Raw genomic sequence first — 54,542 nt, forward strand, 5'->3', positions numbered from 1 at the left:
CGAGGACGACGCGATGCTCGTGATCGACAAGCCGGCCGGCGTCGCGGTCCACGGCGGCAGCGGCGTCGCGTTCGGCGTGATCGAGCAGATGCGCCAGGCGCGCCCGCGCGCGAAATTCCTCGAACTCGTGCACCGGCTCGACCGCGAGACGTCCGGGATCCTGATGCTCGCGAAGAAGCGTACGGCGCTCGTCGGGCTGCACGAGCAGATCCGCGAGAACCGGATGGACAAGCGCTACTTCGCGTGCGCGCACGGCGAATGGCAGCCCGACTGGGGGCGCCGCCGCGCGGTGAAGGCGCCGTTGTTCAAATATTCGACCCCGGAAGGGGAGCGCCGCGTGCGCGTGCAGGACGACGGGCTGCCGTCGCATACGGTGTTCAACCTCGTCGACCGCTGGCCCGACTATGTGCTCGTCGAAGCGGAACTCAAAACGGGGCGGACCCATCAGATCCGGGTGCACCTCGCGCATCTCGGCCTGCCGATCGCCGGCGACGCCAAGTACGGCGATTTCGCACTGAACAAGGCGCTGGCGCGCGCGAACGCGCAGCCGTCGCTGAAACGGATGTTCCTGCATGCGCACCGCCTCAAGCTCGCCCATCCGCTGACCGGCGAGGCGCTGCAGTTCGATGCGCCGCTGCCGGCCGAGTGCCGGCGCTTCCTCGATCAACTCAGCGCATTGCGCGATACCGCCTGAACCGCATGGCCCGACAGCAATTTGACCTGATCGTCTTCGACTGGGACGGCACGCTGATGGATTCGACCGCGCACATCGCGCACAGCATCCAGGCCGCGTGCCGCGATCTCGGCTTGCCCGCGCCGTCCGACGAGGCGTCCCGCTACGTGATCGGCCTCGGCCTGCGCGACGCGCTGCAGATCGCCGCTCCGACCCTCGATCCGTCCGACTACGCGCGGCTGGCCGAGCGCTACCGCTATCACTATCTGCTCGACGACGAGCGCATCGAGCTGTTCGCCGGCGTCCGCGAGCTGCTCGCCGAGCTGCGCGACATGGGTTATCTGCTCGCCGTCGCGACGGGCAAGGGTCGGGTCGGGCTGAACCGCGTGCTCGACCAGTCGAAGCTGACGAGCTGGTTCGACGCGACGCGCTGCGCGGACGAGACGTTCTCGAAGCCGCATCCGGCGATGCTGCACGAGTTGTCGCGGGAATTGGGGCAGGACCTGTCGCGCACCGTGATGATCGGCGACACCACGCACGACCTGCAGATGGCCGCCAGCGCCGGCGCGGCCGGCGTCGGCGTGGCGTACGGCGCGCATACGGCCGATGCGCTGGCGGCGCTCACCCCGCGCTTCGTCGCGCCGGACGTCGGCGCGCTGGCCGCATGGCTGCGGGAGCACGCATGAGCGCGGCGCCGGACGCCGTGCGCGTGTGCGCATCGAGCGCGTTGACCGACGGCGGCGCCGGCGTGCGCGTCGACGCGACGCTGCGCGGCGAGCAGGCCGTCGTGTTCTTCGTGCGCTACGACGGCCGCGCGTACGGCTACCTGAACCGCTGCGCGCACGTGCCGATGGAGCTCGACTGGGCCGAAGGGCAGTTCTTCGAGTCGTCGGGCCTCTATCTGATGTGCGCGACGCACGGTGCGATCTACGCGCCGGATACCGGCAAGTGCGTCGGCGGCCCGTGCCGCGGCGGCCGCCTGCGGCCGGTCGAGGTCGACGAGCGCGACACGCCCGACGGCCGTGCGGTATTCTGGGTGCCCGATGCCGATCTGCATCCCGCCACTCCCGCCACTCCGGCCACGACCGACTGACGACACCACTGCATGACCGACCAACCGAATTCCCCGGATTCCTCCTCCCGTCCCGACAGCCGTGAACCGAGCTGGGAGCGCGCGGCGCTCGAGCGGATCGCGCTCGCGGCCGTCAAGGAACAGCGCGCGGCACGGCGCTGGAAGATCTTCTTCCGCTTCGCGTTTCTCGGCGTGTTCGTGCTGTTCGCGTTCGCGCTGATCGATTTCTCGGGCGATTCGAAGCTCTCGTCGAGCGGGCGGCATACGGCGCTCGTGACGATCGACGGCGAGATCGCGGCCGGCGTCAACGCGAACGCCGACGACATCAACACGGCGCTCGACGCCGCGTTCGACGACGACGGCACGGTCGGCGTCGTGCTGCGGATCAACAGCCCGGGCGGCAGCCCGGTGCAGGCGGGCATGGTCTACGACGAGATCCGGCGGTTGCGCGGCAAGTATCCGGACAAGCCGCTGTACGTCGTCGTGACCGACATGTGCGCGTCGGGCGGTTATTACATCGCGTCCGCGGCCGACAAGATCTTCGTCGACAAGGCGAGCATCGTCGGGTCGATCGGCGTACTGATGGACGGGTTCGGCTTCACCGGGCTGATGGGCAAGCTCGGCGTCGAGCGGCGCCTGCATACGTCGGGCGAAAACAAGGGCTTCTACGATCCGTTCTCGCCGGAAACGCCGAAGATGGACGCACACGCGCAGGCACTGCTCGACCAGGTGCACGCGCAGTTCATCAAGGCCGTGAAGGATGGCCGCGGCAAGCGCCTGCACGAGACGCCCGACATGTTCTCCGGCCTGTTCTGGACCGGCGAGAAGAGCGTCGAGCTCGGGCTCGCCGACGGCTACGGCACGACCGATACGGTCGCGCGCGACGTGCTGAAGGCGCCGGATCTGGTCGACTATACGGTGAAGGAAAGCCTGACGAATCGGGTCGCGCGCAAGTTCGGCGCGGCCGTCGGGGGCGCCGCGATGAAGGCGCTGACGGCCGGCGGCGCGGCGGTCAGCCTGCGCTGACGATCGACGGTACCCGGCGGGCCGCGATGGCCCGCCTTTCATTCAGTCAGCCGATCGCCGGTCGCGGCATCAGTTCGCGAGCAGCAGGAAGATCGCGGGGCGCTTGTGCAGATTCGGCGCGGGCGCCTTTTTCCAGTCCATGACGGTGCGGCTCGCGATCGTCTCGGTCGCGAGGGTCAAGTCGGCCGCGACGCAGATCTGCGTCGACGGCGCGCAGGTCGCGACCAGCGTGTCCAGCATCGCGTGATTCCGGTACGGCGTTTCGATGAAGATCTGCGTCTGGCGCGCCTTGCGCGACAGTTGCTCGAGTTCGCGCAGGCGTTTCGCGCGCGCGGCCGCATCGACCGGCAGGTAGCCGTTGAACGCGAAGCTCTGGCCGTTCAGGCCCGACGCCATCAGCGCCAGCAGGATCGAACTCGGCCCGACGAGCGGCACGACCTTCACGCCGCGCTCGTGCGCGCGGCGCACCAGCAGCGCGCCGGGATCGGCGACGGCCGGGCAGCCGGCTTCCGACACGAGGCCGGCGTCCGCGCCGGCCAGCACGGGCGCGAGCAGCCGGTCGATGGCGCCGGCCGGCGTATTGACGTTCAGCTCGCTGATCTCGATTTCCTGGATCGGCCGCGTCGTACCGATCTTCTTCAGAAACGCGCGGGTCGTTTTCGCGTTCTCGCCGATGTAATAGCCGAGCGTGCCGGCGCGCGCCTGCACGGCGGCGGGCAGCACGGCGGCGAGCATCGATTCGTCGCCTTCGCCGAGCGTGTTCGGGACGAGATAAAGCGTGCCGGCGGTCATGCGCGGTCTCCTCGGGTGGTAGCGAACAACGGGTAGCCGACGGCGCGCAGCATTCGCGTGAGGGCGATCAGCGGCAGGCCGACGAGCGCGGTCGGATCGTCCGAGTCGATCGCGTCGAGCAGCGCGATGCCGAGCCCTTCGGACTTCGCGCTGCCGGCCACGTCGTACGGCGTTTCCGCGCGCAGGTAGGCGTCGAGTTCGGCCTCGGGCAGCGAACGGAAGCGCACGTGCGTCACGATGTCCTCGACCTGCGCGTCGTCGGTGCGGCTGTCGTACAGGCAGAGCGCGCTGTGGAATTCGACTTCGCGGCCCTGCATCGACATGAGCTGCGCGAGCGCGCGCTCGTGCGTGCCGGGCTTGCCGATCTGATGCCCGTCGAAGGTCGCGACCTGATCCGACCCGATCACCAGCACGCCGTCCGGCGCATCGATCGTGGCGGCCACGGCGCGTGCCTTCGCGCCGGCGAGGCGCAGCGCGGTCGCGGCCGGCGTTTCGCCGGCGAGCGGAGTTTCGTCGAGGTCGGGCGACACGACGTCGAACGGCACGCCGAGGCGCTCGAGGAGCGCGCGGCGGTAACGGGAACTGGAAGCAAGAATCAGCCGCGGCGGGCGGCAAACGGTATCCGGCATGGTCGGTTGGATCGGTGAGTCGTCAGGTGTGGCGCGGCGTTGCGCGGACGCAAGCTTAAGTGATTGACCGCAAAAGGTAAAACAGGTATGCTTTCCCGCTTTTCGTCGGCAGGCTTTCGTTGTGGTGGCGCCTGCCGGTCTTCGGAAGTAAAGTGGGTCATCCTTCGATGAGCCCGGTGCCAGGCCGGATCCCGCAAGTCAGCCTGTAGGCAGGAGCGCGCATGAACACTTCTTCTGGCAAACCTGCGGCGGCGCTCGATCCGCACGCGGTCGACCTGTTCGAGTTCGCCCGCAGCGGGCGGCAGGCGGCTGGCGCGGTGCACCTGTCGCAACTGCCGCGCATGTTAAACGAAGTGCCGGCAGACGCGCCAGATCGCGACACGGTGTTTACGTGGCAGGCGGAAGGGTTCACGCAGAAGGAATTGCAGGACGACGGCACCGACGGCCAGCAGCCGTATCTGCGCCTCGCGGTGCACGGCCATGCGTGGCTCACGTGCCAGCGCTGCATGACGCCGTACGACCAGACGTTCGACGTCGACATGACGTACCGGATCGTCGCGACCGAAGAAGAAGCCGAGGAATTTCCGCTCGACGACGATGAAGCCGATGTGATCGTGGGCTCACGCCAGTTCGATCTCGTCGACTTGATCGAAGAGGAATTGCTGCTTTCGTTGCCGCTCGTGCCCAAGCACGAGGTTTGCCCGGCAGTTCACGAAAGCCTCGTGTCGGGTGCGAGCGGTCCCGCGGAAGAGACGGACGAGGCGTCCGACGAAGCCGGGGACGAAGGCAAACGGCCGAATCCGTTCGCAGCGCTGCAAGCGTTGAAGAAGGACGGTGACGGCACCAAGAAACACTAAGCAGTCGTGGCGCGGGAAGGCGTAAGGGCTTTGGGCCAGGGTAGTTAAGCGCCGGATCGGGCTGTGTTAGAATCCGGAAAATTATTTAGGAGTTAGTCATGGCAGTCCAGCAAAACAAGAAGTCGCCGTCGAAGCGCGGCATGCATCGTTCGCACGATTTCCTGACGGCAGCGCCGCTGGCAGTCGAGCCGAGCACGGGTGAAGTGCACCTGCGTCACCACGTCAGCCCGAACGGCTACTATCGCGGCAAGAAAGTCGTCAAGACGAAGAACGACTAAGCGTCAAGTCACGCGTTGCGCGCTACGTTCGCCGTTCGCGTGACAACTGGTTCGCTTGACACTTTCCTGGCTCAACAAGAAGGCGGCATTCAACTGCCGCTTTTTTGTGCCTGAAATTCGTCGCATTCCATGACCGTAAAGCTCACAATCGATTGCATGGGAGGCGACCACGGCCCGTCCGTGACCGTTCCCGCGGCAGTCAAGTTCGTCCGCGCGCATCCCGATGCGCACCTGATGCTCGTCGGCATCGAAAGCGCGATTCGCGCTCAGCTCAAGAAGCTGAAAGCCCTCGACGATCCCGCGTTGACCATCGTGCCCGCCACCGAAGTCGTGGCGATGGACGACCCTGTCGAAGTGGCGCTGCGCAAGAAGAAGGATTCTTCGATGCGCGTCGCGCTCAACCAGGTCAAGGAAGGCGCGGCGCAGGCCTGCATCTCCGCCGGCAATACCGGCGCGCTGATGGCCGTTTCCCGTTACGTACTCAAGACGCTGCCCGGCATCGAGCGGCCCGCGATCGCGTTCGCGCTGCCGAACCCGACCGGCTACACGATGATGCTGGACCTCGGCGCGAACGTCGACTGCGAACCGCAGCATCTGCTGCAGTTCGCGGAGATGGGGCATGCGCTCGTGGCCGCGCTCGAAGGCAAGGAGCGCCCGACGATCGGCCTCTTGAACATCGGCGAAGAGGTCATCAAGGGCAACGAGACGATCAAGCGCGCAGGCGAGCTGCTGCGCGCCAGCACGCTCAACTTCCGCGGCAACGTGGAAGGCAACGACATCTACAAGGGCACCGTCGACGTGATCGTGTGCGACGGCTTCGTCGGCAACGTCGCGCTGAAGACGTCCGAAGGGCTCGCGCAGATGCTGTCGGACATCATCCGCGAGGAGTTCGGCCGTTCGCTGATGTCGAAGCTGATGGCGCTGCTCGCGCTGCCCGTGCTGATGCGTTTCAAGAAGCGCGTCGACCACCGCCAGTACAACGGCGCGGCGCTGCTCGGGCTGAAGAGCCTCGTGATCAAGAGCCACGGTTCGGCCGACGCCTACGCGTTTGAGTGGGCGATTAAACGCGGGTATGATGCCGTCAAAAACGGGGTGCTGGAGCGCCTCGCGCGCGCGATGGCGGATAATTCAGTGTCGCTCGGCGATGGCGAACACGACGCGGGCGGCTCGGGCCATGCAAGCCCGGCCCCAGGCCATCACGCCGAACCTTCCGCTGCGCAATCCTCTAAAGCATAAATGGCCCAATCGACTCTCTATTCCCGCGTGCTCGGCACGGGCAGCTACCTGCCGCCCGACCGCGTCACGAACCAGCAGTTGACCGATCGTCTCGCGAAGGAAGGCATCGAGACCAGCGATGAATGGATCGTGGCGCGCACGGGCATCCATGCGCGCCATTTCGCCGCACCGCACGTCACGACGAGCGATCTCGCGCTCGAGGCGTCGCGTCGTGCGATCGAAGCGGCCGGTGTCGATCCGCAGTCGATCGACCTGATCATCGTCGCGACTTCGACCCCCGATTTCGTGTTCCCGAGCACCGCGTGCCTGCTGCAGAACAAGCTCGGCATCAAGAACGGCGGCGCGGCGTTCGACGTGCAGGCCGTGTGTTCGGGCTTCGCGTACGCGATGGCGACGGCCGACAGCTTCATCCGCAGCGGCCAGCACCGTACGGCGCTGATCGTCGGCGCGGAGACGTTCTCGCGCATTCTCGACTTCAAGGACCGCACGACCTGCGTGCTGTTCGGCGACGGCGCGGGCGCGGTGATCCTGTCCGCATCGGAAGAGCCGGGCGTGCTCGGCAGCGCGCTGCACGCTGACGGCAGTTACTCGAATATCCTGTGCACGCCGGGCAACGTCAATCGCGGCGTGATCGACGGCAGCGCGTTCCTGCACATGGACGGACAGGCCGTGTTCAAGCTCGCGGTCAACGTGCTCGAAAAGGTCGCGATCGAAGCGCTCGCGAAGGCGAATCTCGCGCCCGAGCAAATCGACTGGCTGATTCCGCACCAGGCCAACATCCGCATCATGACCAGCACCTGCCGCAAGCTCGGCCTGCCACAGGAGCGCATGGTCGTGACGGTCGACCAGCACGGCAACACGTCGGCCGCGTCGATTCCGCTGGCGCTCGACGCCGCGGTGCGCGACGGCCGCATCCAGCGCGGCCAGCACGTGCTGATCGAAGGCGTCGGCGGCGGCTTCACCTGGGGCGCGTCGGTCTTCCGTTTCTGATCCGCGGCGCGCGTTTTGCCGCGCGCGGATCCCGTCGGCGCGCCGCTCGTGCGCGCCGTCCGCATCGATTCAATTGGGGACGATATGAAATTTGCATTCGTTTTTCCGGGGCAGGGCTCGCAGGCGATCGGCATGCTCAACGCATTCGCCGATCTGGCCGTCGTGCGCGAGACGCTTCAGGAAGCGTCCGATGTGCTCAACCAGGATCTCGGCAAGCTGATCGCCGAAGGTCCGGCCGAAGAGCTGAACCTGACCACCAACACGCAGCCCGTGATGCTGACCGCCGCGTACGCGTGCTATCGCGCGTGGCAGCAGGCGGGCGGCCCGGCGCCGTCGATCGTCGCCGGCCACAGTCTCGGTGAATACACGGCGCTCGTCGCGGCCGGCGCGATTGCATTCAAGGACGCGGTGCCGCTCGTGCGCTTCCGTGCGCAGGCGATGCAGACGGCCGTGCCGGTCGGCCAGGGCGGCATGGCCGCGATCCTGGGCCTCGACGACGACACGGTGCGTGCGGTGTGCGCCGAGGCCGCGGAAGCGGGCGTCGTCGAAGCGGTGAACTTCAATGCGCCCGCGCAAGTCGTGATCGCAGGCAGCAAGGCCGCGGTCGAGAAGGCGTGCGAGATCGCGAAGGCGAAGGGCGCGAAGCGCGCGCTGCCGCTGCCGGTGTCGGCGCCGTTCCATTCGTCGCTGCTCAAGCCGGCGTCGGACCAGCTGCGCGACTACCTTGCGAACGTCGACGTGAAGGCGCCGCAGATTCCGGTCGTCAACAACATCGACGTCGCCGTGATCAGCGATCCGGCCGCGATCAAGGATGCGCTGGTGCGCCAGGCCGCGGGGCCGGTGCGCTGGGTCGAGTGCGTGCAACACATCGCCGGCACGGGCGTCACGCACGTGATCGAATGCGGTCCGGGCAAGGTGCTCGCCGGCCTGACGAAGCGCATCGACGGCAACCTGACGGGCGCGTCGGTGTTCGATCCGGCTTCGCTCGACGAAGCGCTCAAGCTCGCGACCGCCTGACGCGGCGCCTTTTCCCAAGCAACGGATATTCGATTCATGGACAAGACTCTCGATAAACAGGTTGCGATCGTGACCGGCGCGTCGCGCGGCATCGGTCGTGCGATCGCCCTCGAACTCGCGCGCCTGGGCGCGACGGTGATCGGCACGGCGACGAGCGAATCGGGCGCCGCCGCGATCACCGCGGCGTTCGCCGAAGCGGGCGTCACGGGCCGCGGCGCGGTGCTGAACGTCAACGACGCGGCCGCCGCCGAGGCGCTGATCGATGCGACCGTGAAGGAATTCGGCGCGCTGAACGTGCTCGTCAACAACGCGGGCATCACGCAGGACCAGCTCGCGATGCGGATGAAGGACGAGGACTGGGACGCGGTGATCGACACCAATCTGAAGTCGGTGTTCCGCCTGTCGCGCGCGGTGCTGCGCCCGATGATGAAGGCGCGCGGCGGCCGTATCATCAACATCACGTCGGTGGTCGGCTCGGCCGGCAATCCGGGTCAGGTCAACTACGCGGCCGCGAAGGCCGGCGTCGCGGGCATGACGCGCGCGCTCGCGCGCGAAATCGGCAGCCGCGGCATCACGGTGAACTGCGTGGCGCCGGGCTTCATCGACACCGACATGACGAAGACGCTGCCGGAAGAACAGCAGGCCGCGCTCAAGACCCAGATTCCGCTCGGCCGACTCGGCAGCCCGGAGGACATCGCCCATGCCGTCGCGTTCCTCGCATCGCCGCAGGCCGGTTACATCACCGGCACGACGCTGCACGTGAACGGCGGCATGTACATGTCGTAACGGTTTTCGTTTACCATCCGCGCCGTATCCCGTTTTTCAGGCGGACCGGCGCTTGATCGACCATCAAGCCAACGCGCGTTTTGGCGTCAGCAAACCTGATAAAATGCGCGCACTTGTAAATCTGAACTTTCCCTCGGAGGGGTAATGGACAACATCGAACAACGTGTCAAGAAGATCGTCGCTGAACAACTGGGCGTCGCGGAAGCCGAGATCAAGAACGAGGCTTCGTTCGTGAACGACCTGGGCGCGGACTCGCTCGACACGGTCGAACTGGTGATGGCGCTCGAAGACGAGTTCGGCATGGAAATCCCGGACGAAGAAGCAGAGAAGATCACGACCGTTCAGCAAGCGATCGACTACGCTCGCGCAAACGTCAAGGCGTAAGCGCCTTTCGCGCTTGTCCGCCACGTCGCCGCGATCTTCGCGATTGACGCGCCATCCTGCCGGCTTCGCGCCGGACGGACTAACAGCCACAGGGCTCGCAGGGCTGGTTCCTGTGGCCACTGTGGCTTTTGTTTTTGTCATCCAATAATGGAAAAGAGGTTACCGTGAGCCGCCGTCGTGTTGTCGTTACAGGCCTGGGGCTGATTTCGCCTGTTGGCAATAATGTTGCCGACGGCTGGGCCAATCTCGTCGCCGGCAAGTCCGGTATCGCCACCGTCACGAAGTTCGATGCGTCGAACCTCGCCTGCCATTTCGCGGGCGAAGTGAAGGGTTTCAGCGCCGAGGAGTACATCCCGGCGAAGGAAGCCCGGAACATGGATACGTTCATCCATTACGGCATCGCCGCCGGCGTCCAGGCCATGCGGGACAGCGGGCTGGAAGTGACCGAAGCCAACGCGGAACGCATCGGCGTGCTGGTGGGTTCCGGCATCGGCGGCCTGCCGATGATCGAAGATACGCACCAGACCTACGTCGATCGCGGCGCACGCCGGATTTCGCCGTTCTTCGTGCCGGGTTCGATCATCAACATGATCTCGGGTCACCTGAGCATCATGTTCGGCCTGAAGGGCCCGAACCTCGCGGCCGTGACGGCCTGCACGACCGGCCTGCACAGCATCGGCCTCGCCGCGCGCCTGATCCAGGCCGGCGACGCCGACGTGATGGTCGCGGGCGGCGCCGAATCGACGGTGTCGCCGCTCGGCATCGGTGGCTTCGCGGCGGCGCGCGCGCTGTCGACCCGCAACGACGATCCGGCCACCGCGTCGCGTCCGTGGGACAAGGACCGCGACGGCTTCGTGCTGGGCGAGGGCTCCGGCGTGATGGTGCTCGAAGAGTACGAGGCGGCGAAGGCGCGCGGCGCGAAGATCTACGCGGAAGTCTCGGGCTTCGGCATGACGGGCGATGCGTACCACATGACCGCGCCGAACATGGACGGTCCGCGCCGCTGCATGGTCGCGGCGCTGCGCGACGCCGGCGTGAACCCGGATGAAGTTCAGTACCTGAACGCGCACGGCACGTCGACGCCGCTGGGCGACAAGAACGAGTCCGACGCGGTGAAGGCGGCCTTCGGCGAGCATGCGTACAAGATGGTGGTCAACTCGACGAAGTCGATGACGGGTCACCTGCTGGGTGGCGCGGGCGGCCTCGAATCGGTGTTCACGGTGCTGGCGCTGCACAACAACGTGTCGCCGCCGACCATCAACATCTTCAACCAGGACCCCGAGTGCGATCTCGATTACTGCGCGAACACCGCGCGTGACATGAAGATCGACGTGGCCGTGAAGAACAACTTCGGCTTCGGCGGTACCAACGGCACGCTGGTGTTCAAGCGCGTCTGACGCTGAATCGCTTGACGAGTCCATTCGATGCTCCGGCCGGGCGTCCGCAGCGCTTTGCGTTGCGGGCCTCGGCCGTGTCGTATTTCGTGCTGGCCGCGTTCGTCGCGTCGGCTGCCGCCTCGGCGTACCTGTTCTGGGCGCCGCGCGCGGGCGCTGCCGCCGGCGCGGGCGTGTCGGCCGCGACGGCTGCACTGCTGGCCGTATGCGCGGTGCGGGCTTGCGCCCGCCGGCTGCCGGCCGAGTTGCGGATCGATGCGTTCGGGGAGATCGCGGCGTTTGGCCGCACCGGGCGCTTGCTGGCCCGCGGCCGCGTGACGGGCCATGCGCACTGGAGCAGCCTGCTGCTGGTGCTGTCGGTCGGGCAGGGCGCCCGGCGCGCCCGGCCGCTGCTGATTCCGGCCGACGCGCTCGATGCCGCATCGTTCAGCGCGCTGTCGGTGCTGGCGAGAACGGCCGGGGCGGCGGGGCGTGCATGACGACGGCATGGTTACCGACCGTAACCAGCGGCCGGCGCCGGAACGCTACAATAACGCTCCGCGTTGCATCCCTAGTTAACGGATTTGTCAGGTGAGTGAAAAAGAAATCGATCAGGCTCTGGTCGAGCGCGTACAGAAGGGCGACAAGGCGGCGTTCGAACTCCTGGTCTCCAAATACCACCGCAAGATCATTCGGCTGATCTCGCGCCTCGTGCGGGATCCCGCCGAGGTCGAGGATGTGGCCCAGGACGCGTTCATCAAGGCGTATCGTGCGCTGCCGCAATTTCGCGGCGAATCGGCGTTCTATACGTGGTTGTACCGAATTGCCGTCAACACGGCGAAGAACTACCTTGCGACGCAAGGCCGCCGGGCGCCGACCTCCACCGAGGCCGATGCGGAGGAAGCGGAAACTTTCTCCGACGCAGACCAACTAAGGGATATCAACACGCCTGAGTCGATGTTGATGAGCAAGCAGATTGCCGAGACGGTCAACGCTGCGATGGCTCTGCTGCCCGAGGAACTGCGTCAGGCAATCACGCTGCGCGAGATCGAGGGCCTGAGCTACGAAGAGATCGCGGAAATGATGGGCTGTCCGATCGGGACGGTCCGCTCGCGGATCTTCCGCGCGCGCGAAGCAATCGCTGCCAAATTGCGTCCGCTGCTCGATACGCCCGAAGGCAAGCGCTGGTAAGCGCGACGGGCGGAACGACGCGGGTCGGGGTCTAGTTACGGATAGAGTCGTGAAGTCACGACGGGGTGTGCAAGATGGGGAGCATCATGGGGTCGGTCAATACGCAATCGCAGGCGTGCTCGCGCGGCGAGCGCCTTTCCGCGCTGGTCGACGGCGAAATGTTCGATGGCCCGGATCACGGGCAGTTTCTGGCTGAGCTCGACCGCGCGGATCGCGCTGCGTGGGCCCATTACCACCTGATCGGCGATGCGCTGCGCTCGGACGAGCTCGCGCTGCCGCCCGCGCTGAGCGTCGCGTTCACCGCGCGCATGTCGGCCGCGCTCGAAAGCGAGCCGCACCTGCTGGCGCCGGCGGCCGCGCCGGTCGCGCGCAAGCTGCTGTCGCTGCGCCGCCGTGTCGTGCCCGCGTTCGCGGTGGCCGCCGCGGCCGCCACGCTGACGTGGATCGTCGTCCCGCAGATGCAGACGGCCGGTGCGCCGGGCGCCGTCCAGGTCGCGTCGGCAGGCGCGCCGCAAAACGGCAACCTGCAGCGCGTGACGGTTGCGCAGGCATCGGCCCAGCCGGGCCTGCAGGACGTCAACATCATTCGCGACGCCAGCCTTGACCAATACCTTGAAGCGCACCAGCAATTCGCGCAGCAGCCCGTCGTCACGGGTTCGATGCCGCTGATCCGCGCTGCCGTGACCACCACGCCAGGCCAATAAACCCGATGCGGACATTGCAGTTGAATCACGCCATCTCCGGATGGAAGCGGCTGCCGGCCCTCCTGCTTTGCGCAGCCGCCCTGTTGTCCGTTCAATCCCTTCCCGCCAGCGCCCAGCAACCGGACGATCCCCTCGCCACCCGCAAGGGCGCCGCGGACTGGCTCGACCGCGTCCAGCAGGCGGCGCAGCAGCAGAGCTACGAAGGGACGTTCGTCTACCAGCGCGGCGGGTATGTACAGTCGTCGCGCATTGCGCACGTCGCGTCCCGCGACGGCGAGTTCGAGCGGATCGAGACGCTCGACGGCAAGCCGCGCAAGCTGCTGCGGCATAACGACGAGCTGTACACGTTCGTACCCGAGCGCAAGCTGTGCGTGGTCGAGCGTCGCCAGACGCGCGATTCCTTTCCGGCGCTGCTCGGCGCGAGCGGCGAGCACGTGATGTCCGTCTACGATGCGAAGCCGCTCGGCAAGGACCGCGTGGCCGGGATCGACGCGCAGGTCGTCGAGCTCGTGCCGAAGGATGCGTACCGTTTCACGTACAAGCTATGGGCCGACGCCCGCACCGGGCTGCTGCTGCGTTCGCAGACGCTCGACGCGAACGATCACGTGCTCGAGCAGATCGCGTTCTCGCAATTGCAGACGGGCGGCGCAAGCGGCGACAAGGCCGCGATTGCCGCCGGCATGCGCAACCTGAACGGCTGGACGGTCGTGCGCCCGCCGGTCGCGACGGTCGACATGGAAGCGCAGGGCTGGCAGCTCGCGCCGAGCGTGGCCGGCTTCCAGAAGATTCGTGAAGTGCGCCGGCCGATGGCCGCGCGCGATGCGGGCGATCCGCCGATCCCGGTCGATCAGGCCGTTTTCACCGACGGCCTCGCGACGGTCTCGGTCTTCATCGAGCCGGCCGAGAAAAATACGCGCAAGGAAGGCGCGGGCAGCACCGGTGCGACGCACGTTCTCGTGAAGCGTCGCGGCGACTACTGGGTCACCGTGCTCGGCGAAGTGCCGCCGGCAACGTTGCAGCAGTTCGCGTCTGCCATAGAATACAAGGCTTCCAAGTAACGCTACGGCTTCCGACATGACGAAACTCACGCTGCGCAAAGTGCTCGCGGCGGCGGCGCTGTGTGCCTGCCTGCCGCTCGTCCCGCAAACCGCGGTCGCTGTCACGCCTCCGGCTGCCAGCCTGCCCGATTTCGCCGACCTCGTCGAAAAGGTGGGCCCTGCGGTCGTGAACATCCGGACTACCGCGAACGTGCCGGTACCCGGCCCGCGCGGCGTGCTCCCGCCTGGCTTCGACAACGGCGACATGTCGGAATTCTTCCGGCGCTTCTTCGGCATTCCGCTGCCGCAGGCGCCCGGCAACGGCGGCAATCCGAAGAACGCGCCGACGCCGGACAATCCGCCCGACACCGAGCAGAACCGCGGCGTCGGCTCGGGCTTCATCGTGTCGGCCGACGGGTACGTGATGACCAATGCGCACGTCGTCGACGACGCGGACACCATCTACGTGACGCTGACCGACAAGCGCGAATTCAAGGCGAAGCTGATCGGCGTCGACGATCGCACGGACGTCGCGGTCGTCAAGATCCAGGCGTCGAACCTGCCGGTCGTCGCGATCGGCGATTCGAACAAGGTGCGCGTCGGCGAGTGGGTCGTCGCGATCGGTTCGCCGTTCGGCCTCGACAACACGGTCACGGCCGGCATCGTCAGCTCGAAGAGCCGCAACACGGGCGACTACCTGCCGTTCATCCAGACCGACGTCGCGGTGAACCCCGGCAACTCGGGCGGGCCGTTGATCAACATGCAGGGCGAGGTGATCGGCATCAACTCGCAGATCTACAGCCGGACTGGCGGCTTCATGGGCATTTCGTTCGCGATTCCGATCGACGAGGCGATGCGCGTGGCCGACCAGCTGAAGGCGACGGGCAAGGTCACGCGCGGCCGGATCGCGGTAGCGATCGGCGAGGTGACGAAGGACGTGGCCGATTCGATCGGGCTGCCGAAGGCCGAAGGCGCGCTCGTCAGCAGCGTCGAGCCGGGCGGCCCGGCCGACAAGGCGGGCATCCAGCCGGGCGACATCATCCTGAAGTTCAATGGCCGTCCGGTCGATGCGGCGTCCGATCTGCCGCGCATGGTCGGCGACACGAAGCCCGGCACGAAGGCGACGGTCAGCGTGTGGCGCAAGGGTCAGGCACGCGATCTGCCGATCACGATCGCCGAGACGCCGGCCGAGTCGACGGCGAAGGCCGAGCAGCGCAAGAACGCGCCGCAGAAGCCGCGCCAGAGCAATTCGCTCGGCCTGACGGTCAGCGACCTGACGGCGGAGCAGATGAAGACGCTGAAGCTGAAGAACGGCGTGCAGATCGACGGCGTCGACGGCCCGGCGGCCCGGGCGGGCCTGCAGCGCGGCGACATCGTGCTGCGCGTCGGCGACACCGACATCACGAGCGCGAAGCAGTTCGCCGACGTGACCGCGCAGCTCGATCCGCAGAAGGCGGTCGCGGTGCTCGTGCGGCGCGGCGACAACACGCAGTTCGTGCCCGTGCGGCCGCGCCAGAAGTAACGCGCCGATGTTCACGCTCTACGGCCGCGGCTGGTGCCACCTGTGCGACGACATGCGCGACGCACTGGCGCCGGTGGCGGCCGAATTCGGCGTCGCGGTCGACTACGTCGACATCGATACCGATGCGGCGCTCGTCGCGCGTTATGACGAGGACGTGCCCGTGCTGCTGCTGGACGGCGCGGAAGTGTGCCGCCACCGGTTCGACGACGCGCGGGTGCGCGACGCGCTGGCAGCCCGGCGCGACCCTGGCACGCCGCCGGCCGGCGCCGCATTGCATGGGGCTTGATCCGGCGGGCGGCCCAGCCGGCGCCCCGCGTGGCGGGCCGTCCGAAATCCCGCCCGGCGTAAGCCTTTTCGGCTAAAATAAGCCGTTTTTTCACCGACTTACACAAGGCGTGCTCCGCAGTCGTCGAGCGCGCCTTTTTCGCTTGATCGGCACTGAATGGATCATATTCGCAATTTCTCGATCATCGCGCACATCGACCACGGCAAGTCGACGCTCGCGGATCGCATCATCCAGGTATGCGGCGGCCTCGCCGACCGTGAAATGGAAGCGCAGGTGCTCGACTCGATGGACATCGAGCGCGAGCGCGGCATCACGATCAAGGCGCAGACGGCTGCACTGTCGTATCGCGCCCGCGACGGCAAGGTCTACAACCTGAACCTGATCGACACGCCGGGGCACGTCGACTTCTCGTACGAGGTCAGCCGTTCGCTGTCCGCGTGCGAAGGCGCGCTGCTCGTGGTCGACGCGAGCCAGGGCGTCGAGGCGCAGACGGTCGCGAACTGCTACACGGCGATCGAGCTCGGCGTCGAGGTCGTGCCCGTGCTGAACAAGATCGACCTGCCGGCCGCGAACCCCGAGAACGCGATCGAGGAGATCGAGGACGTGATCGGCATCGACGCGACCGACGCGACGCGCTGCAGCGCGAAGACGGGGCTCGGCGTCGAGGACGTGCTCGAGGCGCTGATCGCGAAGGTGCCGCCGCCGAAGGGCGATCCGGCCGCGCCGCTGCAGGCGCTGATCATCGATTCGTGGTTCGACAACTACGTCGGCGTCGTGATGCTCGTGCGCATCGTCAACGGCACGCTGCGCCCGAAGGACAAGATCAAGATGATGGCGACCGGCGCGCAGTATCCGGTCGAGCACGTCGGCGTGTTCACGCCGAAGTCGCGCAATCTCGAATCGCTGTCGGCCGGGCAGGTGGGCTTCATCATCGCCGGCATCAAGGAACTGACGGCCGCGAAGGTCGGCGATACCGTCACGCACGCGACCAAGGCCGCCGCCGAGCCGCTGCCGGGCTTCAAGGAAGTGAAGCCGCAGGTGTTCGCGGGGCTGTATCCGGTCGAGGCGAACCAGTACGACGCGCTGCGCGAATCGCTCGAGAAGCTGAAGCTGAACGACGCATCGCTGCAGTACGAGCCGGAAGTGTCGCAGGCGCTCGGCTTCGGTTTCCGCTGCGGCTTCCTCGGGCTGCTGCACATGGAAATCGTGCAGGAGCGGCTCGAGCGCGAATTCGACATGGATCTCATCACGACCGCGCCGACGGTCGTCTACGAGGTCGTGCAGAGCGACGGCTCGACGATCATGGTCGAGAACCCGGCGAAGATGCCGGAGCCCGGCCGCATCGCCGAAGTCCGCGAGCCGATCGTCACCGTGAATCTCTACATGCCGCAGGATTACGTCGGCTCGGTGATCACGCTGTGCGAGCAGAAGCGCGGCTCGCAGATCAACATGCAGTATCACGGCCGCCAGGTGCAGCTCACGTACGAGATCCCGATGGCTGAGATCGTGCTCGACTTCTTCGATCGCCTGAAGTCGGTGTCGCGCGGCTATGCGTCGATGGACTACGAGTTCAAGGAATATCGTTCGTCGGACGTCGTGAAGGTCGACATGCTGATCAACGGCGACAAGGTCGATGCGCTGTCGATCATCGTGCACCGGTCGCAGTCGCAATACCGCGGCCGCGAAGTCGCCGCGAAGATGCGCGAGATCATTCCGCGCCAGATGTACGACGTGGCGATCCAGGCCGCGATCGGCGCGCACATCGTCGCGCGCGAGAACATCAAGGCGCTGCGCAAGAACGTGCTCGCGAAGTGCTACGGCGGCGACATCACGCGGAAGAAGAAACTGCTCGAGAAGCAGAAAGAAGGTAAGAAACGCATGAAGCAGGTGGGTTCGGTCGAGATCCCGCAGGAGGCGTTCCTCGCGATCTTGCGCGTCGAAGACAAATAACAGGACTGATCCTTTTATGAATTTTGCGCTGATTCTTTTTGTGCTCGTCGTCGTGACGGGCGTAGCGTGGGTGCTGGACAAACTGGTGTTCCTGCCGCGGCGTCGCAAGGCGGCCGATTCGGCGATCGAGGAGTTCGATCGCCAGCAGTCGCGCATCGACAAGCGTTTCGCGGACGAAAACGCGGCGCAGACGCGCTCGAAGCTGCGTGACGAAAAGCTGCGTCAGCCGTGGTGGCTCGAGTACACGGCGAGTTTCTTTCCGGTGATCCTGGCCGTGTTCGTCGTGCGCTCGTTCGTCGTCGAGCCGTTCAAGATTCCGTCGGGGTCGATGGTGCCGACGCTGCTCGTCGGCGACTTCATCCTCGTCAACAAATTCGAGTACGGGCTGCGCCTGCCGGTCACCAACACGAAGATCACGCAGGGCAGCCCGCTGTCGCGCGGCGACGTCGTCGTGTTCCGCTATCCGAAGGACGAATCGGTCGACTACATCAAGCGCGTGATCGGCCTGCCGGGCGATACGGTCGCGTATCAGGACAAGCAGTTGACGATCAACGGCCAGCCGGTGCCCGAAGCGCCGCTGCCCGATTACTTCGACGACGAGCGCCAGAATTACGCGAAGCAGTTCGAGGAAACGATCGGCAACAAGAAGAACGCGATCCTCAACAACCCGGCCGTGCCGCCGTTCGTGATGGGCGCATACGACTATCCGTATCGCGACAACTGCACGTACAACAGCCGCGGCGTGATCTGCAAGGTGCCGCCCGGTCACTACTTCATGATGGGCGACAACCGCGACAACAGCGCGGATAGCCGCTACTGGGGTTTCGTGCCGGACCGGAACATCGTCGGCCGCGCGTTCTTCATCTGGATGAACTTCAGCGACCTGAAGCGCATCGGTTCCTTCAACTGATGCATTGATTCACACGCACTACGCGACGCACGGGCCGCGTCGCCTATTGCCGAACTACTTTAAGAACCGGCGGTAACACCGCCTCGTCACGCCTTTTCGTGTCCGGCCGTGCCGTTTCGGCCCGACCGGGCGCCCGCGTTATACTCCTGCACATGCCCCTATCCCAGTTGGAAAGCCGGCTGCGCTACGAATTTCGCAATGCGGAATTATTGCGCCAGGCTTTGACCCATCGCAGTCACAGTGCCACGCACAACGAACGGCTCGAGTTTCTCGGCGATTCCGTTCTGAATTGCGCGGTGGCCGCCCTTTTGTTCCAGCGCTTCGGCAAGCTGGACGAAGGCGACCTGTCGCGCGTACGCGCCAACCTCGTCAAACAGCAGTCGCTGTATGAAATTGCTCAGGCCCTCAATATCTCGGACGGCCTGCGGCTGGGCGAGGGCGAGCTGCGCAGCGGCGGTTTCCGCCGCCCGTCGATCCTCGCGGACGCATTCGAAGCCATCATCGGGGCCGTGTTCCTCGATGGCGGCTTCGAAGCCGCCCAAGGGGTCATCAAGCGCCTCTATATCCCGATTCTCGACCACATCGATCCGCGCACCCTCGGCAAGGACGCGAAGACGCTGCTGCAGGAATATCTGCAGGGGCACAAGATCGCGCTGCCGACCTATACGGTCGTCGCGACGCATGGTGCGGCGCACAATCAGCAGTTCGAGGTCGAATGCACGGTGCCGAAGCTGGACGTGAAGGTATCGGGCTCCGGCGCGAGCCGGCGCGCGGCCGAGCAGGCCGCCGCGAAGAAGGCGCTCGACGAGGTGATGGCGGCCGCGCCGATGCTGGCCGCGAAGCCGAAGCGCTCGAAAAACGCGCGCGGGTCGAAGCATGTCGAACCCGAGATCGTGCCGGGCGTGAAGGGCGTGCAGGAAGCGCTCGACCTGCGCTCGCCCGAGCGGAAGGAGCGTGCGGCGGCGCGCGAGGCGAGGGCGGGCGGCGCGGTACCGGCCGTAACGGCTGCGACGGCTGGCGCCGAACCGGCCGTCGCGCCGATGGCCGCGATTCGCGCGGCGCATGTCGAACCGGCGGCGGACAAGGGCGAACGGGCGGCGAAGCCGGCGGCTGACAAAGTTGCCGACAAACCGGCCGAGCGGCTCGACAAGGCCGCGGAAAAGCCCGCCGAGGCCGCGCCTCGCGCAGCCGACAAGCCGGCCGGCCACGCAGCCGATCCGGCATCGTCGCCGGCCGACAAGCCTGCCGCGGGGGGCGACTCCGCCGCGCGCACGCCGGCGCGCGCGCGCGATGCCGCGGCGCCCGACGCCGAGACGCCACCCGGCGGCGCGAGCCTTGCTGCCGCGCAGGCGCGCGTGGCCGATGCCGACCACTGAATTGCCCATCGATCGTGCCGCGCGCCGCGCGGCCGTTTCCGAACCTGTCTCCCAAACGATATGAACACTCCCGCTCCTACCGGTTTCCGTTGCGGCATGATCGCGATCGTGGGCCGCCCGAACGTCGGCAAGTCGACGTTGATGAACGCACTCGTCGGCCAGAAGATCAGCATTACCTCGCGCAAGGCGCAGACGACCCGCCACCGCATCACCGGCATCAACACGTTCGACGACGCGCAATTCGTGTTCGTCGACACGCCCGGCTTCCAGACCCGTCACAGCACCGCGCTGAACCGTTCGCTGAACCGCGCGGTCACGTCGACGCTGACGTCGGTCGACGTGATCCTGTTCGTGATCGAGGCCGGCCGCTTCGGGCCCGACGACCAGAAGGTGCTCGACCTGATCCCGCCCGGCATGCCGACGCTGCTGATCGCGAACAAGATCGACCGCGTGAACGACAAGGCCACGCTGTTCCCGTTCATGCAGAAGGTGAGCGAGCTGCGCGAATTCACCGAGCTCGTGCCGTTGTCGGCGCAGAAGCCGGAAGACATCAAGCGCCTGCTGGACACGATCAAGCCGTACCTGCCGGAAGGCGAGCCGATCTACGGCGAGGACGAACTGACCGACCGCAGCTCGCGCTTCCTCGCGGCCGAAATCCTGCGCGAGAAGGTGTTCCGCTGGACCGGCGACGAACTGCCGTACACGAGCACCGTGCTGATCGACAAGTTCGAGGAGGAGGGTCGCCTGAAGCGCATCTTCGCGACGATCCTCGTCGAGCGCGATTCGCACAAGGCGATGGTGATCGGCAAGAAGGGCGAGAAGCTCAAGCAGATCAGCACCGAGGCGCGGATGGACATGGAAAAGCTGTTCGACGGCCCCGTGTACCTCGAGACCTTCGTGAAGGTGAAGAGCGGCTGGGCCGACAACGAGGCGGGGCTGCGTGCCTATGGGTACGAATGACGCGCTGACGTCGACCGAAGACGCGGTGACGGCCGGCGCGAACGACGCGCCGCTGCCGGCACCACCCGAACCGCCGCGCAAGGCGCGGCGCGCGACGTCTCGCACGTCCGATTTCCGCGTCGCCGAGCAGCCGGCGTTCGTGCTGCACAGCTATCCGTATCGGGAAACGAGCCTGATCGTCGACGTGCTGACGCGCGATCACGGCCGGCTCGCGCTCGTCGCGAAGGGCGCGAAGCGCCCGCACTCCGCGTTGCGCGGCGTATTGCAGACCTTCCAGCCGCTGCTGCTGTCGTGGTCGGGCAAATCCGAGGTGCGCACGCTGACGGGCGCCGAATGGGTCGGCGGGATGCTGCCGCTCGGCGGCGACGGGCTGTTGTGCGGTTTCTACGCGAACGAGCTGCTCGTCAAATTCTGCGCGCGCGAGGATCCCCAGCCGCCGCTGTTCAATCATTACGTGCTGACGCTCACGCGCCTCGCGCACGGCGAGCCCGCCGTGCAGGTGCTGCGCTCGTTCGAGCGCGTGCTGTTGCGCGAGACCGGCTATGCGATGGCGCTGAACCGCACGGTCGCCCGCCGTGCGGTCGAACCCGACCGGCGCTACGTGTTCGATCCCGAGCGCGGCGTGCGCAACGCGGACGACGACGTGCCGTCGCACTGGCCGGTCATCACCGGGCAGACGTTGCTCGACATGGAGCAGGACGATTACCATCGAGCCCAGACGGTCGCGCAGAGCAAGACGCTGATGCGCTTCCTGCTGAACACCTATCTCGGCGGTACGCCGCTCGCCACGCGTCAGATCCTGATCGACCTGCAAAACCTATGAGCTTCTTCCTGACAACGCCCACCGCCATCGACCTCGGCGTGAACATCGACCACGTCGCGACGCTGCGCAATGCACGCGGCACGCGCTATCCCGATCCGATCCGCGCGGCGCTCGCCGCCGAAGAGGCGGGCGCGGACGCGATCACGCTGCACTTGCGCGAGGATCGCCGCCACATCGTCGACGCCGACGTGCGCGAGCTGCGCCCGCTGCTGAAGACGCGCATGAACCTCGAATGCGCGGTGACGGCCGAGATGCTCGACATCGCCTGCGAAGTGCGTCCGCACGATGCGTGCCTCGTGCCGGAGAAGCGTGCGGAACTGACGACCGAAGGCGGTCTCGACGTGGCCGGCCACTTCGACGCCGTGCGGGCGGCGTGCAAGCAGCTTGCCGACGCGGGTGTGCGCGTGTCGCTGTTCATCGACCCGGACGACACGCAGATTCGCGCCGCCCACGAAGCAGGTGCGCCGGTGATCGAGCTGCATACGGGCCGCTACGCCGAAGCGCACGACGAAGCGCAGCAGCAGCGCGAATACGAGCGTATCGTCGCGGGCGTGCAGACCGGCGCGCAGCTGGGCCTGAAGGTCAATGCGGGCCATGGGCTGCACTACACGAACGTGCAGCAGATCGCCGCGATCGACGGCATCGTCGAGCTGAACATCGGCCACGCGATCGTCGCGCACGCGATCTTCGCGGGCTGGGACAACGCGGTGCGCGAGATGAAGGCGATCATGGTCGCCGCACGCGTCGCCGCGCTGCACGGCGGCGCGCGCTGACGATGCGAGGCTGCCGCGCCCCGCACGCCGTTCGCGACGCTCTTGACCCGGCCTCGCCGGGCCACCCCCGCGGAGACTGACATGGCGATCTACGGTATCGGTACCGACATCGCGCAAGTGAGCCGCGTCGCGGCCGTGCTCGAGCGCACGGGCGGCCGGTTTGCCGAGAAGGTGCTCGGCCCCGACGAGCTACGCGTGTTCCACGCCCGGCGCGCGCGCTCCGAGGCGCGCGGCATCGCGTTTCTCGCGACGCGCTTCTCCGCGAAGGAAGCGTTCTCGAAGGCGATCGGGCTCGGCATGCACTGGCCGATGACGTGGCGTGCACTGCAGACGCTCAATCATCCGAGCGGCGAGCCGTACGTGGTCGCATCGGGCGAGCTGGCCGACTGGCTGGCCGCGCGCGGCATCACGGCGCGCGTGACGGTCAGCGACGAACGCGACTACGCGGTGTCGTTCGTGATCGCCGAGACGGACGCTGAAACGGCCGCCGCGCGTGCCCCTGCACCTGTTTCCCGAACCTCCTCCTGACGGAATTCCCGATTCGTTGACGTCATCCACCGCCTAAAGGCGGTGGATTCCCACACCTGGCGATGCATGTCCGCATCGGAGAATGTTCAGCGCAGCGTTGATATCACGATCATGCTCGACACCACAGCCACTGCAGGCCCACTCTCTTATTCTCAGTCCCGCGATACCTTTCGGCCGCGTCGTGCTGTCTTTCGACCCGCACGCCGAACAGGACTGGGTCGAACCGCTTTCGTCGACTTCCTCGAACGTAGCAGTCCGTTGAGCGACTTCACGCGGTAGCGGTAGACAAGGATCATGCAGGTGATCCTAATCCGTGGAAGAAGCTGCCTGTCAACAGCACCCCTTTCCTTCCCGCCATCAATGGCGGAGTTTCTCGGAGCAAATTCTGATGAAAACGACTCCCGGCCCGGTCATGCTCGACGTCGTCGGCACGGCCTTGTCGCGCGACGATGCGCGGCGCCTCGCGCATCCGAATACCGGCGGCGTGATCCTGTTCGCGCGGCACTTCCAGAATCGTGCGCAGCTGACCGCGCTGACCGACTCGATCCGCGCGGTGCGCGAAGACATCCTGATCGCCGTCGACCACGAAGGCGGGCGCGTGCAGCGGTTCCGCACCGACGGCTTTACCGTGCTGCCCGCCATGCGCCGCCTCGGCGAACTGTGGGATCGCGACGTGCTGCTCGCGACGAAGGTCGCGACTGCCGTCGGCTACATCCTGGCCGCCGAACTGCGCGCATGCGGGATCGACATGAGCTTCACGCCGGTGCTCGACCTCGACTACGGGCACTCGAAGGTGATCGGCGATCGTGCGTTCCATCGCGACCCGCGCGTCGTCACGCTGCTCGCGAAGAGCCTGAATCACGGGCTGTCGCTCGCGGGCATGGCGAACTGCGGCAAGCATTTCCCGGGGCACGGCTTCGCGGAAGCCGATTCGCACGTCGCGCTGCCGACCGACGACCGCACGCTCGACGCGATCCTCGAACAGGACGTCGCGCCGTACGACTGGCTCGGGCTGTCGCTGGCTGCGGTGATTCCGGCGCACGTGATCTACACCCAGGTCGACAAGCGGCCGGCCGGGTTCTCGCGCGTGTGGCTGCAGGACATCTTGCGCGGCAGGCTCGGCTTCACGGGCGCGATCTTCAGCGACGACCTGTCGATGGAGGCCGCCCGCGAAGGCGGCACGCTCACGCAAGCAGCCGACGCCGCGCTGGCCGCCGGTTGCGACATGGTGCTCGTCTGCAACCAGCCGGACGCGGCCGAGGTCGTGCTGAACGGACTGAAGGCGCGGGCCTCGGCCGAATCGGTGCGGCGCCTCAAGCGGATGCGCGCGCGCGGCAAGGCGCTCAAGTGGGACAAGCTGATCGCGCAACCCGAGTATCGGCAGGCGCGGGCGCTGTTGAACAGCGCGCTCGCGTAAGCGGGCAGGGATGGCGCGAGTCGGGCCGTTCCGGTCTCCCCGAACGAAAGGCCGCGCAGTCGCGCGGCTTTTTTACGCGTTGCGACAGCCCTGAGTCGGGCAGTCGCCGGAGCGGACTTTGATGCAACTAACGGTCAAACTCGACCAGCGCCCGCATGCAGGAGCGCGTCCGCTCAGTTCACCTTCATCCGTTGCAGCTTGTTGTACAGCGTCTTCGGGCTGATGCCGAGCAGCGTCGCCGCGCGGTGGCGCGTACCGCCGACCGCGTCGAGCGTTGCCCGGATCAGCAGATCCTCGACGTCGGACAGCGGTGTGCCGACCTTGATCTGCACGCTGCTGCCGTTCAGTGCGGCGCCAGCGGAGAAGCTGGCCTCGCCGGCGCGCAGCGTCTCGATGAAGTCGCCCGATGCGTCGTACGCGAAGCGCACGCGTTCCCGCAACTCGCGCACGTTGCCCGGCCATTCGTAGGACAGGCATTCGCGCACGAAGCCCGGCGCCGCGCGCTTGTCGGTCGTGCTGCGGCCGGTCGCGCGCGCTTCGCGGTTCAGTTCGTCGATCTGCGCATCCGCGATCGCGAGTGCGTCGCCGTCGCGTTCGCGCAGCGGCGGCATCGTGATCGACGCCGCGTCGAGGCGCAGCCACAGATCCTCGCGCAGCGTGCCGTTCGCCACCGCTTCGCGCGCCGGGCGGCGCGTGGCCGCGATCAGCCGGAAATCGCTGGTGATCGAGCTCGTGCCGCCGATCCGCATGAAGTTCTGCGAATCGAGCGCGTGCAGCAGCGCTTCCTGCAGCACGAGCGGCAGTGCGGTGATTTCGTCGAGGAACAGCGTGCCGCCGCCGGCCTGTTCGAACAGGCCGGATTCGCGGCGCTCGGCGCCGTCGAACGCGCCGCGTTCGTGGCCGAACAGCACGCTGTCGAGCGAGGCGCCGTGTCGGCCGGCCTGCGCGAGCATGCGGCAGTCGAACGACACGAACGGCCCTTTGCGGCGCCGGCTCAGCTCGTGCAGCGTGCGCGCGGCCAGCTTCTTGCCGGTGCCGGCCTCGCCGGAGAACAGCACGGCCGTTTCGGTGTGGGCATTGTGCTCGATCATGTCGTACACGTGCTGCATCGCGTCGCTGCGGCCGACCAGCGCGCCGAAGCGGCCGAGATGGCGCAGCGACGCACGCAGCGACTGCACTTCGTCGATCAGCTCGTACGGGCGGGGAATCCGCGCGAGCAGGCTGCGCAGGCGCGGAATGTTGATCGGCTTGAGCAGGTAGTCCCAGATGCCGTGGCGCAAGCCCTCGATGGCGCTCTCGACCGTCGCGTTGCCCGTCAGCACGATCACCGGCAGCGAGCCGTTCGGCTGTTGCTGCGGCAGGTGCTGGAGCAGGTCGAACCCGCTGCCGTCCGGCAGGTTCAGGTCGACGAGCACGACGTCGGGAATCGAGCGGCCGAGCGCCGTGCGCGCTTCGGCGAGCGACGTGGCCGTGTCGACCGAGAAGCCGTCCGCGGCGAGCAGCGCGGTGAGGCCTGACAGGCTGTTGGGATCGTCTTCGACAATCAGGGCGTGTGGCATGGTGGACGCGAGTCGAGTCAAGAGAGGCGGGCTGTCGGCCAGCGGACCGCAGCCGCATGTCGGATTAAAGATTGATTTTATGCCCCGCCGAACGCGTCACGCGCATTATTTCTCCGGCGCTATAAAACAGTTACCGATGATACAAATTGAATATCTTTACCGGTGGCTTTTGTGCTGCGCATGGTTGCTGCCTGCGGCAGCTGTTGGCGCCAGACAAACAAAAAGCGCCCCGAAGGGCGCTTTGTTCGACGCGGATATCGCTGGCGCTTATGCGCGGCTGCGGTATTCGTTCGTGCGCGTATCGATTTCGATCTTGTCGCCGGTGTTGCAGAACAGCGGCACTTGCAGTTCGAAGCCGGTCGCGAGCTTCGCGTTCTTCAGCACCTTGCCCGACGACGTGTCGCCCTTGACGGCCGGTTCCGTGTAGGTGATTTCGCGAACGAGGATCGTCGGCAGTTCGACCGAGATCGCCTTCTCGTTGTAGAACACGACTTCGCAAGCCATGCCGTCTTCGAGGTAGTTCAGCGCTTCGCCCATCATTTCGGCTTCGACTTCGTACTGGTTGTAGTCGGCGTCCATGAACACGTACATCGGGTCGGCGAAGTACGAGTACGTCACTTCCTTGCGGTCGAGCACGACGACGTCGAACTTGTCGTCGGCCTTGTAGACCGATTCCTGGCCCGCGTTCGTCAGCAGGTTCTTCATCTTCATCTTGACGACGGCGGCGTTACGGCCCGACTTGTTGTATTCCGTCTTTGCGATGACCCAGGCATCGTTGCCGATCTGCACGACGTTGCCTACGCGGAGTTCCTGTGCGGTTTTCATAAAAAAACTGTCCTGATCAAATCAAATAAATAAGTGCCTGAGCGGTGCACAACGGGTGAGGCGCCAAGCAGATGCGTTCCGGTGGGCGCCCAAAGCTCAAACGCGAGCGCTTGCGTGGCCAGCCGTCGGATAACCGCTTATTTTAACTGAGATTTTGCGTATTCCGCCAGCTTTCCGGCGAGATCGCCAACGGCCGCGAGCGCGTCGGCCCAGCGGGCCGCATTGGCGTCCAGGGCGGCGCGGTGTTGCCAGAAATCGGCCCAGTCCGGCGTGCCGGCGCCGTTCCACGCGTGCCAGAACCGCTCGAGCGCCGCGCGGGGCGCGTCGGCGAGGCCGGCCGACAGGTGCGCGAGCGCGGCATCGAGCTTCGGCAGGTGCACGTCGTCGGCCTGCGGGTAGATGTGCCACACGAACGGCTTGCGCGCCCATTGCGCACGGACGAACGAATCCTCGCCGCGCACGAAATTCAGATCGGCGACCCACAGCAGCGGATCGTAGTCGGCCTGCGGAACGAACGCGAGCCCATGGGCGGTCAGGTTGCCGCTGCGTGCGAGCGCGCCGGCGCCGAACGATTCGGCCCCGAAAAAACGCGCGATGGCGGGCGACAGGCGCCCGGCCGGCACGAGCGCGACGACCGGCGACGGGCCGTCGCGCCACTGCGCGAGCAGTGCATCGACGGCGGGATTCTCGTAGGCGAACAGGCTGACGACCGTCGTGCCGGGCGCCGGCGGCGCGCCGCCGGTCGCGCGCCGCCACCACGCGGCGCGGGCTGCCGGATCGGCGTCGAAGGCCGTGCGGCGCGCGTCGAGGTCGCGCTCCTTCGGCACGCCGCCGGTGCCGGCCGACAGGCCCGGGAAGAAGAACGTCTTCAGCAGCGGGTAGCGCGGATGCGGCGACGGCCGCAAATGGAAATCGGCGACCCAGTCCTCGGCGCTCAGGTATTCGAGGTTGATCCACACGGGGCGCCGCGCGCGCCGCGCCATCGCCGCGAGATAGGGAGCGGGCAACTCGCACGCGAACGCCTCGATCACGACATCGGCGATGTCCAGCGCGTCGCCGACGTCCGCATGCCAGTGCTCGATCACGATCGCGTCGACCGTTTGCCGCGCGGCGTCGGGATCGACCTGCGGCAGCAGGCGCGCGAACGTGTGCAGGTCGTCGACGAACAGGCGAACCTGCCAGCCGTGCTCGTGCGCGAGCTGGCGCGCGACGCGCCAGCACACGCCGATGTCGCCGAAGTTGTCGATCACCGTGCAGAAGAGGTCGCAGGCGATCGGTTCGCCCGGCGCGAGCGGGACGGCGCGGAGGGGGATGGCGGTGGGGCGTGGCATCGAAGCGGGCCGGTGAATGCTCTAAACTGGCGATTCTAATAGACCCGTTCCGCGTTACAAGGCGCCCGGATCACGCATGACATCCCCAGAAGCCTCCGATACTCCGTTCGAACCGAAGAAGATCCTTGCGCAGTTGCCGCACATGCCGGGTGTCTATCGCTATTACGACACGGCGGGCGTCGTCCTCTACGTCGGCAAGGCGCGCGACCTGAAAAAGCGCGTGTCGAGTTATTTCACGAAGACGCAGCTGTCGCCGCGCATCGCGATGATGGTCACGCGCATCGCGCGCATCGAGACGACCGTCACGCGCTCGGAAGCCGAGGCGCTGCTGCTCGAGAACAATCTGATCAAGGCGCTCGCGCCGCGTTACAACATCCTGTTTCGCGACGACAAGTCGTATCCGTACCTGAAGCTCACCGCGCACCGCTTTCCGCGGATGGCCTACTACCGCGGCTCGGTCGACAAGCAAAACCAGTATTTCGGGCCGTTCCCGAGCGCGTGGGCCGTGCGCGAGAGCATCCAGATCCTGCAGCGCGTGTTCCAGTTGCGCACCTGCGAGGATTCGGTCTTCAACAACCGCACGCGGCCGTGCCTGCTGCATCAGATCGGGCGGTGCACGGCGCCGTGCGTCGGCGCGATCTCCGACGAGGATTACGCGGTCGACGTGTCGAACGCCGCGCGGTTTCTGCTCGGCCGGCAGTCCGAAGTGATGAAGGAACTCGAGCAGAAAATGCACGCGTTCGCGGCCGAGCTGAAATTCGAGCAGGCGGCGGCCGTGCGCAATCAGATGAGCTCGCTCGCGACCGTGCTGCACCAGCAGGCGATCGAGGTCGGCAGCGACAGCGACGTCGACATCCTGGCGGTCGTCGCGCAGGGCGGACGCGTGTGCGTGAACCTGGCGATGGTGCGCGGCGGCCGGCATCTCGGCGACAAGGCGTATTTTCCGACGCACGTCGAAAGCGCGCTGACGCTCGCCGAAGGCGGGCTCGGTGAAGAGGCCGAGCCGGCGGAGGCGATCGACGCGCCGGCCGATGCAGTGCCCGACCAGCCCGCGCAAGAGGCCGGCGGCGCGCGTGCCACGGCGGCGGCGTCGGTCGAGGCCGAGGTGCTCGATGCGTTCATCGCGCAGCACTATCTTGGCAACCGCGTGCCGCCGGTGCTCGTCGTCAGCCATGCGCCCGCGAGCCGCGACCTGCTCGAGCTGCTGTCCGAGCAGGCCGGCCACAAGGTGTCGCTGGTGCGGCAGCCGCAGGGGCAGCGCCGCGCGTGGCTGTCGATGGCGGAGCAGAACGCGCGGATCGCGCTCATGCGGCTGCTGTCCGAACAAGGGTCGCAGCAGGCGCGCACACGCGCACTCGCGGAGACGCTCGGCTACGACAGCGACGATCTCGCGACGCTGCGGATCGAATGCTTCGACATCAGCCATACGATGGGCGAGGCGACACAGGCGTCGTGCGTCGTCTATCACCATCACAAGATGCAGTCGAGCGAGTACCGCCGCTACAACATCACGGGCATCACGCCGGGCGACGATTACGCGGCGATGCGGCAGGTGCTCACGCGCCGCTACGAGAAGATGGTCGAGCAGGCCGCGCAGGCGGCCGCCGCCGACGAAGCGGCCGGCATCGACGGCGAGTCGACGCGCCAGGCAGAGGCGTCGAGCCTGCTGCCGAACATCGTGCTGATCGACGGCGGCAAGGGCCAGGTCGAGATCGCACGGCAGGTGTTCACCGAGCTCGGGCTCGATACGTCGATGCTGGTCGGCGTCGCGAAAGGCGAAGGGCGCAAGGTCGGCCTCGAGACGCTGGTGTTCGCGGACGGCCGCGTGCCGCTCGAGCTCGGCAAGGAGAGCGCCGCGCTGATGCTCGTCGCGCAGATCCGCGACGAGGCGCACCGCTTCGCGATCACCGGCATGCGGGCGAAGCGGGCGAAGGCGCGTCAGACGTCGCGGCTGGAGGAGCTCGAGGGCGTCGGCGCGAAGCGCCGGCAGCGGTTGCTCGCGCGCTTCGGCGGGTTGCGCGGCGTGGTGGCCGCGAGTGTCGAGGAACTGGCGAGCGTCGAAGGCATTTCGCACGCGCTCGCCGAGCAGATCTACAAGCAGCTTCACTGACGCGGCCGTGCGGCCGGCGGCGTTGCCAGCGTTCTTGTGGCAGGCCGGTCGACACGGCACAATTGCGAATCCTTTACTGTCCCGCATGCCATGCCGTTCAATTTCCCGATTTTCCTGACGTGGGTACGGATCGTGCTGATTCCGCTCGTCGTCGGCGTGTTCTATCTGCCGGACACGGTGATGGGCGGCGCGCACCGCAATCTCGCGGCGGCGGCGATCTTCATCCTCGCCGCGCTGACCGACTGGTTCGACGGCTTCCTCGCCCGCAAGTGGAACCAGACGTCGTCGTTCGGGGCATTTCTCGACCCGGTGGCGGACAAGCTGATGGTGACGGCCGCGCTGCTGATCCTCGTGCAGATTTCGCGGGTCGACGCGGCGATCGCGCTCGTGATCGTCGGTCGCGAGATCGCGATTTCGGCGCTGCGCGAATGGATGGCGCAGATCGGCGCGTCGAAGAGCGTCGCGGTGAACCAGCTCGGCAAGTTCAAGACCGCGTGCCAGATGGTTGCGATTCCGATGCTGCTGTTCTACGGGCCGCTGCCGCTCGGCGTCGTGACGATCGATACGCGCGTGTGGGGCGAGTGGCTGATGTATCTCGCGGCGGTGCTGACGATCTGGTCGATGCTGTACTACATGAAGCTCGCGTGGCCGCAGATTCGCGAGCGCGGCGGCGCGTGACCCGCGTCGCCTCTGGGCGTCTGCCTCCGCGCAGTCTCGGTGGCAGCGGTTTTTGTAAAAAGGGCTGGAAAAGCCCTTGACATACGAATGTGCCTTCGACATAATCTCGCTTCTCCGCTGCACGACGAAGTGAATGTGTGACGGGGAAGCAGTAGTGCAGCAATACGCGGGAGTAGCTCAGTTGGTAGAGCGCAACCTTGCCAAGGTTGAGGTCGCGAGTTCGAGACTCGTCTCCCGCTCCAGATTTTTTCTGGCAGCGCGTGGTACGGCGAAGCGCTGCAGATGCAGGACACATGCGGGAGTAGCTCAGTTGGTAGAGCGCAACCTTGCCAAGGTTGAGGTCGCGAGTTCGAGACTCGTCTCCCGCTCCAGATTTTTCCGGCAGCGTGTGGTACGGCGAAGCGCTGCAGATGCAGGACAATGCGGGAGTAGCTCAGTTGGTAGAGCGCAACCTTGCCAAGGTTGAGGTCGCGAGTTCGAGACTCGTCTCCCGCTCCAAGTCATGGGAAGCCACGCTTCCCTTTTTATTTGATGGACTTCCGGTCCTCGAATAAAAATCTGTCGCTTGCCTCACGGCATCCGGACAGTCCGCTTTTGGCGCGATAGCAAAGCGGTTATGCAGCGGCCTGCAAAGCCGTTTAGGCCGGTTCGACTCCGGCTCGCGCCTCCAAGTAAGAAAAGAAAAAGCCCTGAGAAATCAGGGCTTTTTCTTTTTCTGGCTCCACTTTCATTCTTGTAAGAAAGTCGTCTAGGGTGGTACAAAGTCGCCTCTAACCACTCACGAAACACGCGTAACCACGCCTAAGTCGGCTCTTTGGCCGTATAGGCGAGTTCGCATCAGCGCATGGCGACCAAGCGACTGCGACCCTCCGGAACGTGGGAATACATCATCCGACGTTCGAAGCTCCTACCAAAGCCACTTTCCCTGACGTTTCAATCTGAAGAAGAGGGCGACGCGTACGTCGCTCGGCTGGAGCAACTGCTCGATGCCGGCATTGTGCCGACAGACGTTGTTGAGCAACGCGAAGCGATCGCAACGACGCTCGACGCTGTTCGAGAGTATCTGCGGCGTGTGTCGGTGCCCGATTCCGACGTTCAGGTGCTAAATACGCTTCTCGGCGGCCGACTCCCTTCGAAAGCCCTCTCTACCGTGGACTACGATTGGGCGGAACGATGGGTGACAGCAATGAAGCGCGAGCATCATTTGTCGCCGTCGACGATTCGTCACAATGTTGGGGCGCTCGCTCGGTGTTTCGATTGGGTGGTCAAGTCCGGCACTCCGATGCTGGCAGTCAATCCGCTGCGCCTGCTGCCTAAACGTTATGCGACTTATACCGATGACGATCGAGTGGTAGTCGAAGCGCAGGATCGCGCGCCGAAAGAGGATGTGCATCGAGATCGGCGGCCGAGCGCAGAGGAGGAGGCCGAGATCCGCCGAATCATGGCGGGTGGCAAACCGAAGGGGAGAGAGCGAGCTTTCGAGCTACCGTATCGGCCGGCGTTGGTGTTCCTGTTCGAGCTTGCAATCGAATCCGCGATGCGAATGCGAGAGATGTACACGCTCGACGTTGCGCAGTTTGATGTCGTCCGCCGAACGGCCTTATTGGAGCGGACAAAGAACGGAAGCAAGCGCTCGGTGCCACTTACGACGGTAGCGATCGCCGCGTTCGAGCGGTATGTCGCTGCAGTTACGGGTCAAGACCCAGAAATGTGTGGGTTTTCGTTTGAAGCAGGTAGGCTATTCCCCTGGGTCGACGAGATCGAGGCGGGCATGCGTGCGAAGAATATGCCGGTGCTCAGCCGGAAGGTTCTTGAGCGCGTTACCGTGCGACTGTCGGGGCAGTTTGGGCGACTATTCAACGCGGCCGGCTGTCCAGATCTCGTCTTTCATGACCTGCGGCATGAGGCAACCTCGCGGCTGTACGAGCGGACGACGTTGAGTGATATCCAGATCGCCAAGATTACCGGTCATACGGACCCGAAAGTGCTGATGCGATACGCGAACCTGCGCGGAAGCGATCTGGCACAGCGACTGTGGTAGTTTGCAACGGTGGCGCGCCGATGCCGCCGGCGCGCCTCTATAATGTCCCCCATAACTCAACTACGGGGGCGTGCAAGTGGGATTCGAGTACAAGCAATTCAAACATACAAACCTTGCTGATCCGTTCTTCGATTCGCTTAAGGCGGACTACGTGGAATTCGAGGACTGGTTCCACCGAAAGGCAGAAAATTGGGCCTATGTATTCGAGCAAGATGATTCGAATTTGATTGATGGATTCCTTTACCTGAAGATAGAGGATGATCCGGTGACAGACGTGACTCCACATTTGCCAGCAAAGCGGCGTGTGAAGGTTGGGACGTTCAAGATTAACGCGCATGGCACCAAGTTGGGTGAGCGGTTTGTTAAAAAAATCTTCGATCATGCGGTCGATGAAGGTGCGGAAGAGCTATATGTGACCGTCTTTCCAAAGCATGCCGGCTTGATTAATTTGCTCACCCGATATGGGTTCGAGAAGGTTGCAGAAAAAACCACGGATAATGGCGTCGAGGATGTTATGACGCGCCCAATGCGGTGGCGAGATGATGTGGACCGCGAAAAGAACTATCCACTTATTAAGCTTGATGGCTCGTATTATCAGGTTGGAATATATCCGGGTTATCACACCCGGTTGCTACCTGACTCCATACTGAATAACGAAGACGTCAGAATTGTAAAAGACGTGTCTCATACAAATAGCATCAACAAGATATATATTGCCGGAATGAAGGGGCTGATGTCATTGCGGCCCGGTGACAAGATTGTCATGTATCGTACCGGCGATGGGCAAGGCCCGGCGGAGTACAGGGCGGTTGCCACGTCGCTTTGCGTGGTCGAGGAGGTGCGGCATATTGATTCATTTCCAACTGCCGAGGATTTTGTGAAATACGCTCGGCCGCACAGCGTATTTCCAGATGATGAGTTGATCGGGTACTACAAAAGTAAGAAATATCCTATTATTCTGCGTTTTACCTACAACATCGCATTGCGTCGTCGACTGACTCGACACCATCTCATTGAAAATGTTGGGATCGACAGAAACGCATATCCGGGGTTCTTGGGGTTAACTCGGGATCAATTTAAGCAAATTGCGATCGATGGGGGTGTTGATGAAAGTCTTATTGTCGATTAAGCCTGAGTATGCGGACCGTATACTTAGCGGTGAGAAGCGGTTCGAGTTTAGAAAGGCGGTTTTCAAAAATTCCGATGTCAGAACGGTTGTGATCTATGCAACTATGCCAGTTGGAAAGGTGGTCGGTGAGTTCGAAATCGATTCGATTTTGAAGGAAAGTCCTAGTAAGCTCTGGCGCACGACAAGAGAGTACTCTGGAATTACGAAGGCATTTTTTGAAACGTATTTTCGTGGCCGTAAGGCGGCGTATGCGATCGGAGTCAAAACAGCAACTCGTTATGAGACTCCTTTGGAGTTGCAAGCCGTAATCCCTGGTGGGGTGCCGCCGCAGTCCTTTCGTTATCTTGACGCTGCGGCATGAGGCGGGGTAGGCACGTACGACCGGCGTCTGCGTAGGACGGCAGCGGGGGCGATTGTCGAGACGACTCAGCAAAGTCGCTTTGCATAGCGGAACGCCTCTCCAAATCGGCGAGGCGTTCCGCCAATTACGCGGCGTGCGCCGGCGGTAGATCAGGCAGTCTGGGAAGCGTGCGTGCAGTACGGCCGGGTTTCCGCATAGACGGCTGCTGCACTTTTCGTTGGATTGCCGCGTGCACCCGCCATGTCATACCCGGATTCAGATGTCGTAGCGCCAGCTAAATTGTATTAGCCGGGACTCGATCTGACAGGTAGTCGGGCCTACAAAGAACGAGCCATCAATGGGTGATGAGTTTCTCCTTGGCTAGTTCGAGCGAATCGAGGAAAGTACGCATCGGCGTCTTGCCATAACACCAGCGCCCCTGATGCTCTCGTTCATTGTTGTACTGGTCGAGCCACGCATCAAGGTCCGTCTGCAGCGTAGCGATCGAGTCGTAGATCTTCTTTCGGAAGACGATGCGATAGAACTCGTTGAGCATGGTCTTGTGCAGCCGTTCGACGATCCCGTTGGTTTGCGGCGACTTGGCCTTGGTTCGGGTATGGTCGATGTCCTCCAAGGCCAGATACAGCTCGTATTCGTGATGTTCGGGGTTGCCGCAGTATTCGGTGCCGCGGTCTGTCAGCACGCGTAGCAGCGGAATGCCGAAGCTGTCGAAGAACGGGACAACGCGATCGTTGAGCAGGTCCGCCGCCGGCAAAGGTGTCTTGCGATCATAGAGCTTGGCGAAAGCAACCTTCGAGTAGGTATCGACGAAAGTTTGCTGGTAGACACGGCCGACGCCCTTGAGGCTGCCGACGTAGAACGTATCCTGCGCGCCGCAGTAGCCCGGGCATTCGGACTCGAATTCGCCGTGCACTTCCTTCTCGTGCTTGGCGCGTTCGAGCGCGACAAGCTGCGCCTCGGTCAGCACCAACCCCTCCTGGGCGGACTTGGCTTCCAAGGCCTTCAAGCGCTTCGGCATGGTCTCCAGATCGTGGCGCAACCAGATGCTACGGACGCCTTGGGGCGAGACAGAAAGAGCATGCCGTTTGAGGACCTCGTTGGCGATACGCACCTGACCGTAGGCTGGCAATTCGAGGGCCAGTTCGACAACTGCGGCCTCGACCTGCGGATCCACGCGGTTCTTGAGCAGCGGCCGGTGGTGGGAAATCTCCTGCAGCGCAGCTTCACCGCCTCGATCGTACAGTTCCTTAAATCGGTAGAAGCTGTCGCGCGAGTAACCCATCACGCGACAGGCCTGGCTGACGTTGCCGAGTTGCCGGGCCAGCTCGAGTATGCCGACCTTGGCACGAATTACCTTCTGCTCCTGAGTCATGGCGGACTCCTTGCTGTTCGCGGCGCGCATTGCCGCTACGGGCTACGCCCTCCGCGCCAATGCGCGCCAGCATGAAAAACCAACCACTGTCAGATTTAGTCTAGTCCACCGCAGCTAAATACAGATGTCGCATGTTTCATCGGCTTTCCATCCTTCAGCGTTGAAGTGCCAGGCCTGAAGCAGCAGGGCGCTTACGTTCACCCGCGGGCCTTCGCAGACCGCCGATTCGATTCAGATTGATGTGTTTGTGAAGCGACCTGCAAGATGGCTGCTTCGATATCAGCTTCCGTGAACGCACGCTGTTTCTTGGCACCGGGTAACGATGTCTTGGCTCGTACCGGTAGCCCTCGATTGGCTCGCGATGGGGAACCCGAGATCCGCCGGTTATCACGCTGCGCCTGAACCGCTTCAGCCACCTGCAGTGCGTGACTCAGACGCTTGTGCTCGATGATCGCGCCTTGATCGACCTCTGCCAGCTTGTCGTAAAGGCGACATCGCAATACCTCGCCATCGGCCCGTATTTCGATCCGGCCATCCGGGTACTCCCAGACGTCGATGTAGCGATGAATCAGCTTCCGATTCTCGAGCGTATCGTCCAACAGATACAGCACCCGGTCGTACAGCACCGTCAGCGACTTCGAAACTCGGCGCGTTTCGCGCCAGGTCAGCAATTGGTCCAGATTCTCGTCACCTCGCAGCGGCCGGTGCGCATTGAAGTCGCTGCGCGGTGGCTTGGCGAAGCGCGCGTTATACATCACGATGAAGGAGGGCACATAGGCATTGGCGTCGGCCACCGTGCTGATGCCGCGCAATCGCATCTCCTTGACCAGCCGGTCCTGCAGCGTCAGGTGTGCTCGCTCGACACGTCCCTTGGCCGAGCTGCTGTTCGCGCAGAACGTGTCGATGTTCAATTCATACATGGCCCGGCCAAACTGCGTCACGCTGCTGCCGGTCTTGCCCGCGGTTGCGCTGCGGAACACGCTGTACTTGTCGCTATAGAACGCCACCGGCTTGCCGTAACGCTCCAGATACGCCCGCGTGGCCTCGAAGTAGCTGAAGGTCGATTCGGTCGCCGTAAAGTGCAGATGCATCAACCGGCTCGTCGCGTCGTCGACGTACACCAGCAGCGTGCAGGCCGGCGCCCGTTCCTCGAACCATCGATGATCGCTACCGTCGATCTGGATCAGTTCGCCCAGGCAGGCCCGGCGCGCTCGCGGCTGGTAGACCTTGGGCGGCCGTTGCCGGCGCGGAATCCAGAGCCCAGCGTCTGTCATCAGCCTTCTGACCGTTTCCTTCGACAACTGCAGCCCATGGCACTCCCAGAGCTTCTCGCAGGCCAGCGTGGGCCCAAAATCCGCGTAGCGCTCACGAATCAGGCTCAAGGCGCGATGAGCGAGATCCTCAGGCAACTGATGGTTGCTCGCGTGGCCACGGCGCTGCGAAACCAGCCCGGCTGGGCCCGCAGCCCGATACCGGGCGACCAGCCGTTCAATCTGCCGTCGACTGATTCCAAGTCGCTCCGCGGCTCGCCAAGGCATCAGACGCTGCTCGATCACGGCTTCCACGACCTTCAGACGATCCAGCTCCCGCATGCTCATGGTGATCAGTCCAGGTTGGCCCACGATGCGCTCCGGCAGTTCGAACCGCCGCCAGCATGCGCCGAAACCCTCGAACTACGACATTTCAACTTTGCCCAGATGCGACATTACTACTTTGCTTTTACAACCAAATGGGATGAGCTCAAGGAAGTGTTTCAGCACTGGAATATCGACAGGAATTCAGCGTTTAGTTCGCTCGACGTTTCTCAATTCGACCCCAAAATCATTGAATCAATAATGGATTTGATAAAGCTAGCAACAGGAAAGGCGGGGGAGAAGTCGAAATAAGATCGCTCGCCTAAGCAGACCATCTGACGTCTTGATTTGGCAGTCTGCGGGGTACTAGATGGTGGCCGACCCGCGTGTCAGATCGAATATCGGGCGACATCTCAGTCCCACTGTTTCCATTTGAGTCTTCCGCAATTTGACGACCGGTGCTGACGATTGTCGTCAGCTTTGACCGAGACGCCTTCAACGCGATGCCGACTGCCCCCAGTGCCGACTAGATTGTTGCCGATCTCCATTGGAACGTCGAATGTCCTTTTCTGGCCGAACTGGGCCAGACGATCTGACGCTGCCTGTTTGCTAACCGGACGATGCCGGCGCAGTGATGCGCCGACATAGCGCCTACAGATCAGCGAAGGCGGGGAGGAGATCTTGGTCGACTAACCTGATCTCGATTCGATTTGCCGTCTCGACGTGTTCAGGATTCTTCATCGAGAAAGGGGCGTCCGTTGTGCTGACGACGATTGTGCCGGTCTGCGCCTTGCCTGCATCCGGAATTGGCACAACCTCATGCGCCTCTGGAACCTGCTGCTGCGTGATCACGGTCGGCAGGTAGATCATCCAGCCGACTCCCGGTTTGTCGTCAAACACCTGCTTTGCTACATAGCTTCGTGGCGAGACTGTGATGTACGCCGGATTGAACGCCGCAACGATGGAGCGGACGATTTTCAGGACCGTATCCAGTTCGCTGAGAACATCGGAGTCCGACATCGACAGTTCGAACGAGTTATAGGCTCCGGCCTCGTTGAGGTGACACGCGATAGTGGCGCCGCGCGCATCCCCTTCGTTGCCATCCCACAATGCCACGAATGTTGTTGTCGGGTCTTCCGCGAATTTGTGCTTCAGTACCGCTAGGATCGCAGTCGATGGCGCTCCGTCTTCGAATGCGGGGTATAGCAATGCCTCGTCGCGGCTCTGTCCCTTCGCATACCAGCGGCTGAATTTCGGATTGATTTGCTCCAATGCGGCGGTAACTACATGAATGCGCGACAGCACGTGCGCGAAGTCCATCGGATCGAGCGTAGCGTCCTTGAACTGAAGCCGGAAATCCATAATCGTCTCGGGTTACGGTTGTACGACCGACTGTACTCGGTAGGTTGTGAGGTAGGGAAGCATATACTCCCGCGTGTCCGCTTCTTGAAAGTACCATTTCAGACGAGCTGGAGGATTCGCGTTCACCTTTTTGGCCTGCCGGATTAAGGCGTTCTGAAGATCTTCATATCCTTCGTACCATTCGCGTGGCTGGAGTTCGCCGTCCTTGTCGCGCTCAAGGAATTGCGCGTAGCGTGACTTCGCTTCTTGCAACAGGCACTCAGCCGGTATGAACCCGTCAAAATCTGTTCCGAGCCATACCCATTCCTCACTCCATCCTTCCTCGACGCTGTACGGTCTTCCAGTGACGCGACCCTGGTACTCGCGAGCACGTGCAGACATATGATGGTTCCTGCGCAGAGGTAGTCCCGATTCCTCGGGCGGACACTTCTTGCATTTCTCGCCGGTACGCGGCACGGCCTTGGTATCAGCCCCGGATTTGCTTTCATCCTTGGGCGTGTCACCCGACAGACTCCCCGTTCCCGCCACCGCCGCCCCGCCCAATAAGGCGACGCCAGCGCGCGCCAATAGCGGCCCAAGTTGCGCCGCCGCTGCTTCTATCATCGGTGCCACGAACCCCGCCATCTATTGATCTCCTTTCGTATTCTGGATGTTCGATGCGCCACTTGATGACGCGGAAATAGTCATGAAAGCGTTCGTCGGCAGATCGGCCGGGACGAGTTAGCCATGCGCGCGTGGCAGGTTTTTCATAAAACTTCGGAGCGTATGCCTCGATTCGAAGGAACGCCGCCACGTTTTCGTCGGACTGAATGCCCAACTGTCGAGCCGCGACGTATGCGTTCCATAGACGCGTTGACAGAGTGCTGTCGTCGGCAAGTTTGGGATCGGCTTTGACGAGATCCTGCCTGACGCGCTCGACGTATCCGCGTGCGTCGATCTCGGCAAGGCCGGCGACCTGTTCGCTTGTCAGCTCAAGCATGCGGGTGTACTCCCCTGAGTTTTCCATTTACTTCGACGAGCCAGTCGAATGTCGGCACGAAGAACTGCATGCGCTGCGTGAATTCCATCAGCGACGCCATGTCGGCCATGATGCGGGCATCGTAGAAGCGGAGCAGGGCTGTGCTTCCGTCCGGCAAGCGTACGTCGAGCCGGCTACGCAGCTCGTCAGCAAGTGATTCGATCGGATATGCGCTGATCAGCCAAGACACGCCGGTGGGGCTACTGGCCATGGTGAAGAGGGTTCGTCGGATATTACCGGCCGCCGCGTCGTACGCAAAAAGCCACGGCCCAGCGTCTGCGAGTGACGCGTCCTGCGTGCCGTCGAATACGGCTATGGCCGACTGCGATCGTTGAGGCAATGAGCCGCCGGCCGCATCAGCGTATAGAAGGCCGTCGACAAGGGCGTACAGATGCACCTGCATCGTCAACTGCTGTTGACGCTTGAAGAAGAAAGCCTCGATCGAATTTCCGGTCATGGGCTATCCGCGCGCGATCATCGTCGCGGCGTTCTCGGCCGCGGCTTTCAGGCATTCAAGACAGAGCGTCGGCGAGGGGGCAAGCGCTGTAGCCGTGGCTGCGGCGGATGCGACTGCGCCGCCAGACGTCGCCTCGCCTGATCCGACGTCGTCGAATGTCGCGGACGACTGCGACGCGATCAACGTCGCTCCGCAGGCAGTTTTCATGCCCTCGACGGCGGTTTCTCGTCCGTCGAATGTGTGCGAGTATTGCCGCCCCGTCGGAAGGATCGGAAAGACCCCCTTGCACTGCGGGCAAAGTACCTTGTGCCCGACGCCGGCAATGGGCTTTCCATCGATGGTCGCGGTCGTGCTGCCCTCCAGCACGCGGCCGCCATGCGTCGTCGTGTCGCCGACGCAGATCATGGCTCGGGCCATATGTTCTCTCGTAGATGTGGTTTTCGTATGAATTTACCATTTTCGCGAGAACAGTCGATTGCGGCGGCCCGTGGGATCAGTCAAATAACGTCAATTTGGCAGGACGGCGTTGGTCACTCCGGCACATGGAAGACTAAGACCGTAAGTGTAATTTCGCGGTTCGCGTCTCCATTGCTGTGAACGATGTAGCGGAAGCCGCTTTCGTGCGGCCACTCCACGACGCGCTTGAAATTGCCATGCGATTTTGTCGTGGCATTGATGCCGGCGAGAACCGTCGACGTATCGGTGCCGCGGTTGAATATCAGGATCGCCGCTTTGCCGTCGCGCCACGTCGCATAACCGAGCAGCTGATCGATAGCCTGTCCGTAAGCTTTCGGTCCCTTCCAGAATTTGCACTCGGCAATGAAGACGTTCCGGTCACCCTCCCGCAGCAGGATATCTGTCTTGCCTCCCATATTGAAGGTCTCGCCCGTAGCTCGTCCTTCAAACTGCCCGTTGAGCTGTACGAGGAAATGCTGGCGGAGCGCTTCTTCGTCCATCGACTTGAACGCCTCGGGACTGCGTTCCATCACGAGCGCCATATCCTGCATAATTTTGAGCGCCTGCTCATACTGGTCCATGGCCCAAACTGGCTCAGGTTTAAACTGTGCAGTCGTGGCTGGCGGTAGTGTCGGCGTGGCTTTACGACGGGCGGTTGGCACAGCGTATGTCGTCGGCGCGTCGTTTCGTCGACGGATCGGAATACCCAGCGACTCGGCACGTTGCGATTGCGCCAGTAGCCGGGCGCGCCGCTGCTGGATGGCTTGCTCCGCTGCTGCGGGCAGCGTGCGGTTGTGCGAATCGATCATCCCGCGCTGCCAGTTGAGGTGCTCTTCGATTTCCGTTAGCGCCTGGTCCACGAGATGCCTAACGTTGGACGGCTGGTCTGCGGGAGAGTCATAGCGCAGCACAAGCTCATCGTTTTCGACGAGGGCGCGTGGCGGGTTGAGCGTGAACGTGTTGGCGCGAGTGTAGAACAGTTCTTTTTCACCTGTGAACGGAATACGGACCTCGAATCGTTCACCGGCGATCAGAAAGGGGCGACTCCGGTCGTTGATCCAGCGCCTGCTATCACGGCTCACATCGATTTGCACTTCCTCGTGGTCCGCATACCACTGTTCGCGCAGAAGTGTGATCGGCGTGACGCTGTACTTTTCGCTCAGATAGACCTTTAGGTCCTCGGGCGCCGTATTGAGAAGTCGGTTCGCATCAAGCTCTTCGACTTCTCGCTGCATCGCGGCGACAGTGTTACGCAGAACTTGATCAAGTTCGTACGTGACGAACAGCAGCCCTTTGCTCTTATCTATGCTTCCAAACATTGTGGTTTCTCTTATCGATTGTCGCGCATCGGGTACAGGGTTGCGCCTCGGTGATTCCCAATCCCGACCTCTCTGCCGCAGGTTCCAGGTCGAAGGTCATTTTATCGCTGGAACTACCATGTGCGGAGGTCGGCACGTAGGGCGGCTATTACTGTCGCGACGATTTGTTGAACGTCGGCTCACGAGAATTCCGCAAGTTGCGGCGCTCCATCAATATGGCGTACTAGTCCGTCGATGGACCGGTCCGGTAGCGCAATCGCGCGCGTCGAGCTTATAGCATCGTTGCCCGCTGCTTTTCCTCCCTGAGCAGGTGCCGGAGGCGTTGAAGCGGGCCTTGGCCGCCGCCAAGGTCCCCCTTGTTGTCGATGGTCTTGTCGACATAGTCGAACCAATCCTGCACCCGCTCGATCGACTTTCTCAGCGCGAGAATTTCAAGGATCAGCGATCTGACCTGTGGGTCGGTGTACTCGCGCCATAGTGCGCGCAACTCCAATTCGGTGGGCGCGTCGAAGTCCGGCATGGTCGGCTTAAGTTTGACGCGGCGGTCTCTGAGCGGGATACGATTCCGGTCGACCTTACCCGCTTCGATGCGGCGTGATTGCGCCGGCACAATCGGGTCGTAGACGGCCTCGATCCACGACGCCAGCTCGCGTTCGGTCAACTCGATGGGCGTGCGTTTCCATTCCTCCTCGCCGAGGAATCGATACTCCCAAAAATATGCCCACTGAGGTTTGATCACGGCGCGGGTGCTGTATAAAAACACAGTGTAGCGCGAGGTAAGATCGTTCGGTTAAGACTGAAAATTGGGGACGTTGATGTGCACGAACTACGTAGCGCCCGGCGAGGATCCCGGCTTGAGCGAACTTCGGATCGACAGCTTCAGCGACCTGTATCGCTGGACGCCTTGGAAGCCCGAGATTTACCAAGACTATGACGCTCCGATAGTTGCCAGTATCGACGGGCAATTCAAGCCATTGATTTCCGGGTTCGGGTTTTGGCCGCGCGCGCTTCAGAAGGCGAACGTGGAGAGGGCGAAGGAGCAGGGGCGCAAGCCGCCGGTCATGCGCAGCACGATGAACGTGCGCGACGATAACCTCGGGAAGTCTCCGCTGTACGGACCCACCTGGCGCGGCGGTCGACGGTGCCTGGTTCCGGCGCGGTTCATAGTCGAGCCGTCGTATCCGGAGGCGTATCAAGATGAGAAGGGAAAATGGGTAACCGGGCCGTGCGTGTGGCAGCGAATCAGCGTGGTCGACCGGCCGACGATGTGTGTTGCCGGCATCTGGCGCACCTTGAAAGAACCGGACGGTAGACCGCACCATGTGATGGCGATGATTACCGTCAACGCGGACGGCCATCGTGTCATGTCGCGGATGCATAAACCGGACGACGAGAAGCGGTCGGTCGTCATCCTCCGGCCCGACGACTGGGAGGAATGGTTGACCACGCCGAATACCGAGGCTGCCCGTGCGATGCTTCAACTTTACCCGGCCGAAGAGGTGGTTACGGAACCCAAGTAACTTGTGCCTGCGGAGGCGCGACCGACAACAAAAAGCCCGCTGCTAGCGGGCTTTTCCTGAATGCTGCAAACCGTTTACGAAGTCGGGTAAAGGACTGAAAGGACTTCGGTGAATGATGAAAGTACTTCCCGTGTGTTGGACATCGCAGCCACTGGCTGCGGGCGCGCTCCATACGGGGCAACCTTTGCCGGCGCAGCCTGCTGAATCACGAAGCCCAGTTCCGGAAATGGTCGCTGGAGTGCCGCTTCATAATCCGCCGCTTTCTTCTCCATTTCTTCCAAAGGCGTCAACTGCTTCGCGTGAAATGTCGTGGAGGTGCTATCGGCGCGTTGCTTTCGGACGACCACCACGGTAGCCGGATCTTCTTTGGACTCGGCCGGAGGCGTGATTTTGACGAGTCCAAATGCGCCAAACCGATCACTGGCGTCTAGTTCAAGCTTGAAAGCCGTCTGGCCGATAGCGGCAATGATCCCCTGTTGTGCAGGTGTGACAGTGAAGCCAGCCGCTGAAAAATAGTCGCGGAACTCTGTTGCTACCTTGTTAAGGATCTCCGCCTTAGCGTCGTCGTTTTGCTTTTTGAGTGCCGCCGTAGCTACTTCTGCGCGCTTTCTGGCTTCCTCGAGCTTCTTTGCATCGTTTAGATTCATATCGGTCTCCAATAGGGACGTCAATATTACCGTAGCGCCGGCCCTATTTCATTGAGCGAGTTCAAGGCGGCTAATCCGGTTGGTTGTTTTCCATAGGTACTTGATTTAAATAGAGGCTGGACGGCCTGCAAAGCCGTTTAGGCCGGTTCGACTCCGGCTCGCGCCTCCAAGTAAGAAGAGAAAAAGCCCTGAGAAATCAGGGCTTTTTCTTTTTGTGCGCCGAGCATGGGCGCCCGCCTGCTGGTGCTAGTCCCGACATAACTGATCACCGCAAATACAGCGAAGCGAAACTGCACGAGGGTGGAAGCGTGGTGCAATGATGCGCTGATCGGCATGTGTCGCCGCACGGGCCGGCTGATCGTGGCGAGCCTCACATATTCTCTCGGGAGCATGGTTTCCTCATATTATTTAATAATCTCGGAAGAGCGGGCCACCGGTACTGTTTTGTCGGCGCTTCACGTTCGATAGACTCTAGCCGTTTCCGGTTTTCGGTCAGTTTGGCGCTGCACCCGTCAATGCGCCGAGCCGATCCTGTATGCGCACTCACGCCCGGTGCGGGCGTGCACGATGAGCAGCGAGGAGATTCATGCAACCCCGGACGGCAGCCCCTTATTTCGTTGTGGCAGTCGGTGTCGTGATCGCATGCGCGCTGATGGGCCTGTGCGTGCTGCAACTGTTCCAAAGCCGCCACGACGCACTGGAGCGGGCCAGCGAAACCTCGCGCAATCTCGGCCTGATGGCCGAGCGCGACATCGAGCGCAACTTCGAACTCTACGATCTGTCCTTGCAGGCGCTGATCCATGGTCTGCAACGTCCCGACGTGATGGCAGCGGCGCCCGCGCTGCGGCGGGGCGTGTTGTTCGATCATGCAATGACGGCGCAATTCATCGGATCGCAACTGGTGCTCGATGCCGACGGAAACATCATTCTGGATTCGGCCAACGACGTGCCGCGCAAGGGCAATTTTGCCGATCGCAAGTACTTCACCGTCCATCGCGACAACCCGAACGTGGGGCTCTATGTCAGCGACCCATTCGCGTCGCGCTTGCGCGCCGGCATGCTCAGCATTGCGCTGTCGCGGCGCATATCGAATCCGGATGGCTCGTTTGCCGGTATCGCGCTGATCGCGATCAACCTCGAATATTTCCACAAGCTGTTCGCCGGATTGTCATTGGGACAACATGGCTCGATATCGCTGATCGGCAAGGACGGCATCATGATCATGCGGCAGCCGTACGACGTCCGGACCATCGGCCGCGATCTGGGCAAGGCCGCAACCTTTCAGCGCTTCCGGCGCGCACCCGATGGCTCGTTCTCGGAAACGTCGTCGATCGACGGCGTGCGCCGTCTCTACTACTTCAAGAATTTTCCGAATCTGCCACTGATCATCATGGTCGCAGAGGCGGAGCAGGACATTTATGCCGCGTGGCGCCGCCGCGCCACGACGATCGGTCTACTCGTCGCGACATTCGGCGCAGCCTTCATTGCGCTATCCGTATTTCTCAGCGCGCAGCTGCGGCGTCGGATGCGCGCGGAATCCGAGCTCGAACTGCTGGCTCGCACCGACGGGCTCACCGGCCTCAACAATCGCCGCACCTTTGGCGAGGTTCTGGACCGGGAGTGGCGCCGTGCGCGGCGAGCCCATTCCGTTTTCTCGTTGCTGTTCGTCGATGTCGATCGTTTCAAGGCCTACAACGATACCTATGGTCACCAGGCGGGGGACGATGCGCTGGCTGCAGTCGCGCGCTGCATCGGCGACAACATTCGCCGACCGATCGATACAGCGGCTCGCTACGGCGGAGAGGAATTCGTCGTGCTGCTGCCTGACACACCAGAGACGGGGGCAGCCCAGACTGCTGAACGAATACGCGCGGCGATCAATGAACTGGCGCTCGAGCACGCGGGAAGCGAATACGGGCGCGTGACCGCCAGTATCGGGTTGGCGAGTTGGGTGCCGGATCAGGACGGCGAGCCTGGAGCGATCATCAAGGCGGCCGACGAGGCGTTGTATTACGCGAAGGCAACCGGTCGGAACAAGGTTTCCACCTTTCAGTCGTCGGTTTGACGGTGGCCCACCCGCGGAGGATTGTCGAAGTTATTTTCGTTTCGGGCCGTCGGTGACTCCGCGAAGGCTCGTCATTGACGGACGAGAAAAGTCCCGCGGGGCACTTCCTTTTCCGCGTCGCGGTGGGTGCGACGGCCGCCACGCCAGGCGAGATCACCCGTCCACCGGCTGTGCCGGCGTCTCGAGCTTCAACTGATAGAACGCCGCATCGAGCCAGCGGCCGAACTTGAATCCCGCTTCCGCGATCGTGCCCGCGTGCACGAACCCCAGCTTCGTATGCAGTGCGATGCTGCCGGCATTGGCCGCGTCGATGCAGCCCACCAGCACGTGCACCTGCGCTTCGCGTGCACGCCGGACCACTTCGCGCAGCAGCAGTTCGCCGAGCCCGCGACCGCGCTGGTCATGGCGCACGTAGACGCTGTGTTCGACCGTGTACTTGAACGCCGGAAATGCGCGGAACGTGCCCCAGCTCGCGAAGCCGAGCAGCGTGCCCGCCGCGTCGACGGCGCCGATGACCGGAAAGCCGCCCGCGCGCTTCGTCGCGAACCACGCGACCATCGCTTCCGGCGGGCGCGGCCGGTAGTCGTACAGCGCGGTCGAGTTCAGGATCGCGTCGTTCAGGATCTCGAGGATGGCCGCCGCGTGTTCGGCCTCGCTGCAATCGATCAGGCGCACGTCGTCGCGCGGTGTCGGGGAATTCATGCGGGTTCCTTCCTGTTGGCTTTAAACCGCTTGCGCACGTGATGCACGCATCACGCGCTCCGCACGGCGGCGGATGCATCGCAGATCGCGACGACATAGCGCGCGGCATGCGACGACGGATTGCTGAAGATCAGCGGCTGGTCGAGCCGCATGGCCAGACAGTCGCCTTCGTGAAGTTCGTGAAGCGTGTCGCCGAACGTGACGTCGACGCGGCCGCTGATGATCCACACCTGCTGATGCAGCGCGCTTTCGCGCCCGCCGCTGTCGTACGCGACGCGCGCGCCGGGCGGGAAATCGACCTCGACGAGCTGGAGCGGCGACGGCCAGCCGGCCGGCGACAGGTTGCGCCGCACATAGCCGGACGCCGGATCGCGCCATTCGACCTGCTGCGCGCGCCGTGCGAGCGGCTGGGCGGGTGCATCGTTCCGGTCGCCGCCGAACAGCCCGGCCAGCGATACGCCGAGGCCGGCCGCGAGCTTGTCGAGCACGACGGCGGTCGGGCTGGCCGACGCGCGTTCGATGAGCGAGATCATCGAACGGCTGACGCCGGAGCGCGCGGCCAGCGCGTCGAGCGTGTAGCCTCGAACGGTGCGCAGATCGCGCACGCGCCGGGCAATGCGTTCGCTGATGCCGGTATCGTCGGCTGCGGTGATCGCGGATTCTTGCATGGTGGATTGATTTTCCAGCAAACTGGAATTCGATGTCAACGGCATTCGCCGCGGCTCGTCGAGCGAGGCGGGAGTCGAATGGCTTGCCCGGGCGTCGCGTGCGGCGTAATATACGAAACAGCTACGTTTCGTTTAATTGGGGATATATGGGCATCATCAAGATTTCCGAGCACATGCATGAACGGCTGCGCTCGACGAGCACGGCGCTGAGCCGGTCGATCAACGCGCAGGCCGAACACTGGCTGCGCGTCGGGATGCTGGCGGAACTCAACCCGGCGCTGTCCTACGGCGACATCTGCAAGATGTTGATCGAAGCCGAGGCGCGGGGCGGCGACGCGAGGGCGGTGGAACCGGTCGCGCATCACATCGAGCGGGTGGCGTAATGGCGAAGCGAGAAATCCCGATCCGCGGCGCCGCGGAAATCGCGAAATCGCGCGAAGCCGCGAAGCTCGCGTCGCAGGTGCTGACGATGATCACCGAGCATGTGAAGCCGGGCGTCACCACCGACGAGCTGGACGCGCGCTGTCGCGAGTACATCGTCGACGAGCTGGGTGCGATTCCCGCGAACATCGGCTACCACGGCTATCCGAAGACGCTGTGCACGTCGGTGAACCACGTGGTCTGTCATGGCATTCCGACGTCGCGGCCGATGCGCGACGGCGACATCGTGAACCTCGACATCGCGGTGATCAAGGACGGCTGGTTCGGCGATACGAGCCGCATGTATTTCGTCGGCGAACCGAACGAACTCGCGCGGCGGCTCGTCGCGGCGACCTACGAGGCGATGCATGCCGGCATCCGCGCGGTGCGTCCGGGCGCGACGCTCGGCGACGTCGGCTACGCGATCCAGCAGGTCGCGCATCGCGAAGGGTTCAGCGTGGTGCGCGAGTATTGCGGTCACGGCATCGGCGACGTCTATCACGACGAGCCGCAGGTGCTGCACTACGGCCGCCCGGGCACCGGCGTGCCGCTGCGGCCGGGGATGATCTTCACGATCGAGCCGATGCTCAACGCGGGCAAGCGCGATACGCGCGTGCTGGCCGACGGCTGGACGGTCGTCACGAAGGACCATTCGCTGTCCGCGCAGTGGGAGCACATGGTCGTGGTGACGGAAACGGGCTTCGAGGTGCTGACCGAGGATGCGACGCCGCAGGCGTTCGCCGCGTCTTCCGGCGCGCACGCAGCCTGATGCGGCCTGATGCGGCCAGCGCGCCGCATGCGGCGGCGCGGCGTTGCAATGAAACGGGCCCCTTCGCGGGGCCCGTGTCGTTCGCGGCGGCTGGCGCCGCCGCGCAGCGACGGTCAACCGCGCGCCTTCCGCCACGCGTGTTCGACGAACACGCGGCACAGCGCTTCCATTCCTTTGCGGTCTTCGTCGTCGAAGCGCGCGGCGACCGGGCTGTCGACATCCCATACGCCGATCAGCGTGCCGTCGCCCGCCACCAGCGGCACGACGATTTCCGATTCCGACGCCGCATCGCATGCGATATGGCCGGGGAAGTCGTGCACGTCGCGCACGACCTGCGTCTCGCGGGTTTGCGCGGCCGTGCCGCACACGCCCTTGCCGAGGGCGATCCGCACGCACGCGGGCTTGCCCTGGAACGGCCCGACCACGAGCTCGGTGCCGTCGAAGAAGTAGAAGCCGGCCCAGTTCAGGCGATCGAGCGAGTGATAGACGAGCGCGGAGAAATTCGCCGCATTGGCGGTCAGGTCGCGTTCGGATTCGACGAGCGCGCGGGCCTGCTCGACGAGCGTCGCGTATTGATCGGCCTTGGAGGCGGTGGGGTCGTTGGACAGCGTGAACATGGCGGGAAAGCGATAGGGGTTGTCAAAAGGCGCACTGACGGCGCACTGCGCGTACCGCAGTCTACGGCACGCGCGGGCAGTCTGCAGCGCACGATGGGGTGGGAGGCGGCACGCTCAGTCGGGTTCGAGCGCGGCGAACCGCTCCGCCAGAAAGTCGAGCAGCGCCCGGACCGCGGGCAGCAGCCCGCGACGCGATGCGAACACCGCGTGCACGATCTCGCGGCGCGGCGCCCAGTCGGGCAGGACGGTCGTCAGTTCGCCGCGTGCGACTTCGTCGCGCACCATCATCGTCGGCAGTTGCACGATGCCGACGCCTGCGACGGCCGCCGCGCGCAGCGCGAGCATGCCGCCCGTCACCAGGCGCGGCTGGTGATGGATTTCCGCCTGCGCGCCGTCGGGCCCGCGCAGCCGCCACACGTGCGTGGACTGCGGCACGCCGTGATCGAGGCTCGGCAGGCGCGCGAGATCGGCGGGAACGGCCGGCACGCCGTGCTCGCGCAGCAGCGCGGGGCTCGCGACGAGACACTGGCCGCGCTCGGCGAGCACGCGCAGCGCGAGGTCGCTGTCCTCGAGCGGCGGCGGACGCACGCGGATCGCGACGTCGATCCCTTCGCCGACCACGTCGACGCGCCGGTTGGTCGCTTCGAGATGGATCTCGACGCGCGGGCAGGCGGCCATGAACGCGGCGATCATCGTGCCGACCAGCGAATCGAGCAGCACGATCGGGCAACTGACGCGCACGATGCCGCGCGGCTCCTCGTGCAGCAGCGCGATCGCCTCGTCGGCGGCGTCGGCCTCGACGAGCATCGCGCGGCAATGCGCGTAATAGGTCTGGCCGACGTCGGTGACCGTGAAGCGGCGCGTCGAACGCTGGATCAGCCGCATCCCGAGCCGCGCCTCGAGCAGCGCGATGCGGCGGCTCAGCTTCGACTTCGGCATGTCCAGCGCGCGTCCGGCCGGCGCGAAGCCGCCGTGTTCGACGACCTGCACGAAGTAGTAGAGATCGTTGAGATCCCGCGCTTTATCGTTCATGAAATGGAACGCTGAGTGCGATTTCGGCAGTCTACCGGATGGATCGTTCCATCTCTATATTGTTATTCAAGATGCGAAACACGGGTTTCGCCGCAATATGGAGAAGGGCAATGAAGAAGATCCAGGGTGTCTACAGTGCGCCGCGCGGCCATTGGGTCGGCGACGGTTTCCCGGTGCGTTCGATGTTCAGCTACCAGTCTCACGGCGCGCATCTGAGCCCGTTCCTGCTGCTCGACTACGCCGGGCCCGCGAACTTCGAGCCGGCTTCGGCGCCGCGCGGGGTCGGCCAGCACCCGCACCGCGGCTTCGAAACGGTGACGATCGTCTACGACGGCGAAGTCGCGCACCGCGACTCGACCGGCGCGGGCGGCACGATCGGCCCGGGCGACGTGCAGTGGATGACGGCCGCGAGCGGGATCCTGCACGAGGAATTCCACTCGGAGGCGTTCACGAAGCGGGGCGGCCCGCTCGAGATGGTGCAGCTGTGGGTGAACCTGCCCGCCGCGGACAAGATGGGCGCGCCGGGCTACCAGACGCTGCTGAACGCCGATATCCCGGTGGTCGAGCTGCCGGAAGGCGCCGGGCGGGCGCGGATCATCGCCGGCGAACTCGACGGGCGGCGCGGCCCGGCCCGCACGCACACGCCGATCGACGTGTGGGACGTGCGGCTCGTGGCGGGCGGCCACGCGCGGTTCCCGATCGCCGAAGGGCGGACGCTCGCGGTAGTCGTGCTGAGCGGCACCGTGCAGGTGAACGGCGAGACGGTGGCGCGCGAAGCGCAGTTCGTGCAACTCGGCCGCGACGGCCGAGACGTCGAGATCGAGGCGAACGGCGACGCGAAGCTGCTGATCCTGAGCGGCGAGCCGATCGACGAGCCGGTCGTCGGTTACGGCCCGTTCGTGATGAACTCGCAAGCGGAGATTCGCACCGCGATCGAGGACTTCAACAACGGCCGCTTCGGTCGGATGACGGCATGACGGCATGACGGGCAGGCCCCGCGCGATGCGGGGCTTTTTTTCGCGTGCGGGCAGGCAGTCGCGCGGGATACGCGCTTCGGGGCATAATCGACGGTTGCCGCGCGCCGGCCGGCGCGCCCGAATCAGGAGCCCACATGAACGCATCCGCACCCGCCGCACTTCCGAGCACCGCCGATCTCGACTGGCGCTGGAAACCCTTCGACGCGCTGACGGCGCGCGAAATCTATTCGATCCTCGAAGCGCGCAGCGCCGTCTTCGTCGTCGAACAGAACTGCGTGTATCGCGACATCGACGATGCGGATCAGGCCGCGTGGCATCTGGCGGCCTTCGATCCGGCCGGCCGCCTGGCCGGTTATCTGCGTGTGCTGCTGCCCGACGCGCAGCACACCGACGTGCGCATCGGCCGCGTGCTGACGACCGCCGCGTTTCGCGGCGCGGGCCTCGGCAACGGGCTGCTGTCGCGCGCGCTCGAGCATATCCGTGCGCAGTGGCCGGAAACGCCGGTGAGCCTGCATGCGCAGGCCCACTTGCAGCGTTTCTACGGGGCATTCGGCTTCACGCCGAGTTCGGACGTGCACGACGAGGACGGCATTCCGCACGTGTGGATGCGCAGCGCGCGCGCGTGACGCGCGCCGCGGCGGTCAGTGCGCGGCGCGTGCGACCGGCGGCTCGTCAGCAGGCTGCGCGGCCCGTTCGCCGATCAGGCGCCCGCGTGCGGACAGCCGCAGCCAGTGCCGCAGCGCGATCAGCGCGCCGATCACGCTCATCATCGAGCCGGGAATCCACAGCAGCAGGCCGCCGATCTGCTGGTCGCGCATCGGGCTCAGCCACGTGAACGCGCGGCCGCAGATCGAGTAGATCGGATACAGCTCGTGCGGCGTGAAGAAGATCAGCGCGCCGAGCGCGATCTGCGGCGGGATCGCCGCGACGACGATCAGGATCCGGCGGCCCGGCGACAGCCGCGCGGGCGGCGCGGGACGCGGATCGACGACGAGCCACCAGAACAGCAGCCCGTCGATCACCATGCTCCAGTTCATCACGCGATACAGGCGCCAGTCGAGCATCGCGATGAAGTGGATCGGCGACAGCAGCCAGAAATAGATCAGCCCGACGAACAGCACGACCGCGACGACCGGATGGAACACCACGTCGAGCGTCGCCCGTACCGGCGCCCACGCAAGCGCGGGACGCACGAAGCGCTGCCGCCAGCGGAACGGAATGCCCGCCCGGATCGCCGCGCCCGGATAGGACAGCGCGATGAAGAACGGCCCGAGGTGATGCAGCACGAGGTGCTGCGCGCGGTGCAGGAAGAATTCGTGCTCGAAGAAATAGTCGAGCCGCGTATGCAGCGCGATGTAGAGCGCCGTCAGCCCGAACCAGAACGAGAACTGCCGCAGCGGCGACACCTTCGCCTTCTTCACGCCGCGCGCGAACAGCACGGCGGCCGTCAGCACCGCGATGACCACGGTCGGCGACGGTTCCCACGGATCGAGCCAGTACAGGAGGTTCATCGCGCGCGCATCACTTCGCCTTGGCCGGCGATTTCACGGCGAACGGCGCATCGACCGTTTCGCCGTCGGAGAATTTCAGGCGCAGGTGCACGGTGTCGCCCGGCTTGATCGCGTGCTTCGGCTCCTCGAGCATGAAGTGATAGCCGCCCGGCGCGATGTCGACCTTGCCGCGCGCGGGGATGGTCAGCTTGTCGACCATTTCCATCTTCTGCGTCGAGCCGTTCGATACCGTCTGGTGCAGCATCGCCATCCCGTAGTCGGGGCTGTCGACGTCGACGAGGTCGATCGGCTTGTCGCCGGTGTTCACGAGCGTCACGTAGCCGCCGGCGGGCAGCTTGTTCGGCAGCCAGCGCACCCACGCGTTCTGCGCGCTGATCGCGCCGGCGGCATATGCGTGGGCGCCGGCGCACAGCGCGGCGAGGAGGGCGAGCGTCTTGAGTGTCGTTTTCGTGTTCATGGCGCGGTTCAGGTCGTGGAGGCGGTGTCGATGATCCGGCGCACATCGGCGGCGATGGCGTCGGGCGAATCGCGATCGGTCGCGAGCAGGCGTGCGCGGCCGGTCGCGTCGAAGATGTAGACGGCCGAGCTGTGCGTGACTTCGTAGCCGCCGGACGGATCGCGTTTTTCCATCTGGTACGCGACGCGATAGCGCTTGGCGAGCGACTCGATCTGGCCGTCGGTGCCGGTCAGCCCGCGCGCATGCGCGGGGTCGAACGCGGCGACATAGGACTGCATCGCCTGCGGCGTATCGCGCGCGGGATCGACCGATACGAACAGGATGCGCACGTTGTCCGCCCGGGGGCCGAGCTTCGCGAGCACGTCCATCAGCCGCGCCAAGGTTTCGGGGCAGACATCGGGGCAGTGCGTGTAGCCGAAGTAGACGAGCGCGACCCGGCCGCGGAACGCATCGGCGTCGACGGGACGGCCGTCGCCGCCCGTCAGCCTGAACGACAGGTCGGGCAGGTGGCCGGTGACGTTGGTCAGGTTCCAGCGCGGCTCGTCGCGCGTGCACGCGGCGAGCGCCACGGCGGCGGCGAGGGCCGCGGACCTGCGGATGAGGCGGGAGAGGCGAAACGGCATCCTGGGCTCGATCGGGCGAAATGGGTGACCGGCCGGCGCGATGCCATGCGTCGCGCGGCAGGCGGTTGCGACTGTAGCGCAATTCGCGCGCCTGCGTCCTTTTGAAACCGGTACGGTGCCGGCCAGCGGGGCAATATGTCGCAGTTGACGCGGTGGGCGGCGCGAAGTCCGCGCTGCCCGGTTTCGCCCATCTGGGGGCGCAGGCGCGGTAAGATGCGCACAACTCCATTCGCGCAGCGGCGGCCGGCGTGTGCCGGCCGCCCTCAGACTATCGAATCGATGCAATCCGTTCCGGCTTCCCTGTCCCTGACCGATACCGCGTTCTTCTTCGACTTCGACGGCACGCTCGTCG

Annotated in this window: 60 protein-coding genes, 4 tRNA genes and 1 pseudogene (2 of these 65 cut by a window edge); 42 read left to right on the forward strand and 23 right to left on the reverse strand. The window is 64.4% G+C overall.

The window, feature by feature from the left end; genetic code table 11:
* The 4 genes in view from WS64_RS03730 to WS64_RS03745 are tightly spaced (at most 12 nt apart) and all read left to right on the forward strand, a layout consistent with a single transcriptional unit that may run on beyond the window.
* A protein-coding gene (locus tag WS64_RS03730; protein WP_060965744.1) for an RluA family pseudouridine synthase crosses the window boundary here: on the forward strand, positions 1-694 show its 3' portion. It extends 311 nt beyond the left edge of the window; 694 of the gene's 1,005 nt are visible here — the last part of the coding sequence; its start codon lies beyond the left edge, outside the window; its stop codon occupies positions 692-694.
* A gap of 5 nt (positions 695-699) precedes the next feature.
* Entirely contained in the window at positions 700-1,359 is a 660-nt protein-coding gene (locus WS64_RS03735; RefSeq protein ID WP_060965745.1) for an HAD-IA family hydrolase, read from the forward strand.
* Positions 1,356-1,766, forward strand: coding sequence for a Rieske (2Fe-2S) protein (locus WS64_RS03740; protein WP_060965746.1), 411 nt, complete (start codon positions 1,356-1,358; stop codon positions 1,764-1,766). The genes WS64_RS03735 and WS64_RS03740 overlap by 4 nt, the downstream gene beginning before the upstream one ends.
* Before the next feature lie 12 nt (positions 1,767-1,778).
* Positions 1,779-2,771, forward strand: a complete 993-nt coding sequence (locus tag WS64_RS03745) for a S49 family peptidase (RefSeq protein ID WP_059638271.1) — start codon at positions 1,779-1,781, stop codon at positions 2,769-2,771.
* 69 nt (positions 2,772-2,840) lie between these two features.
* On the opposite strand, the gene WS64_RS03750 is transcribed toward WS64_RS03745, so the two are convergent.
* Together WS64_RS03750 and WS64_RS03755 are read right to left on the reverse strand one after the other, a co-directional pair.
* The gene (locus WS64_RS03750; RefSeq protein WP_059574014.1) at positions 2,841-3,563 is read right to left on the reverse strand and encodes an SAM-dependent methyltransferase; all 723 of its coding nucleotides are present in this window, start codon (positions 3,561-3,563) and stop codon (positions 2,841-2,843) included.
* Positions 3,560-4,192 (reverse strand): Maf-like protein, encoded by a 633-nt coding sequence (locus tag WS64_RS03755; RefSeq protein ID WP_060965747.1) that lies wholly within the window; start codon positions 4,190-4,192, stop codon positions 3,560-3,562. The genes WS64_RS03750 and WS64_RS03755 overlap by 4 nt, the downstream gene beginning before the upstream one ends.
* 221 nt (positions 4,193-4,413) lie before the next feature.
* Between WS64_RS03755 and WS64_RS03760 the strand changes: the two genes are divergently transcribed.
* The 21 genes from WS64_RS03760 to acpS all read left to right on the forward strand — a co-directional run bounded on the left by WS64_RS03760 (position 4,414) and on the right by acpS (position 23,173).
* Positions 4,414-5,049, forward strand: a complete 636-nt coding sequence (locus WS64_RS03760; protein WP_059638276.1) for a YceD family protein — start codon at positions 4,414-4,416, stop codon at positions 5,047-5,049.
* A 98-nt stretch (positions 5,050-5,147) separates the two neighbouring features.
* A complete protein-coding gene (gene rpmF, locus WS64_RS03765; protein ID WP_006051932.1) occupies positions 5,148-5,327 on the forward strand; it encodes a 50S ribosomal protein L32 in 180 nt (59 codons plus the stop codon).
* 129 nt (positions 5,328-5,456) lie between these two features.
* Positions 5,457-6,563: a phosphate acyltransferase PlsX gene (gene plsX, locus WS64_RS03770; protein ID WP_059574011.1), complete on the forward strand. Its 1,107-nt coding sequence runs from the start codon at positions 5,457-5,459 to the stop codon at positions 6,561-6,563.
* Entirely contained in the window at positions 6,564-7,553 is a 990-nt protein-coding gene (locus WS64_RS03775; RefSeq protein WP_060965748.1) for a beta-ketoacyl-ACP synthase III, read from the forward strand.
* A gap of 84 nt (positions 7,554-7,637) precedes the next feature.
* Positions 7,638-8,570 carry an ACP S-malonyltransferase gene (fabD, locus tag WS64_RS03780; protein ID WP_060966883.1) on the forward strand — a complete coding sequence of 311 codons (933 nt, stop codon included), beginning with the start codon at positions 7,638-7,640 and terminating at the stop codon, positions 8,568-8,570.
* A gap of 36 nt (positions 8,571-8,606) precedes the next feature.
* Positions 8,607-9,356, forward strand: a complete 750-nt coding sequence (gene fabG, locus WS64_RS03785; protein WP_059574010.1) for a 3-oxoacyl-ACP reductase FabG — start codon at positions 8,607-8,609, stop codon at positions 9,354-9,356.
* A gap of 144 nt (positions 9,357-9,500) precedes the next feature.
* Positions 9,501-9,740: an acyl carrier protein gene (gene acpP, locus WS64_RS03790; protein ID WP_004197638.1), complete on the forward strand. Its 240-nt coding sequence runs from the start codon at positions 9,501-9,503 to the stop codon at positions 9,738-9,740.
* A 164-nt stretch (positions 9,741-9,904) separates the two neighbouring features.
* Positions 9,905-11,137 carry a beta-ketoacyl-ACP synthase II gene (gene fabF / locus WS64_RS03795; protein WP_059574009.1) on the forward strand — a complete coding sequence of 411 codons (1,233 nt, stop codon included), beginning with the start codon at positions 9,905-9,907 and terminating at the stop codon, positions 11,135-11,137.
* An 11-nt stretch (positions 11,138-11,148) separates the two neighbouring features.
* A complete protein-coding gene (locus tag WS64_RS03800) occupies positions 11,149-11,613 on the forward strand; it encodes a hypothetical protein (protein WP_060965749.1) in 465 nt (154 codons plus the stop codon).
* A gap of 91 nt (positions 11,614-11,704) precedes the next feature.
* Positions 11,705-12,304: an RNA polymerase sigma factor RpoE gene (gene rpoE / locus WS64_RS03805; RefSeq protein WP_006490873.1), complete on the forward strand. Its 600-nt coding sequence runs from the start codon at positions 11,705-11,707 to the stop codon at positions 12,302-12,304.
* A gap of 86 nt (positions 12,305-12,390) precedes the next feature.
* Positions 12,391-13,008 (forward strand): sigma-E factor negative regulatory protein, encoded by a 618-nt coding sequence (locus WS64_RS03810; protein ID WP_059574007.1) that lies wholly within the window; start codon positions 12,391-12,393, stop codon positions 13,006-13,008.
* A gap of 5 nt (positions 13,009-13,013) precedes the next feature.
* Positions 13,014-14,066 (forward strand): MucB/RseB C-terminal domain-containing protein, encoded by a 1,053-nt coding sequence (locus WS64_RS03815; protein WP_059638278.1) that lies wholly within the window; start codon positions 13,014-13,016, stop codon positions 14,064-14,066.
* A 16-nt stretch (positions 14,067-14,082) separates the two neighbouring features.
* The gene (locus WS64_RS03820; RefSeq protein WP_059574005.1) at positions 14,083-15,567 is read left to right on the forward strand and encodes a DegQ family serine endoprotease; all 1,485 of its coding nucleotides are present in this window, start codon (positions 14,083-14,085) and stop codon (positions 15,565-15,567) included.
* 7 nt (positions 15,568-15,574) lie between these two features.
* A complete protein-coding gene (locus WS64_RS03825; protein ID WP_060965750.1) occupies positions 15,575-15,853 on the forward strand; it encodes a glutaredoxin family protein in 279 nt (92 codons plus the stop codon).
* Between the two features lie 156 nt (positions 15,854-16,009).
* Positions 16,010-17,803 (forward strand): translation elongation factor 4, encoded by a 1,794-nt coding sequence (gene lepA / locus WS64_RS03830; protein WP_021159691.1) that lies wholly within the window; start codon positions 16,010-16,012, stop codon positions 17,801-17,803.
* A gap of 16 nt (positions 17,804-17,819) precedes the next feature.
* On the forward strand, positions 17,820-18,713 hold the full coding sequence (gene lepB, locus WS64_RS03835) for a signal peptidase I (protein ID WP_059574003.1): 894 nt from the start codon (positions 17,820-17,822) through the stop codon (positions 18,711-18,713).
* A 152-nt stretch (positions 18,714-18,865) separates the two neighbouring features.
* Positions 18,866-20,089, forward strand: coding sequence for a ribonuclease III (gene rnc / locus WS64_RS03840; protein WP_060965751.1), 1,224 nt, complete (start codon positions 18,866-18,868; stop codon positions 20,087-20,089).
* Between the two features lie 60 nt (positions 20,090-20,149).
* Positions 20,150-21,049, forward strand: coding sequence for a GTPase Era (era, locus tag WS64_RS03845; protein WP_006476493.1), 900 nt, complete (start codon positions 20,150-20,152; stop codon positions 21,047-21,049).
* Positions 21,036-21,872, forward strand: coding sequence for a DNA repair protein RecO (gene recO, locus WS64_RS03850; RefSeq protein ID WP_059574001.1), 837 nt, complete (start codon positions 21,036-21,038; stop codon positions 21,870-21,872). Before era ends, recO begins: the two co-directional genes overlap by 14 nt.
* Complete coding sequence (pdxJ, locus tag WS64_RS03855) at positions 21,869-22,645, forward strand: pyridoxine 5'-phosphate synthase (RefSeq protein WP_060965752.1); 777 nt, start codon at positions 21,869-21,871, stop codon at positions 22,643-22,645. The genes recO and pdxJ overlap by 4 nt, the downstream gene beginning before the upstream one ends.
* Before the next feature lie 81 nt (positions 22,646-22,726).
* Positions 22,727-23,173, forward strand: a complete 447-nt coding sequence (gene acpS / locus WS64_RS03860) for a holo-ACP synthase (protein ID WP_059573999.1) — start codon at positions 22,727-22,729, stop codon at positions 23,171-23,173.
* Between the two features lie 33 nt (positions 23,174-23,206).
* Here acpS and WS64_RS32265 read toward each other — a convergent pair.
* Positions 23,207-23,425: pseudogene (locus WS64_RS32265) on the reverse strand (zinc ribbon domain-containing protein); the annotation flags it as partial.
* A 136-nt stretch (positions 23,426-23,561) separates the two neighbouring features.
* On the opposite strand from WS64_RS32265, the gene nagZ reads away from it, so the two are divergent.
* Positions 23,562-24,590, forward strand: a complete 1,029-nt coding sequence (gene nagZ / locus WS64_RS03865) for a beta-N-acetylhexosaminidase (RefSeq protein WP_059573998.1) — start codon at positions 23,562-23,564, stop codon at positions 24,588-24,590.
* A 173-nt stretch (positions 24,591-24,763) separates the two neighbouring features.
* Here nagZ and WS64_RS03870 read toward each other — a convergent pair whose 3' ends face one another.
* From WS64_RS03870 to earP, 3 genes are all read right to left on the reverse strand, one after another.
* The gene (locus WS64_RS03870) at positions 24,764-26,149 is read right to left on the reverse strand and encodes a sigma-54-dependent transcriptional regulator (RefSeq protein WP_059573997.1); all 1,386 of its coding nucleotides are present in this window, start codon (positions 26,147-26,149) and stop codon (positions 24,764-24,766) included.
* A gap of 267 nt (positions 26,150-26,416) precedes the next feature.
* The gene (gene efp, locus WS64_RS03875; RefSeq protein WP_059573996.1) at positions 26,417-26,974 is read right to left on the reverse strand and encodes an elongation factor P; all 558 of its coding nucleotides are present in this window, start codon (positions 26,972-26,974) and stop codon (positions 26,417-26,419) included.
* Between the two features lie 137 nt (positions 26,975-27,111).
* Positions 27,112-28,305, reverse strand: a complete 1,194-nt coding sequence (gene earP, locus WS64_RS03880) for an elongation factor P maturation arginine rhamnosyltransferase EarP (protein WP_060965753.1) — start codon at positions 28,303-28,305, stop codon at positions 27,112-27,114.
* 76 nt (positions 28,306-28,381) lie between these two features.
* Here earP and uvrC point away from each other — a divergent pair, with 76 nt between their 5' ends.
* From uvrC to WS64_RS32270, 9 genes are all read left to right on the forward strand, one after another.
* The gene (gene uvrC / locus WS64_RS03885) at positions 28,382-30,415 is read left to right on the forward strand and encodes an excinuclease ABC subunit UvrC (protein WP_060965754.1); all 2,034 of its coding nucleotides are present in this window, start codon (positions 28,382-28,384) and stop codon (positions 30,413-30,415) included.
* A gap of 90 nt (positions 30,416-30,505) precedes the next feature.
* Positions 30,506-31,093, forward strand: a complete 588-nt coding sequence (gene pgsA / locus WS64_RS03890; RefSeq protein WP_011544951.1) for a CDP-diacylglycerol--glycerol-3-phosphate 3-phosphatidyltransferase — start codon at positions 30,506-30,508, stop codon at positions 31,091-31,093.
* A gap of 166 nt (positions 31,094-31,259) precedes the next feature.
* A tRNA-Gly gene (locus WS64_RS03895) sits at positions 31,260-31,335 on the forward strand.
* 53 nt (positions 31,336-31,388) lie between these two features.
* Positions 31,389-31,464 (forward strand) — tRNA-Gly (locus tag WS64_RS03900).
* Between the two features lie 51 nt (positions 31,465-31,515).
* A tRNA-Gly gene (locus WS64_RS03905) sits at positions 31,516-31,591 on the forward strand.
* 98 nt (positions 31,592-31,689) lie between these two features.
* Positions 31,690-31,763 (forward strand) — tRNA-Cys (locus tag WS64_RS03910).
* A gap of 174 nt (positions 31,764-31,937) precedes the next feature.
* The gene (locus tag WS64_RS03915) at positions 31,938-33,134 is read left to right on the forward strand and encodes a site-specific integrase (RefSeq protein ID WP_060965755.1); all 1,197 of its coding nucleotides are present in this window, start codon (positions 31,938-31,940) and stop codon (positions 33,132-33,134) included.
* Positions 33,135-33,285: 151 nt separating this feature from the next.
* Positions 33,286-34,263, forward strand: a complete 978-nt coding sequence (locus WS64_RS03920) for an N-acetyltransferase (protein ID WP_244166565.1) — start codon at positions 33,286-33,288, stop codon at positions 34,261-34,263.
* Positions 34,241-34,624 carry an ASCH domain-containing protein gene (locus WS64_RS32270; protein ID WP_081103839.1) on the forward strand — a complete coding sequence of 128 codons (384 nt, stop codon included), beginning with the start codon at positions 34,241-34,243 and terminating at the stop codon, positions 34,622-34,624. The genes WS64_RS03920 and WS64_RS32270 overlap by 23 nt, the downstream gene beginning before the upstream one ends.
* A gap of 334 nt (positions 34,625-34,958) precedes the next feature.
* Here WS64_RS32270 and WS64_RS03925 read toward each other — a convergent pair whose 3' ends face one another.
* From WS64_RS03925 to WS64_RS03955, 9 genes are all read right to left on the reverse strand, one after another.
* Positions 34,959-35,996 carry an IS481 family transposase gene (locus WS64_RS03925; protein WP_060966884.1) on the reverse strand — a complete coding sequence of 346 codons (1,038 nt, stop codon included), beginning with the start codon at positions 35,994-35,996 and terminating at the stop codon, positions 34,959-34,961.
* 197 nt (positions 35,997-36,193) lie between these two features.
* Entirely contained in the window at positions 36,194-37,594 is a 1,401-nt protein-coding gene (locus WS64_RS03930; protein ID WP_081103770.1) for an ISNCY family transposase, read from the reverse strand.
* 627 nt (positions 37,595-38,221) lie between these two features.
* Complete coding sequence (locus WS64_RS03935) at positions 38,222-38,932, reverse strand: immunity 52 family protein (protein ID WP_060965757.1); 711 nt, start codon at positions 38,930-38,932, stop codon at positions 38,222-38,224.
* 12 nt (positions 38,933-38,944) lie between these two features.
* A complete protein-coding gene (locus WS64_RS35570) occupies positions 38,945-39,313 on the reverse strand; it encodes a restriction endonuclease fold toxin 5 domain-containing protein (RefSeq protein ID WP_311766354.1) in 369 nt (122 codons plus the stop codon).
* Positions 39,314-39,431: 118 nt separating this feature from the next.
* A complete protein-coding gene (locus WS64_RS32280; RefSeq protein ID WP_244166566.1) occupies positions 39,432-39,911 on the reverse strand; it encodes a hypothetical protein in 480 nt (159 codons plus the stop codon).
* Entirely contained in the window at positions 39,904-40,407 is a 504-nt protein-coding gene (locus WS64_RS03940; protein WP_060965758.1) for a DUF4123 domain-containing protein, read from the reverse strand. The genes WS64_RS32280 and WS64_RS03940 overlap by 8 nt, the downstream gene beginning before the upstream one ends.
* A 3-nt stretch (positions 40,408-40,410) precedes the next feature.
* Entirely contained in the window at positions 40,411-40,824 is a 414-nt protein-coding gene (locus tag WS64_RS03945; RefSeq protein ID WP_060965759.1) for a PAAR domain-containing protein, read from the reverse strand.
* Positions 40,825-40,937: 113 nt separating this feature from the next.
* A complete protein-coding gene (locus tag WS64_RS03950) occupies positions 40,938-42,182 on the reverse strand; it encodes a hypothetical protein (RefSeq protein ID WP_060965760.1) in 1,245 nt (414 codons plus the stop codon).
* A 271-nt stretch (positions 42,183-42,453) separates the two neighbouring features.
* Complete coding sequence (locus WS64_RS03955; RefSeq protein WP_347876625.1) at positions 42,454-42,921, reverse strand: hypothetical protein; 468 nt, start codon at positions 42,919-42,921, stop codon at positions 42,454-42,456.
* 76 nt (positions 42,922-42,997) lie between these two features.
* Between WS64_RS03955 and WS64_RS03960 the strand changes: the two genes are divergently transcribed.
* Positions 42,998-43,702: an SOS response-associated peptidase family protein gene (locus WS64_RS03960; protein WP_060965762.1), complete on the forward strand. Its 705-nt coding sequence runs from the start codon at positions 42,998-43,000 to the stop codon at positions 43,700-43,702.
* Between the two features lie 74 nt (positions 43,703-43,776).
* Here WS64_RS03960 and WS64_RS03965 read toward each other — a convergent pair whose 3' ends face one another.
* A complete protein-coding gene (locus WS64_RS03965; protein ID WP_060965763.1) occupies positions 43,777-44,349 on the reverse strand; it encodes a hypothetical protein in 573 nt (190 codons plus the stop codon).
* 586 nt (positions 44,350-44,935) lie between these two features.
* Between WS64_RS03965 and WS64_RS03975 the strand changes: the two genes are divergently transcribed.
* A complete protein-coding gene (locus WS64_RS03975) occupies positions 44,936-46,414 on the forward strand; it encodes a sensor domain-containing diguanylate cyclase (protein WP_060313265.1) in 1,479 nt (492 codons plus the stop codon).
* 153 nt (positions 46,415-46,567) lie between these two features.
* On the opposite strand, the gene WS64_RS03980 is transcribed toward WS64_RS03975, so the two are convergent.
* Together WS64_RS03980 and WS64_RS03985 are read right to left on the reverse strand one after the other, a co-directional pair.
* Positions 46,568-47,116 carry a GNAT family N-acetyltransferase gene (locus WS64_RS03980; protein WP_060965765.1) on the reverse strand — a complete coding sequence of 183 codons (549 nt, stop codon included), beginning with the start codon at positions 47,114-47,116 and terminating at the stop codon, positions 46,568-46,570.
* 50 nt (positions 47,117-47,166) lie between these two features.
* Complete coding sequence (locus WS64_RS03985) at positions 47,167-47,784, reverse strand: helix-turn-helix domain-containing protein (RefSeq protein WP_060965766.1); 618 nt, start codon at positions 47,782-47,784, stop codon at positions 47,167-47,169.
* A 146-nt stretch (positions 47,785-47,930) separates the two neighbouring features.
* On the opposite strand from WS64_RS03985, the gene WS64_RS03990 reads away from it, so the two are divergent.
* The gene (locus WS64_RS03990) at positions 47,931-48,167 is read left to right on the forward strand and encodes a ParD-like family protein (RefSeq protein WP_060965767.1); all 237 of its coding nucleotides are present in this window, start codon (positions 47,931-47,933) and stop codon (positions 48,165-48,167) included.
* Positions 48,167-48,973, forward strand: a complete 807-nt coding sequence (gene map / locus WS64_RS03995) for a type I methionyl aminopeptidase (RefSeq protein WP_059573987.1) — start codon at positions 48,167-48,169, stop codon at positions 48,971-48,973. The genes WS64_RS03990 and map overlap by 1 nt, the downstream gene beginning before the upstream one ends.
* Before the next feature lie 113 nt (positions 48,974-49,086).
* Here the strand turns inward: map and WS64_RS04000 are convergent, their stop codons facing one another.
* Positions 49,087-49,590 carry a GAF domain-containing protein gene (locus WS64_RS04000; RefSeq protein WP_059573986.1) on the reverse strand — a complete coding sequence of 168 codons (504 nt, stop codon included), beginning with the start codon at positions 49,588-49,590 and terminating at the stop codon, positions 49,087-49,089.
* A 114-nt stretch (positions 49,591-49,704) separates the two neighbouring features.
* A complete protein-coding gene (locus WS64_RS04005; RefSeq protein ID WP_059573985.1) occupies positions 49,705-50,622 on the reverse strand; it encodes a LysR family transcriptional regulator in 918 nt (305 codons plus the stop codon).
* A 110-nt stretch (positions 50,623-50,732) separates the two neighbouring features.
* On the opposite strand from WS64_RS04005, the gene WS64_RS04010 reads away from it, so the two are divergent.
* Together WS64_RS04010 and WS64_RS04015 are read left to right on the forward strand one after the other, a co-directional pair.
* On the forward strand, positions 50,733-51,599 hold the full coding sequence (locus WS64_RS04010) for a pirin family protein (RefSeq protein WP_060965768.1): 867 nt from the start codon (positions 50,733-50,735) through the stop codon (positions 51,597-51,599).
* Positions 51,600-51,733: 134 nt separating this feature from the next.
* Positions 51,734-52,225, forward strand: coding sequence for a GNAT family N-acetyltransferase (locus WS64_RS04015; RefSeq protein WP_059638303.1), 492 nt, complete (start codon positions 51,734-51,736; stop codon positions 52,223-52,225).
* Positions 52,226-52,240: 15 nt separating this feature from the next.
* Here WS64_RS04015 and WS64_RS04020 read toward each other — a convergent pair whose 3' ends face one another.
* From WS64_RS04020 to WS64_RS04030, 3 genes are read right to left on the reverse strand one after another with little or no spacing between them, the layout of a single operon-like run.
* On the reverse strand, positions 52,241-53,110 hold the full coding sequence (locus tag WS64_RS04020; protein WP_059638305.1) for a cytochrome c oxidase assembly protein: 870 nt from the start codon (positions 53,108-53,110) through the stop codon (positions 52,241-52,243).
* A 10-nt stretch (positions 53,111-53,120) separates the two neighbouring features.
* Complete coding sequence (locus tag WS64_RS04025; RefSeq protein ID WP_060965769.1) at positions 53,121-53,567, reverse strand: copper chaperone PCu(A)C; 447 nt, start codon at positions 53,565-53,567, stop codon at positions 53,121-53,123.
* A gap of 8 nt (positions 53,568-53,575) precedes the next feature.
* A complete protein-coding gene (locus tag WS64_RS04030; protein WP_060965770.1) occupies positions 53,576-54,190 on the reverse strand; it encodes an SCO family protein in 615 nt (204 codons plus the stop codon).
* A gap of 279 nt (positions 54,191-54,469) precedes the next feature.
* On the opposite strand from WS64_RS04030, the gene otsB reads away from it, so the two are divergent.
* Positions 54,470-54,542: the beginning of a trehalose-phosphatase gene (otsB, locus tag WS64_RS04035; RefSeq protein WP_059573979.1), read on the forward strand. The gene runs 680 nt beyond the window's last position; only the first 73 of its 753 coding nucleotides appear in the window; the start codon lies at positions 54,470-54,472; the stop codon falls past the right edge of the window.

The sequence above is a fragment of the Burkholderia anthina genome, from assembly GCF_001547525.1.
Classification (GTDB): Bacteria; Pseudomonadota; Gammaproteobacteria; order Burkholderiales; family Burkholderiaceae; genus Burkholderia; species Burkholderia semiarida.

Excerpts from the sequence above, each read along its gene's own strand:
- WS64_RS03735 (WP_060965745.1), top strand. The coding sequence starts at position 700 with ATGGCCCGACAGCAATTTGACCTGATCGTCTTCGACTGGGACGGCACG.
- WS64_RS03740 (WP_060965746.1), top strand. The coding sequence starts at position 1,356 with ATGAGCGCGGCGCCGGACGCCGTGCGCGTGTGCGCATCGAGCGCGTTG.
- WS64_RS03745 (WP_059638271.1), top strand. The coding sequence starts at position 1,779 with ATGACCGACCAACCGAATTCCCCGGATTCCTCCTCCCGTCCCGACAGC.
- WS64_RS03750 (WP_059574014.1), bottom strand. The coding sequence starts at position 3,563 with ATGACCGCCGGCACGCTTTATCTCGTCCCGAACACGCTCGGCGAAGGC.
- WS64_RS03755 (WP_060965747.1), bottom strand. The coding sequence starts at position 4,192 with ATGCCGGATACCGTTTGCCGCCCGCCGCGGCTGATTCTTGCTTCCAGT.
- WS64_RS03760 (WP_059638276.1), top strand. The coding sequence starts at position 4,414 with ATGAACACTTCTTCTGGCAAACCTGCGGCGGCGCTCGATCCGCACGCG.
- rpmF (WP_006051932.1), top strand. The coding sequence starts at position 5,148 with ATGGCAGTCCAGCAAAACAAGAAGTCGCCGTCGAAGCGCGGCATGCAT.
- plsX (WP_059574011.1), top strand. The coding sequence starts at position 5,457 with ATGACCGTAAAGCTCACAATCGATTGCATGGGAGGCGACCACGGCCCG.
- WS64_RS03775 (WP_060965748.1), top strand. The coding sequence starts at position 6,564 with ATGGCCCAATCGACTCTCTATTCCCGCGTGCTCGGCACGGGCAGCTAC.
- fabD (WP_060966883.1), top strand. The coding sequence starts at position 7,638 with ATGAAATTTGCATTCGTTTTTCCGGGGCAGGGCTCGCAGGCGATCGGC.
- fabG (WP_059574010.1), top strand. The coding sequence starts at position 8,607 with ATGGACAAGACTCTCGATAAACAGGTTGCGATCGTGACCGGCGCGTCG.
- acpP (WP_004197638.1), top strand. The coding sequence starts at position 9,501 with ATGGACAACATCGAACAACGTGTCAAGAAGATCGTCGCTGAACAACTG.
- WS64_RS03810 (WP_059574007.1), top strand. The coding sequence starts at position 12,391 with ATGGGGTCGGTCAATACGCAATCGCAGGCGTGCTCGCGCGGCGAGCGC.
- WS64_RS03815 (WP_059638278.1), top strand. The coding sequence starts at position 13,014 with ATGCGGACATTGCAGTTGAATCACGCCATCTCCGGATGGAAGCGGCTG.
- WS64_RS03820 (WP_059574005.1), top strand. The coding sequence starts at position 14,083 with ATGACGAAACTCACGCTGCGCAAAGTGCTCGCGGCGGCGGCGCTGTGT.
- WS64_RS03825 (WP_060965750.1), top strand. The coding sequence starts at position 15,575 with ATGTTCACGCTCTACGGCCGCGGCTGGTGCCACCTGTGCGACGACATG.
- lepA (WP_021159691.1), top strand. The coding sequence starts at position 16,010 with ATGGATCATATTCGCAATTTCTCGATCATCGCGCACATCGACCACGGC.
- lepB (WP_059574003.1), top strand. The coding sequence starts at position 17,820 with ATGAATTTTGCGCTGATTCTTTTTGTGCTCGTCGTCGTGACGGGCGTA.
- rnc (WP_060965751.1), top strand. The coding sequence starts at position 18,866 with ATGCCCCTATCCCAGTTGGAAAGCCGGCTGCGCTACGAATTTCGCAAT.
- era (WP_006476493.1), top strand. The coding sequence starts at position 20,150 with ATGAACACTCCCGCTCCTACCGGTTTCCGTTGCGGCATGATCGCGATC.
- recO (WP_059574001.1), top strand. The coding sequence starts at position 21,036 with ATGGGTACGAATGACGCGCTGACGTCGACCGAAGACGCGGTGACGGCC.
- pdxJ (WP_060965752.1), top strand. The coding sequence starts at position 21,869 with ATGAGCTTCTTCCTGACAACGCCCACCGCCATCGACCTCGGCGTGAAC.
- acpS (WP_059573999.1), top strand. The coding sequence starts at position 22,727 with ATGGCGATCTACGGTATCGGTACCGACATCGCGCAAGTGAGCCGCGTC.
- nagZ (WP_059573998.1), top strand. The coding sequence starts at position 23,562 with ATGAAAACGACTCCCGGCCCGGTCATGCTCGACGTCGTCGGCACGGCC.
- WS64_RS03870 (WP_059573997.1), bottom strand. The coding sequence starts at position 26,149 with ATGCCACACGCCCTGATTGTCGAAGACGATCCCAACAGCCTGTCAGGC.
- efp (WP_059573996.1), bottom strand. The coding sequence starts at position 26,974 with ATGAAAACCGCACAGGAACTCCGCGTAGGCAACGTCGTGCAGATCGGC.
- earP (WP_060965753.1), bottom strand. The coding sequence starts at position 28,305 with ATGCCACGCCCCACCGCCATCCCCCTCCGCGCCGTCCCGCTCGCGCCG.
- uvrC (WP_060965754.1), top strand. The coding sequence starts at position 28,382 with ATGACATCCCCAGAAGCCTCCGATACTCCGTTCGAACCGAAGAAGATC.
- pgsA (WP_011544951.1), top strand. The coding sequence starts at position 30,506 with ATGCCGTTCAATTTCCCGATTTTCCTGACGTGGGTACGGATCGTGCTG.
- WS64_RS03915 (WP_060965755.1), top strand. The coding sequence starts at position 31,938 with ATGGCGACCAAGCGACTGCGACCCTCCGGAACGTGGGAATACATCATC.
- WS64_RS32270 (WP_081103839.1), top strand. The coding sequence starts at position 34,241 with ATGAAAGTCTTATTGTCGATTAAGCCTGAGTATGCGGACCGTATACTT.
- WS64_RS03925 (WP_060966884.1), bottom strand. The coding sequence starts at position 35,996 with ATGACTCAGGAGCAGAAGGTAATTCGTGCCAAGGTCGGCATACTCGAG.
- WS64_RS03930 (WP_081103770.1), bottom strand. The coding sequence starts at position 37,594 with ATGAGCATGCGGGAGCTGGATCGTCTGAAGGTCGTGGAAGCCGTGATC.
- WS64_RS03935 (WP_060965757.1), bottom strand. The coding sequence starts at position 38,932 with ATGGATTTCCGGCTTCAGTTCAAGGACGCTACGCTCGATCCGATGGAC.
- WS64_RS35570 (WP_311766354.1), bottom strand. The coding sequence starts at position 39,313 with ATGTCTGCACGTGCTCGCGAGTACCAGGGTCGCGTCACTGGAAGACCG.
- WS64_RS32280 (WP_244166566.1), bottom strand. The coding sequence starts at position 39,911 with ATGCTTGAGCTGACAAGCGAACAGGTCGCCGGCCTTGCCGAGATCGAC.
- WS64_RS03940 (WP_060965758.1), bottom strand. The coding sequence starts at position 40,407 with ATGACCGGAAATTCGATCGAGGCTTTCTTCTTCAAGCGTCAACAGCAG.
- WS64_RS03945 (WP_060965759.1), bottom strand. The coding sequence starts at position 40,824 with ATGGCCCGAGCCATGATCTGCGTCGGCGACACGACGACGCATGGCGGC.
- WS64_RS03950 (WP_060965760.1), bottom strand. The coding sequence starts at position 42,182 with ATGTTTGGAAGCATAGATAAGAGCAAAGGGCTGCTGTTCGTCACGTAC.
- WS64_RS03960 (WP_060965762.1), top strand. The coding sequence starts at position 42,998 with ATGTGCACGAACTACGTAGCGCCCGGCGAGGATCCCGGCTTGAGCGAA.
- WS64_RS03965 (WP_060965763.1), bottom strand. The coding sequence starts at position 44,349 with ATGAATCTAAACGATGCAAAGAAGCTCGAGGAAGCCAGAAAGCGCGCA.
- WS64_RS03975 (WP_060313265.1), top strand. The coding sequence starts at position 44,936 with ATGCAACCCCGGACGGCAGCCCCTTATTTCGTTGTGGCAGTCGGTGTC.
- WS64_RS03980 (WP_060965765.1), bottom strand. The coding sequence starts at position 47,116 with ATGAATTCCCCGACACCGCGCGACGACGTGCGCCTGATCGATTGCAGC.
- WS64_RS03985 (WP_060965766.1), bottom strand. The coding sequence starts at position 47,784 with ATGCAAGAATCCGCGATCACCGCAGCCGACGATACCGGCATCAGCGAA.
- WS64_RS03990 (WP_060965767.1), top strand. The coding sequence starts at position 47,931 with ATGGGCATCATCAAGATTTCCGAGCACATGCATGAACGGCTGCGCTCG.
- map (WP_059573987.1), top strand. The coding sequence starts at position 48,167 with ATGGCGAAGCGAGAAATCCCGATCCGCGGCGCCGCGGAAATCGCGAAA.
- WS64_RS04000 (WP_059573986.1), bottom strand. The coding sequence starts at position 49,590 with ATGTTCACGCTGTCCAACGACCCCACCGCCTCCAAGGCCGATCAATAC.
- WS64_RS04005 (WP_059573985.1), bottom strand. The coding sequence starts at position 50,622 with ATGAACGATAAAGCGCGGGATCTCAACGATCTCTACTACTTCGTGCAG.
- WS64_RS04010 (WP_060965768.1), top strand. The coding sequence starts at position 50,733 with ATGAAGAAGATCCAGGGTGTCTACAGTGCGCCGCGCGGCCATTGGGTC.
- WS64_RS04015 (WP_059638303.1), top strand. The coding sequence starts at position 51,734 with ATGAACGCATCCGCACCCGCCGCACTTCCGAGCACCGCCGATCTCGAC.
- WS64_RS04020 (WP_059638305.1), bottom strand. The coding sequence starts at position 53,110 with ATGAACCTCCTGTACTGGCTCGATCCGTGGGAACCGTCGCCGACCGTG.
- WS64_RS04025 (WP_060965769.1), bottom strand. The coding sequence starts at position 53,567 with ATGAACACGAAAACGACACTCAAGACGCTCGCCCTCCTCGCCGCGCTG.
- WS64_RS04030 (WP_060965770.1), bottom strand. The coding sequence starts at position 54,190 with ATGCCGTTTCGCCTCTCCCGCCTCATCCGCAGGTCCGCGGCCCTCGCC.